The following is a 46,599-nucleotide window of genomic DNA, read 5'->3' on the forward strand; positions in this document are numbered from 1 at the left end:
ATGGGGCGAATACCTGCCGCCACTACTCTTTTGCACGGTCAGCGCAGTAAATGCGCAGACCTGACTGAACAGTTACCAGAGATTTACAAATTGGTTACAAATCGGCGCGGTTTTTTTACATGAAGCAGGTTAATATGGAGTTAGGAAGCAGAGACAAGCAGGAGGAATGACAATGAAGAAATCTAAAGTCTGCATATTGACTGGTATAACAGCCGGGGCTTTGCTGCTGACCGGCTGTCGGGAAACACCCGATTCTGTGATCGTAAAACAAAAGGGCGAAAAGGCAATTGAGAAATACGAAGAAGAGAAAACAGATACATCTTCCGACGAAGCATCCCGGAATATCAGGGAAAAACTGAGTGTGCCGGAAACCTTCAGTGAGGACATAACAGCGGAGGACGGAAAGATCATCATCCATACCGATGCTGCGGTGGAACTGCCGGACACCACAGGATTTTCCACTGTGGAAGTAAAGGCTGTGCCGCTGACACAGGAGTTCATGGATACCATTACAAACGGCCTGTTCCCTGAGAAGAAAATGTATGAACCGGAATACTATTACGGAATGACAAAAGAATACTACCAAAACAAGATCAATGAAGTGAGGGCCCTTATGGCGCAGGACAGCGCAGAGTCGGAATCCGGGGAGGCACTCACACAGGAAGATCTGCAGCAAATGCTGGAAGAATACGAAGCTGCATATGCGGAGGCACCTAAGAGCTTGGAAAAAAAGGAGACGGCCCCTCTGCTGACCGAGAACGGCACGGGAGACCCCAGGTTCAGCGGTGTTGCGGAGGATGAAAATGGACGGCCGTACAGTTATTTTGTCAAAGCCTCAGCGGACGAACCGGTCAGTGTACAGGTCAAATATCTTGGAGATACAGAAAACGCATCTGACCAGGCATTATGGAGCGATTATACACCTGCGTCTCAGTATGTCCCGGAGGAGCTGGGAACAGAGGAGAAAATAAAATCCGCTGTGGGTATTTCCTATGAGGAGGCAAAGAAGACCGCAGATGAAAAAGCTGCGTCCATAGGCATTTCGGATATGTCCGCTGACGCATGGGATTATGCCATATGCCGTGATATAGAAAGAAGTGATGAGGTTATCAAAACAGGGTTTGTATTTTATTATACAAGGAAGATAGACGGCTGCCCTGTTACCTATACAAGTGCGATCGGGGGAGGCCTTGAGGATATGGACAGCACCATTGAGCCCTGGACATATGAACATCTGAGTATTGTCATCTCTAAGGAGGGACTGGAGGAACTGTCATATGGCAGCCCCTATGAATTGGGGGAGGTGCAGGTGGAAAATGTAAAGCTGCTGGACTTTGAGGAGATTGCGCAGATCTACTCCCAGATGATGCAGTATAAATTATCAGGGGAACTAGAGGGCGGATACATAAAATCCTGTAAAGTGAATGTGAACAGGGTAACACTGGGATATTCCAGAATCTACAGCCCGACCCAGGATAACCGAAGCGGTGTGCTGGTCCCTGTGTGGGATTTCTTTGGCAATTATGAGAGGACACTGAATGAGGGGGAGGGCCCGGCAGATACGGATACGGAGCGATACAACAGTCTTCTCACTATAAACGCTGTGGACGGTACTGTGATAGACAGGGGACTGGGGTACTGATGAGAGACTTGGGGAAAATAAAAGCAATGGTGCGTTTTCATTTTCTTGGTTTCTGGAAAAATCCACGGATTCTCATCACCTTTCTTTTAGCTGTGGTACTGTGCTTTTTGCTCAGTGACCGGGTACTTCGAGTGGCAGCGCATTTTGAGACAACCATGCAGGGAGCGGAGCCGTTCATATGGACGTTCGGAGACGGTACAAATGTACTTCTGGCCTCTCTGCTGCTGATTTTAATGTTTTCCGATGTTCCGAAGCTGAGCCCGGTGACTCCCTTCTATCTGTCCAGAATGAAACGGATACAGTGGATGATATCCCAGTTTCTCTATATTGCAGCGGGAACTGCCCTGTATGTGGCATTCATTATGTTCGTAACCGTCATTCTGTGTCAGAAATACACCTATCCGGGAAATGTATGGAGTGAGACAGCAGTGAGAATCGCATATTCCGGGCTGGGAGATTCCCTGGGAATCCCTGCAAGCGTGAAGGCCATGGAGAGCATTACCCCATATGGATGTATGCTGCAGACTGTCTGTCTTATGCTCCTCTATTCCTGGACCCTCTGCTTTCTCATGCTGGCAGTCAATTTAAGGTTCGGCAGATCACGGGGAATGTTTGCGGGAATATTCTACAGTCTGTACGGATTTCTTCTGGAACCGGAGACCATTGCGGGTATACTGGGGCTGGAGAAGCAGCAGCGCTACAAGGTCAATATTCTGGCAGGCTGGATAAGTCCCTTAAATCACGCGACCTATCCGGGGCATACGTTCGGCTATGATGATCTGCCCTCTGTCTTCCAGTCCAGTGCGCTGTTCCTGGCCTTTCTGGTCCTGTTATTTCTGCTGGCTGGCAGGGCGCTGAAAAGCTATAATTTTACTTTTATGGGGTACTGAGTATGGATGGGAAACGTATGATAGGGCGCAGAACCACCTGGCTGGCTGTGATCCTGGGCGTTATGGGACTGGTCATAGGGACGAAATTCCCTGAGTTTGACAGTCCTCTGACAGGTGGGAGCTGGTATAAAATGGTGGAGAAAGCCCTTACCTCTAAAACCGTGGTCTTTTTTGTGCCCATAGTGGCGGTTCTGCCGTATGGGGATGTATGGATTGGGGAGAAAACGTCAGGTTTTCTGCGGTTCTATGTGACCCGGAAAGGGAAAAAGGAATATACGGCTGACAGGCTGTTTACAACTATACTCAGCAGCTGTTTTGTATGGACATCAGCGATTGCTGTAACGCTGCTGTTTTATTTTGCGCTTTTTTATCCCATGGAGGTGAAATCTGAGTGGAAATGGGTGATGCTTCTTCCGCTTCTTCAGTCCGCGGCAAGACTGCTTCTTGTGGCTGCTGTACTGGCGGATCTGAGCGGAATCATGGCGGTTGTGTCCGGCTCTGTGTATATGGCATATGGGATTCCGTTTGCAGGATATTACCTTCTGACGATTCTTCATGAACGTTATCTGGAAAGTGTCTATGTCATAGACCCACAGTCCTGGATCAAGGGGGCAGGGGATTGGGGAAAGGACAGTATGGGGATCTGGCTGTTTTTAATATTGCTGGTGTTTCTTACAGCGGCATTGTATGGAGGACTGTTATATGGCAGATGCAGAGAACTCTGATTATGTAGTGGTAGACCGGGTGACAAAGAGATTCGGTGAGGAAATGGTTCTGAAGGAGACGACCATGACTATGAAGCGGGGAAAGGTGTACGGGATCGTAGGAAATAACGGTTCCGGCAAGACAGTACTCATGAAATGTATCTGCGGCTTTCTGCCTGTCACATCGGGGAGCATTTGTGTGGGGCAGAAATATATAGGAAGAGATACGGATTTTCCCGAAAGTCTGGGTCTGATCATTGAGACACCCGGATTTCTGACAGAGTATACGGGGAGAAAGAATCTGGAAATTCTGGCTGATCTGAAACGCAAAGTCTCCGGAAAGGGCATTCGGGAGTGCCTGCAGAAGGTAGGGCTTGACCCGGATCTGAAAAAGCCTGTGTCGAAATATTCTCTGGGTATGCGGCAGAGACTGGGGATAGCACAGGCAATAATGGAAAATCCGGAATTCCTGATTCTGGATGAGCCGTTTAACGGTTTGGATAAAAAGGGGACGGCTGATATCAGGGCCATTCTGCTGGAGTTGAAAAAACAGGGCAAAACAATTTTGCTGGCAAGTCATAACAGTATGGATATTGATATTTTATGCGACGAAGTCTATGAGATGGATGCAGGTGTCCTCCGGCGTGTGCGGGGAGGAAAAGAGAAAAATGGGGAGGTGTGCGTATGTTAAAGAGAATACGGAAATCGGCAGTGTTTCTGCTCACTTTCTGTATGATGCTGCAGAACAGCCGGACAGCATACGCCGGGACGGATCAAACTGCGCCGGAGCCGGCGCGGCAAATAGAGCAGAAAGGACAATCAGGCTCGGACGGTCAGGAGAGCCAGTCATCCCAGGAGGACCGGTTATCCCAGGAGGGTCAATCATCCCAAGGGGGTCAATCATCCCAAGAGGGTCAGTCGTCCCAAGAGGGGCAGTCATCCCAGGAGGGTCAGTCATCCCAAGAGGGGCAGTCATCCCAGGAGGGTCAGTCATCCCAGCAAGGCCACCCGTCCCAACAGGTTCATCTGGGAATAGACAACACCCATGTATATGCAGGCATGGAACATTCATATGGCGAAGGATACGTCCCAACCGAAGCAGACAATAAAATAAGCCTTGTTGTTCCCTTCACTGCTGACGGTGCCCTCAAAGACAATACCCTGACAGTGACTGTCGGATTTAAAGAAACAAAAGAGACGCCATTTCAATTAAAGAATTATCAGGCAGATGTTAAACTGCAGACCGTCACCTTCAAAGAGGAACAGGCAGATGTCTACCTCTACACCGTGGATTTATTCCTGCAGGAGGAACGGCATGCAGGCCAGTACCCTGTCAGTGTGCAGGCACGGGGGATTGACGGTGAAGGAAATCAGGTCACTCTGGAATATGTGATATTTACGAATGTAACAGGAGCCGGAAGAAATCAGCAGGATAAAGAACATCCGGAAGATCCGGAAAACCAGGAGACTCCGGAGGCAGAAACCGGCGGAGAAGGCAAAATACTGCCGCCTGAAGCCGGTGGAGATGCCATGGCACCTTCCGCAGGGAACGGAGAGGAATCTGTAGTACATCAGCCCAAATTCATCCTGGAAGAGAGCAGCCTTGACGGTATCGTTTTAGATGCCGGCAGCAGCCGGGACATGCAGGTTACTTTCCGCAACAAAAGCAGCGAATTTGCTGCCTGCAACGTGAAAGTTTCTCTGGCAGCCGAAGGGGAGGAAAGTAATCTGACCTTTGGCCGTACATCCGAATATTTTGAAAAAGTACAGCCCGGCAAAGCCATCACATTTACAGAGGAACTCCGGATACAGACAAATGCCCCCCAGGGAAATGTGCCGGTGAAGTTCTCTTTTGAGTATGAAGATGAAAAAGGAACTGCCTACATGGGTACGGAATCTCTTGTACTGCAGATAAGGCAGCCCGCCAGGGTGTCGCTGTCCAACTGCAGCATTCCCTCCAGTGTATATTCCACAGATACCATTTCCACGGACATGCAGATTCTGAACCTGGGAAAAGCTCCTGTATATAATGTAAGAGTTTCGGCAAAGGGGGCCGGGATTTTCGCGCTGCAGACGTTTTATGCAGGTACTCTGGAGGCAGGACAGAGCATACAGGGCAGCATGGAACTCTATGCAGGGGCAAAAAATATGGAATCCATCAACGATACACTCGCGGGAACAGATGAGGAAAAGTACGGGAAAGTAGACGGAGCCCTGGTACTTGCGTACGAGGATGTATACGGCCAGACCTACAGCCAGGAGGTAAACTATAAAACAGAGATACAGCCGCCCAAAATTCTCAGCCTGAAGCCGGAGAAAAAAGAACAGGAGACGAATCAATGGTGGGTATCTGTCCTTGTATTGGCCGGTGCGGGCCTGCTGGGCATTCTTTTGATTCAGACATTAAGGATCAGAGGGCTGAAAAAGAACAATCTCAATACACATTAGAAGGGCAGGGAATCCGGTGAAAAGCAGTAAATTACAGGGGAGTATTTTTAAAATAAAGATTCTGGCTTTTGCCGGCATTCTGCTGCTGATCTGGTGCGGATACCGGCTGATAAAGACAGGCTTGGAGGAGCAGCAGGATTATGAATTTCTTGCAGTCAGCGAAGAGCAGGAGATACCGCAGGAATTTTTAGAAGAGCTGGCAGAGAGAAGAGGCGTGACAGTTGTTTCCGCAGTGTTGGATGTGCCTGTCCGTTTAGAGATAGAGGGATACCGGATGGAGGTGACAGCAGAAGCCGTGGATATGGAGACGTTTCCGCTTCACATTGAGGAATGCCTGACCGGGCTGGAGACCGGAAGTAAAATACCTGTCTTTTTCACTGCCCGGAGTCTGGATAACCTGACGGACAGATATTCCTATGCCATTACAAAAAGCAGAAAAAAAGAACTGCAGAACCGTGCGCTTGGAATGACTGTCTGTATAGCCGGAGCCGCTGCCGGCCCGGTGAAAGATGCTGCTTCAGACAGCAGCGGTAATACCGAACAGAACCGGCAGGTCCCCGCAGGGACGGAAGGAATCCTGGCCGCCCGTGTCAGGGGAGAGGATGGGCAGATCTATCTTTCTTATGAGAGCGGCAGGAAGCTTCTGGAAGCAGAAGGACAGAATGTCCAGGTGAAAAAGGTTTACATAAAACTACGCGGAAAATCAGCGGCGGACGCCCTCAAAAACAGCCTGCTAAGTGCCGGACTCAGAATGTGACACACAGCCTGCCGAAAGCAGTTTTCAAACATTTTCCAATCTAAAAAAAGCGTGAGACCACAACCAGGATCTCACGCTTTTGTCCGTGTACCGAATATAACCATCCATGCAGACAACACTGCCTACAGGCAAAAATTGCTGTTCAGAGAATAAATTTGATAAATATTGCTATCTTCCGAAATCAGCGGTATGATATATACCATAAGCCGGCCTGTCTGCAGAGAGCCTAATAGCGCCCAAAAGGATTGCTGAAGCTGTCATTTGGCTGTGGGGCAGGTTCCGGTCTGGGAGCATCCAGTTCTCCGGTCACATCCATGTAGAATACAGTACCGGCGGCTCTCATATATGGTGTCAGCCACAGAAATCCCACATAGCAGGAGAGCACACACAGCAGCATAAGAGGAATGAAGCTTAAGTCCATGCAGAGAAGGCGTCCTTTGTTTCCCTTCATAAGCCGCAGGCTTTCCTTCATTGCCTCCATGGCACTCATCTCGGTGTTGTCGAGGAGCAGATAGTCTGCAAGGCCGAAGAACAGGCCCAGTATCATGTTCACAACCATATTCGCCAGACTGCCGAATAGCATAAGGAGCAGAACCCCGTTGTCAGACATATTCTTATTCAGATAATTCGGAAGGTCAAAGGGCAGGGCAAAGACAAACTGTATCACCAGAAGGATCAGATGTACGATGATAAAACGGTCAGGGTGATGGGAGAAGGCAAAGAACAGGTCCTTCACCGCGAACGGCTCCTGACGGCTGATATTGAGCATCAGCTTGGCATAACCCGCGCCCACAACCGCTACCAGCAGGGAGACCATATAGTTCAGGAGCTGTGTAGTCACGATTCCCAGAACGGTGGTAGTGCTCATGGTGTTCACGATCAGCATGGAAGGCAGAAGACTGCACAGAACCATCAGAAGCAGTGCAGCCATGGGAGTGCCGTATCTTCCGGAGAGATTTTCACGGGCGATAAGCTTTATAGCAGCAGAATTTCTTTTCATAAAATAAAATCTCCATTCTTTCGTATTTAAGGAAATGGCCGGCTGTTCCGGCACGTTGTCATGACTATTATAACATAACTAAACGAGGTTACAAGAGGGTAAAATGGAACCGCGAATGAGTAAAAAAGAAGAAAAAAGCCTCTATATCCTGGGATGGATGCTGCTCGCAGCAGCAGTACTTCTTCTGGGGATCACAAAGGGCTTACATATGCAGATGAAAATCTTTTCCCTTCCCTGCGTCTTTAGGGAGCTGACAGGTTACTACTGTCCGGGCTGCGGGGGCACCAGGGCCTGCGCTGCCCTTCTGCAGGGAAAAATCGTGAAATCCTTTCTCTGCCATCCTGTGGTGCTGTACACGGCTGTCATCTATGGCTGGTACATGATCACACATACAATAGAATATCTGACCAGGGGAAAGCTGGCGGCGGGGATGCGGTACCGCGACCTGTATCTCTATTTAGCAGCCGCCATCATACTGATACAGTGGGTAGTGCGGAATCTCCTGAAACTGATATGGGGAATTGATATCCTGTAGTAACTGTGAAGGTACGGAACAGTTACATATTGTAAAAGCGTCCGGCATCGGAGCAGGCTCCGGTCAGACGCTTTTTCATGCAAACAATTTCATCAGATAAAATTATCACCCTCATCCGGTGCCGGATAATAGTGATCCTGGTCCCCGCCGGAATCAGGCAGGTCTTCTCCACCGTAGGGGGAAGTGCTGTTATCATAAGAACCGCCGCCCGGATTGGTGTTGCGGTACAGATAATCCTGCAGGAAGTTATAAATGTCATCCTCTGTATACTGCTCCGGATGAGTCAGTATATGCAGATACTGGCTGACAAAAGTGCGCCCTTCCACAGTGGAAAGCATGGTGGACGCAAAGAAAAGTATAATGGCAGCCACAATAGCAATTCCGGCGGAGGAAAGCGCCATACCGGCCTTCGCATTACCGGGACGTGCATACGTGCCCTTAGATATCACACCGAATAAAATGCCAAGTCCTCCGAACAGAAGTGCCAGAGGCGGAAAACAGCACATGGATACCAGGGAGAGGATTCCCATGGAGAGGGAGGCGGAGGCAAAACCGGGACTGCCTTGATAGATATGCTCTGCCGGCGGTTCCGGGTAGATGACCGGCCCCTGTGAGGGTTCCTGTCCGTATCCCATCTGCTGGTTATTTTCGTCATAAGGATTATTCATATAATCAAACCTCATTTCATGTATTTTCAATTGTATCATTACATTTTTCTCGTTTGTCAAACTACATTCTATCACGGATAGGAGAATTGGGCAAGACTGGGTTACTGTACACAGCTGCTGGAAAATATAAGCGGTAGTCACAAATAGGATATAAAAGGGCAGGATAAAACACTTTACAATTGAACATGGAACTATCCGATGCGCGATATGTAAAGTGAGGAATGGATGAACCATGAGCAGTGCTTATGATAAATTGTTAAATCGGTTGAATGCGTACAGGAAAATGCAGAACATGAGCCAGGAGAGCATGGGCAGTGTCATGGGAATTACGCAGAGTCATTACAGCAAGGTGGAGAACGGAAAGAAGATCATCTCCGGTGAGGAGCTGCATAATCTGGATATGAACGGCATTGATGTAGATTACCTGGTCTCCGGTATAAAAAGTCCACGCACAGTCCTGGATGATTTGATGGAAGCCTGCGGCAGGGAGAAAAAGGCGGAGCTGCTTCAGCTTATCGTGTGGACCATACAGCAGGGAATGGAAAACGCACAGATCGGAGGAAGTGCGGCGGTGCGCTGCACCAGGGAAATTGAGCTTCTGAGGTATCAGGTCTTCCCCCACACTTCAGAACATACGGTTTGGTACAGAATCCGCATGGCAAATGAAATGACCCAGGGCGAGATGGCAGAGGCGCTGGATGTGAGCGTTAAGCGCTACAGGGAGATCGAAAAAGGAAATACCAGGGCAAGCGCCGAGGTGGTGGCTGCGCTCTATGAGAACCTGGGCTACCTGCCGTCCATCATACTGGAGGAGGACGTGGTCAACCTGTCCAGCCTGAACCTTATATGGGAAGAATTTGAAGAAGAACTGCAGAAGGAACTGGAGGCATTTATCCGGAAGGGATGCGGCCTGTGGGAATGCAGACCGGGCGGGAGATTGAAATAGATCCTCCGCCTTTTTTATATGTTGCTGCTCCTTCCGTATCCGGAAGCGCATTTCACCATGTTTCCTTCTGATGAAGCAGATTTTCTTTCCATTTCGTATGACGCATGATATGATAAATAAAAGTAACGGTTCCGTATACCGGATAAAAATGGGAGGTTATAAATGGAATACTATTGCGGAATAGACCTGGGCACTTCCAGTGTAAAAGTCATGCTTCTGGGCGCCGACGGTACTGTGGCGGGCACAGAGTCGGCAGGATATGACATCAGGAAACACTCACCCTGTGAGGCAGAGCAGGATATGGAATATCTCTGGCAGCGGACAAGGCAGAGCATAGCGGCACTACTTGGAAAATATCCGGAGGCCGCGGCTCATATCCGGGGTATCAGCTTTTCCGGGCAGATGCACGGCATGGTGGCAGTGGATAAGAACGGAAAGCCGGTGCGGGACGCCATTATCTGGGCAGACCAGCGCTCCGGGGATGCCATAGGGCATATCTGGGATACCATATCTGAGAAGGAGTGGAAGAGGACTACCTTAAACACACTCTGTACAGGATTTCTCATCGCATCCCTGCTCTGGATGAGGGAGAATGAGCCGCAGCGATATGCGGAAACCGCCCGTGTCATGCTGCCAAAAGACTATATCCGGTTCCGCATGTGCGGTGAGATCGCCACAGATGTGACGGATGCCTCCTCCACAGGCATATTTGAGGTGGAAAAAAGACAGTGGGCCTGGGAGCTGATCGACAAACTGGGCCTGAGGCGGGAAATGTTTCCCTTCTGCGGGGAATCTTATGAGCAGGCAGGCCGCGTCAGCGGTTCCTGTTCCCGGGAAACGGGGCTTGCAGAGGGAACCCCTTTATTTTTAGGAGGCGGCGATTCCATGATGCAGCTCGCCGGAAACGGAATCATCAGGCCGGGGATACTCTCCTGTAATATCGGGACCGCAAGCCAGGTGGCCTGTGCCCTGGACAGACCCATACACGACACAGAATTCAGGACCAATACCTTCTGCCATACAGGCAGCGGACTGTGGGAGATACAGGGTTCCTCCCTAACCGGAGGCGTGGCGCTGAAATGGCTTCGGGACAACATACTGCATATGTCAGACTTTGAGGAGATGGCAGACCTTGCCGGGACAGCACCTGCGGGAAGTGATGGGCTTCTTTTTCTTCCTTATCTCAGCGGGGAGCGCTGCCCCTATAATGATCCAAATGCGCGGGGAATCTATTTCGGCATGAGTCTGTATCACAGCCGGGAGCATCTGATACGGAGCACCATGGAGGGTGTGATCTTCGGGCTGAAGGAATCCCTGGAGATATTCAAAGGCATGGGCATCCGGTTTGACAGGGTGACAGCATCCGGAGGCGGTGCCAGGGGACGGCTTTTCAGAGAAATCCAGGCAGATGTATTTGAGGCGGAGATCCACACGGCAGGGGAGGCGGAACAGGCATGTGTGGGCGCTGCCATGACCGCTGCTGTGGGCTGCGGCGCATTTTCCTCCTACGAGGAGGCGTGCCGTGCACTGCTGCGTCCGGGGACAGAGGTGACGGTTCCTGACAAGGAGCGTGTTAAAATATACCGGGAATGTTTTGCACGTTTTCAGGAGCTGTATCAGAAGAATGAAACGCTGTTTTCTTGACAAATCCCCTTCCTATTGATAAGGTGTTATAGTACCGGCCGGTAAGCGGTTCAACTGGCTGAACAGCTGCCGGGTTTGGATCAAGGAAAGTAACAGTTCAGTTTGTCTGAATTGTTGCCAAGGAAAAAAGGAGAAATACATGGATATCATTTTAGCATTGACAGAAGAACTGAAAGTGGAGAAGTGGCAGGTGGAAGCTGCCGTTAAACTGATAGATGAGGGAAACACCATACCGTTTATTTCCCGTTACCGTAAGGAGGCCACCGGCGCGCTGAATGACGAGGTGCTGAGAAATCTGTACGAACGCCTGAATTACCTGCGGAACCTGGAGGATAAGAAGACCCAGGTGCTCGCCAGCATTGAGGAGCAGGGCAAACTGACAGAGGAGCTGAAGAAGCAGATCCTGGCAGCCCAGACCCTGGTGGTCGTGGAGGACCTGTACCGCCCGTATCGTCCGAAGCGCCGCACAAGAGCCACCATTGCCAAGGAAAAAGGCCTGGAACCCCTGGCAAATATCATTTTGCTGCAGATGACAGACAAGTCCCTGGAAGAGGAAGCAAAGGCATTCTTATCCGAGGAAAAAGAGGTCAAAACCCCGCAGGATGCCATTGCAGGGGCAAAAGACATAGTGGCAGAGAGCATTTCCGATGAGGCGGACTACCGAATCCGCATCAGGGATATGACGGTGAAGAAGGGAAGGGTGGTTTCCGCTGCCAAGAACCCTAAGGAATCATCTGTCTATGAGATGTACTATGAGTATGAGGAGCCTATTGCAAAGGTGGCGGGCCACAGAGTCCTGGCCCTGAACCGCGGGGAGAAGGAAAAAATCCTCACCGTGAAAATTGAAGCTCCCACAGAGGATATCATCCGCTACCTGGAAAAACAGGTGATCACCCGCAGTAACCCCAACACCACACCTGTTTTAAGGGACGTGGTGGAGGACAGCTACAGCCGTCTGATCGGCCCTGCCATTGAGAGGGAGATTCGCAATGATATGACAGAGAAGGCAGAGGACGGAGCAATCAAGGTGTTCAAGAAGAACCTGGAACAGCTCCTCATGCAGCCTCCTATTGTAGGACAGGTCGTCCTTGGATGGGACCCGGCCTTCCGTACCGGCTGTAAGCTGGCAGTGGTAGACCCCACCGGAAAAGTGCTGGACACGGTAGTTGTCTATCCAACAGCCCCCACAACCCCGGCCAAAATCGCCGCGGCAAAAGAGACTGTGAAAAAACTCATCCGCAAATACAACATCACACTGATCTCCCTGGGCAACGGCACCGCTTCCAGAGAGTCTGAGCAGGTGATTGTGGAAATGCTGAAGGAGATAACCGAGAACGTGCACTATGTCATCACCAACGAGGCCGGAGCCTCCGTGTACTCTGCCAGCAAACTGGCTACAGAGGAATTCCCCAACTTCGATGTGGGACAGAGAAGTGCCGCATCCATTGCCAGACGCCTTCAGGACCCTCTGGCAGAGCTGGTGAAGATCGATCCGAAGTCCATCGGTGTAGGCCAGTATCAGCATGACATGAACCAGAAGAAGCTGGGCGAAGCCCTGTCCGGCGTTGTGGAGGACTGTGTAAATAAGGTGGGCGTGGATCTGAACACCGCCTCTGTATCGCTTTTGGAATACGTGTCCGGCGTCAGCAAAGCCATCGCGAAAAATATCGTGACCTACAGGGAGGAAAACGGCCGTTTTGAGGACAGAAAACAGCTTTTAAAAGTAGCCAAGCTGGGGCCGAAAGCCTTTGAGCAGTGTGCCGGCTTCCTGCGCATCACAGGCGGGAAGAATCCTCTGGATGCCACCAGTGTCCATCCCGAGAGCTATGAAGCAGCAGAAAAATTCCTGGACAGCATGGGAATGAAGCCTGCGGATATCTTTGGCGGCAATGCGGTATATTATGTGAAAGACTACAAAAAGATGGCGGAAAAGCTGGGCGTGGGTGAGATGACCCTGCGGGACATTGTAAAAGAGCTCACCAAGCCGGGACGTGATCCCCGTGAGGAGATGCCGAAACCTGTGCTGCGCACAGATGTCCTGGATATGAAGGACCTGAAAGAGGGCATGGTCCTCAAAGGAACGGTGAGAAACGTGATCGATTTCGGAGCATTTGTGGATATAGGTGTGCATCAGGACGGTCTGGTGCATATTTCCGAGATGACAGAGCGCTTTATCAAACATCCGCTTGAGGCAGTCAGCGTAGGTGACGTGGTGGATGTGAAAGTGCTCAGTGTGGACTTGAAAAAGAAGAGAATTTCCCTTACCATGAAAGGTATCTGAGAATTACTTCTTACACGTGGCTGTACTGCAGGACATGGAGTGAACAGTAAAATCTGAGGAAAACAGAAAGGAAGCGTCGAGAATGAATGCAAACAGAGTAAGGATTGAAAAGCTGCAGGAAGAAATGGCAGCAGCGGGCATGGACATGTATCTGGTATCCACCGCGGATTTTCACCAGTCTGAGTATGTGGGAGCATACTTTAAAGTGCGGGCCTGGCTGTCAGGATTCACCGGTTCCGCGGGAACCTTGGTGGTGACAAAGGACAGCGCGTATCTCTGGACAGACGGACGGTATTTTATCCAGGCGGGCAAAGAGCTGGAGGGCACCGGAGTGACCCTTATGAAGATGAGGGAGGAGGGCGTCCCCACAGTGGACGAGTTCCTGGAAAAAAATCTTCTGAAGGGCAGCTGCCTGGGATGTGACGGAAGGACCATCAGCGTCAGCCAGGGAAAGGCTTACGCGGAAATGATGGAAAAGAAACAGGGCCGTTTTCTGTGCCAGGATGACCTGGGAGGCAGAATCTGGAATGACAGACCGGAAATGTCAAAAGAGCAGGCATTTCTTGTGGATGTGAAATATGTGGGCAGGTCCAGAGAAGAAAAACTGGCAGATGTCCGCAGCATCATGAGAGAAAACGGCGCTGACATCCATCTTCTCTCCAGTCTGGACGATATTGCATGGCTTCTGAATATCAGAGGCAATGATATTGAATGCAATCCCGTGATCCTCTCCTATGTGATCCTCACAGAGAAGGATGTATTCTTTTATGTGCAGGAGGAGGCTGTTTCCGCTGAGATCCGCAGTGAACTGGAGAAAGCGGGAATCACGATCCGTCCGTATTATCAGGTATATGAGGATGTGAAGAAGTTTGCTGAGGAAAATACCGTGCTGCTGGATGAGGCAGTTGTCAACTATACTCTCTTTGAAAACATTCCGTCCGGCGTTAAGACTGTGAACTGCATAAATCCATCCAAGCCCATGAAGGCCATGAAAAATCAGGTGGAGCAGGAAAATGTGCGCAAAGCCCATATCAAGGATGCAAAGGCCATGTGCAGATTCATTTACTGGCTGAAACAGAATGTGGGGAAAGAGGAGATCACAGAATACAGCGCGGCAGAAAAGAGCTACGAGCTGCGTGCCCAGGACCCTGATTTCCTGGATCTGAGCTTTGGCACCATCTGTGCCTACGGCCCTAATGCAGCCATGTGCCATTATGCGCCCACAAAAGATGCCTGCGCCAAAGTGGAGCCGGAAGGATTCTTCCTCATTGACTCCGGCGGACAGTACTGGCAGGGGACCACAGATATCACAAGGACCATTGCGGTTGGAGCGCTGACACAGGAGCAGAAGGAGCATTTCACACTGGTGCTCAAGGGAAATATCCGTCTTGCAACTGCAAAATTCATGTATGGAATGGGCGGTGCCCATCTGGACTGTCTGGCAAGAGGCCCTCTGTGGGAGAGAGGTCTTGACTTCAACCACGGCACAGGACACGGTGTGGGATTCCTGCTGAACGTACACGAGGGACCCCAGAACATCAACTGGAACAGCGCCATCCGTCCGGGCGGCTATGTACCACTGGAGGAGGGCGTCCTGATTTCCGACGAACCGGGACTGTACCTGGAAGGCAGATACGGCATCCGCTGTGAAAATCTGCTCATGTGCCGCAAGGGCGGGAAGAATGCCTACGGTCAGTTCATGGAATTCGAGGTCGTGACACTGGTTCCCTTTGAGCGGGAAGCCATTCTTCCGGAACTTCTCGGCCAGGAGGAACTGAAATGGCTGAACGCCTACCACAAACATGTGTATGAAACCATAGCGCCGCTTCTTGACAGCGAGGAGGAGCGTGAGTGGCTGAGGGAGGCTACGGCTGAGATTTAAGGGATTGAGGTGAGATTATGGGACCGGTAAAGGATATTGCACTTGGCATACAGGATTACCGCAAGATCAGGGAGTATAATTACTACTATGTAGACAAAACACGTATGATAAGCGAATTTTTAAGGCGTGGGGCAGAGGTCACTCTGATCACGCGTCCGCGCAGATTTGGAAAGACGCTGAATATGTCTATGCTGGCAGAATTTTTGGATATTACAAAAAGCTCAGAAGGGATTTTTGAAAATACAGAAATTATGCAGACCTGTTTTGCAAAGGAAATGAATCAGTATCCTGTGATTTTCTTATCCTTTAAGGATGCAAAAGGCAATAGAAAATTACTGGTAAAACAGGTAAAACTTGCACTGCTGGCTGAATACCAGAGGTTTTCCTGTATATTTACCCATCTTCCCCATATTGAACAGGTGATATATGAGAGGACACTTCAGGAACTGCTGGATTATAATACGGGAAGTCTGTCAGGGATAGACAATGCACTGTATTTTCTATCAAAGACCGCCTGTAATTATTATGAGAGACCTGTGATCCTTCTGATCGATGAGTATGATACCCCGTTTTTGGAGGCGCATATTAACGGCTTTTATCAGGAGGTGCACAGTGAACTTGCAGTTATGCTGTCTTCTGCACTGAAGGGCAACGAGTACCTGCACCTGTCATTGCTCACAGGGATTCAGAGAGTGGCAAAAGAAAATATTTTCTCCGGTCTGAACAATCTTCTTGTTTGTACGGTCAAGGATCCTGAATTTGCTGATTGTTTTGGATTTACGACTGCGGAAACAGAATCTCTTCTGCATTATTACGGTCTGGAACTGGATGATGAAGTGAAGGCAATGTATAACGGATATTCCTTTTCCGGAGTAGATATCTATAATCCCTGGTCTGTTCTCAATTATGCACAGCGCAGGATACTGGAACCCTACTGGGTTAATACGAGCGAGAATAAAATGATCCGATCAGCAATGGAACAATGCGATAAACTGTTTTTCAGGAATTATGATAAGCTGATTGAGACAGGAACGCTGACAGCCTCGGTTCAGCCAGAGAATTCATTTTATGAAATGCCCGGTACATCCTCACTGTGGGGGCTTTTGCTGAATTCGGGAATGATCACGATCGTAAAACGGCTGGATCCGGGATATTATCAGATACGCATACCGAACAAAGAGGTAAGATCAGCTTTTATCGGCCTGACAGAATACGCATTGCAGATACAGGAAGGTTCTTTCAGCAATCTATTCGGTGCACTGCGCCAAAATGATGTGGAAAGTTTTATAGAACAATACCGTTCTATAATAGAGACACTTCCGTCGTATCACGACCTGAAGGATGAGAACAGTTATCATATGATGATGCTTGGTATCTGTATAATGCTTCCAGGAGACTATGATATCAATAGCAACCGGGAATGGGGCGAGGGACGAAGTGACATATTGCTTCGTTCCAGAAAAGAGGTGTACCCTCATGTGATCATGGAATTCAAGTACACAAAGGATGAATCCTGTGATCTGAAATGCCTGGCAGCGAAAGCTTTGGAGCAGATTGACCGGAGGCACTATACCTTTGGACTGGAGGGCAGTGTGCTGTGCATCGGACTGGCACACCGTGGAAAAAGTGTGGAAGCGATGTGGGAAATGAAGTAGAGCATAAAACGCTTATATCTGTATTTGGTTATGGATATAGGCGTTTTTTAAGAACCCTGTACCGCCGCCCAACCACCAAAACGGTACAGGTATGTGTCACCACCTGGAGGAAAAGATGAAAATACGAGAGTTACTTTTGATCACCCTGTCAGCAGGCCTTATCCTGCTTTCCGGGTGCGGCGCAGAGCAGAATCCTACAGTTACAGAAGAGGGAGAAGATTCCTATGCCAGAGCCTCCCTGTTCTGTGATGTGAATTTCTGGGAACCTCCTTCCTGGAGCACAGAGGAGGGAACCATCACCGGGGATATTACCGAAAAGACGGGCCTTGCCCTGGACATTACCGTACCACCCCAGAACGCGGATGCCCAGCTCAGCCTGATGCTTCTCAACGATGATCTGCCGGATATCATCTCCCTTACCAATGAGACCACGATCAGCCAGCTCATCACATCAGGGAAAGTCTGGGATCTGGAAGAGTTTTTAAAGCGTTACTGCCCGGAGTCCCATCTTCTGAAATCATTTCCGGAGGATATTAAGAGAGAGCTGATCAAACGGGACGGGGGCTGGTATGCCTATCCATCCCATATGAATTCCCAGGATTCCAGAAAGATCTGGAAGCCGAGTTCAAAGTTTTACGAGGACTGGACCAATTATAATGACAATAACGCAATCATCTGGAACAGGGAGCTTTTGGAGAAAGCAGGACTCACCGTGGAAGAGGTACAGACAGAGGAGCAGGTTCTGGCAGCCTGGGATAAAATGAAAAATATGCATCTGGATGTGGACGGAGAAGCGGTGATCCCTCTTCTGGTGGACGGAAAAGGCTACATTGATCCCACAGTGAAATTCCTGGAATATACCTTTGGCGCCGAGCGGGTGGATGAAAATGGAAACTACCGGGATATCCTGCTGCAGCCTCAGGCAGAGCATGCACTGCTGTTTTTAAATGAAGCCATACGGAACGGCTATGCAGCCCCGGAACAGCTTACCTATGAAAATACCAAGATAAAGAGCCTGATGGCTGGCGGAAACGTGTTCTGTTTCATAGGAAATGTAGCCAACAGCGGGATTGATTTTACAAAATGGGTTTCCTCAGGCCCTGTCTTATCCTCCGGGGGGGAGACACCGGTGCTGGGCAAAAATCTGAGAGCTCCTACAGGCTGGCTGAGCACATTTGTATCAAAAGACTGCAGAAACCCGGAACAGGTAGCGGCATGGATCGATTATATGACCAGCGATGAGGGACTGCTGTTCTGGAGCTTTGGATACGAAGGCAGCGATTACCGGCTGGATGATGACGGCTATGTGGTACAGAGTGAAAAAGGGGAAGCCGCGTCTCTTGATTACGGACAGACCGGGCAGGGAGCCTGGTGGATGTTCGATAATTTTTCCTGGGAGAGAAGCATACTGCCCGAACCGGAGGAGGACAGCAGTACGGCAGCGGAAAAAGAGGTATATACAGCCTTTGGCAGTCATGACAGGACCGTGTCCTATGATGAGTCCCTGCTCCCTTTAACCGCAGAAGATATTCCTCCGGAGAGTGACGAAGGGATATTGGATGCAAAGATCAGAGCCTATGAAAAAGAACAGATACCGCGTATTATCCTGGCAGGGAGCCGGGAGGAGGCAGCGGCCCGGTACAGCGAGATGACAGAGACCCTGAAGCGTATGGGGATTGAGACATTGGACGCCTATAAGAATGAGATATATCAGAAAAACTGCCGGGAATATGGCGGTAGAATAGAGAAAGTAAACGTGGAATGAGGGAGAGAACAGCAATGAGGAAGAGATTAAAGGACAGTCTGTGGCTTCAGCTTATCGCGTTCACTGCTCTTATTATGTTCTTTTTACTGGCAGCCTACGCGGTTACCGACAGCTATTCCGGCAAGATACTGCGGGACCGGACCATAGACCTGAATGATAAGATACTGCTCCAGGTAGAAGGAAAAATGGAGGATTTCCATGATACACTGAACCATGTGGCAACATCCATGGCCTATGCGCCCACAACATACGATTATTTTACTATGGACCCGGTGGCAAGAGTCATGGTCTCAGAGGATCTGTCAGAGATATTTTCCAACACGGTTTTACTGGAAAGTGACATAGCCGGGATCTATCTCTATGATACTTCTTTGAATCAGATTGCTGCCATGGGAAAGGCGGCAGATAACCCGGATTTTGTCCAATCGCTGAAGAAGCAGATGGAATTTGGCGATATATTTTATCTGAATCAGGCGGGGGTTCCCTTTTATACGGTTTATTTTCCCGTCTATGATCTGAACAACAGGCAGTACGGCATTCAGACCGGAATGTGCGTTATGATGATGCGGACAGATAATCTGTCCGGGCTTCTGGAGGATTCCCAGGCCACAGAGAATACACAGGTGTTTCTGCTTGACGGAAACAACCAGATCATAGCGTCCAGAGGGAACAACGGCCTGGAAGAACTGGACAGAAGTATGATGAGGAGCACGGACGAATTCTATGTAAAAGTGCGCAGTGTACGCATGGACGGGTGGAAAGTGGTCAGCCGCATACCGGAGAGTGAAATGAACAGCAGCATGGATGACGGCAAGAAATTCGTGACCATAGCCTATGTGCTGGCATTTGCGCTGCTGATACTGCTGGTATGGTTCTGCTATAAGCGGTTTGTGGGGCCTCTTCACCAGGTTGACCTGTTTATCCAGAAGATAGTAGACAGGCCGGAGGAGAGAATGGAGATCGGCAGGGAGGATGAGATCGGCACGGTGGTGCAAAGCCTGAACCATATGCTGGATGCCAGGCAGAAAATGAATCAGGAGATCCAGGAGTCACAGAGGAGAATGTACGAGGCGGAGATCGCCAAAAAGCAGCTTCAGGTCCTGGCTTACCGCAATCAGATCAATCCTCATTTTCTGTATAATACCTTTGAATGCATCTGCTCTATGGCGCTTTACTATGAGGTGGATGACATTGCGGAGATCACCATGGCGCTGTCCAAGGTTTTCCGCTTTGCCGTAAAAGGAGAGAATATTGTCAGTGTGGAGGAGGAAGTCAGCTATATACGGGAGTATGCCAAGATCATAGACTACCGTTTCATGGGAAAGATTGATGTGGACATTGAGATGGAGGATGCTGTGAAGGAAAAGCGGGTGATCAAACTCATGCTGCAGCCTCTTGTGGAAAATGCAGTGTTCCACGGCCTGGAACAGAAGCTGGAGGATGGAGAGGTGAATGTATCCATACACATGCATGGAGAGGACCATATTATGTTTGTGGTGGAAGACAACGGCTGTGGGATTGAACCGGCAAGGCTTGTGTGGATGCGTGACAACCTGGACAGCAGACCCACGGGACAGAAGGGAATCGGGGTGGCCAATATCTATCAGAGGCTGAAACTGTTTTACGGGGATGATGTGGTCTTTCAGATCGAGAGCAGACTGGGAGAAGGAACCAGGATCACAATTATAATACCGGATGAGCTTGAGCCTGTTTGAAGAAAGGAGAAGGGAATATGTACAGGATTTATCTGGCAGATGATGAAACATGGGTAGTAATCGGTCTGAAAAAGCAGATTGAGAAATCAGGGCTGCCGTTTCAGGTGATCGGTGAGGCGAACAATGGGGTGGCGGCCATGGAGGAAATTTTGGAGAAAAAGCCTGACATTCTGATAACGGATATCCGCATGCCGGGACTGAACGGCCTGCAGTTACTGGAAAAGCTCAGGGAAAAAGGAATCGCTGTGAAGGTGATCTTCATCAGCGGCTATGCGGAGTTTGAGTACGCCCAGTCCGCGCTCAGAATGGGGTCTTTTGACTATCTGCTGAAACCGGTGGAACAGGAGAAATTAAACCAGGTTCTGATAAGGCTGCTTGCCGCCTTCAGACGGGAGCGGGGAGAGGAGGAGGAGACTGCCCCGGAGGAACCCATCAACTCCTCAATGATGAATCAGATAATCCGGGAGATACAGGAGAGATATACGGAAAACATCACACTCTCCGGTCTGGCGGAAGCACACGGAATCAGTACAGGCTATCTGAGCAGCCAGTTAAAGGCAGAGCTTGGCCTCTCCTTCTCGGAATACATTACCTCAAAACGTATCCAGAAGGCAAAGGAACTGCTGGCGGATGAAAGTCTCTCCGTGGAGTCCATTGCAGAGCAGACGGGATACAACGATTACTTCTATTTTATTAAAGTGTTTAAGAAAAATACAGGAATCTCCCCCAGCAAATACAGGAAGAATCTGTAGGAATGGACAAATTATGACAATATTTTTACCGGGAACCAAAAAAAGTACCAAAATAAAAAAATATTTACATGTGCATATTGTGATTCACACTTTATAATATAGATAAATCGATTGGTGAATATGACAAAGCAGCAAGCGAAAAGATTTTTCTTGTAGAAATCGGTTTCATATATTATACTGAACATAATATGCCATGGCCCGAAAAGGTATCCGGCAGTTACCTATTAATAATATATGAACAGGTGAGACAATGGGAAAAGAAAGAGTAAGTATGTATCATATCGCAAAGGAAGCAGGAGTATCCCCGGCGACCGTTTCCAGGGTTCTGACAGGCAATGCCAATGTCAGCACAGAAAAGCGGATCAAGGTGGAGGCTCTGATCAAGAAGTATGATTTCCGGCCGAATGCCATGGCGCGCAGTCTGAGCAGTACAAAGACGAAGCTCATGGGTTTCCTGATCCCGGATATCAGAAACCCCTTTTATGCAACACTTGCCGTGGCATGTGAGAGGGCTGCCAACGAGAGAGGATACAGTCTGATGCTCAGTAACTATCTGAACGATATGGAGCTTCAGGAGCAGAACCTGCAGAAGATGATCGAGATGCGGGTGGATGCACTGGTCATGATCGGAGGCAAAGTGGACGAGATGGTATCAGACGAGGAATATGTGGAGAAGATCAACCAGATCACAGACACAATCCCCGTGGTGATCACAGGTAAACTGGACGGCAGTGACTGCTATCAGGTTAATATAGATCAGAAGAAGGCAATGGAGACCGCAATGGAGCATCTGATCTCCTTGGGTCATGAGAAGATTGCCCTCATCGGAGGCCGCAGAGATGTAAATTCCACTTATACGAAACGGGTCACTTACAGAAGCAGCCTGAGAAAGCATGGAATCGAATTTTCCCAGGATGATATTGTGGAGACACCGGAGTATTCCGTAGAGTGCGGACTGCAGGTGATGGATGGGATTTTTGACAGCGGGAAGCCGCTTCCCACTGCAGTTATCGCGATCAACGATTTTATGGCAATGGGCATCGTGCAGTCGATTCGCCGCCATGGGCTTTTAATACCGGAGGATATCTCGATTCTAAGCTTTGACGACACGTTTATTGCGGAGGCCGAGACACCGCGTCTGACAAGTGTGGGATATAATTACGACAGATTTGCAAACACTCTGGTGGATACTGCCATTCTGGCCATAGAGGGAAAGAATCCGCCGAAAATGCAGCTCATACCGCCTAAGCTGATGATCAGGGAGTCCACAGCAGTGAGATAACAGATTAAGAGACAGCATAAGATACTCACCGGATACAGTGGTAAAATAATAATCTTATTGAAACGGGTTTCAACATGAGGGGTGTGAGGTTCGTTGAGTTACATAAAAACATCTGCTGCAAAGGAGCAGTTGTAATAAAAGATAACAAGAACAGGAGGAAATGTACGTGCGTTCAACCTAGAAAAAGCAGTAAATCAGCCATTTATTGAAACCGATTTCAAAAAGAGGAGGAGAATGATGTGAAAGCAACGAAAAATAAAACAGGAACAGCAGTTATGGCGGGCAGGAAAAAGCCTTTCTGGAAAAAGGTAAAAGATAACAGGACCCTGCTGCTGATGTGCCTTCCTGCTGTGGTGTTTTTTATAGTCTTTAATTACTGCCCCCTGCCGGGTGTATACATAGCATTTACAAATTATAATTTCCGTGATGGAATTTTCGGAAGTCCTTTTGTGGGGCTGAAGAACTTTGAATTCCTGATCCAGTCAGGAGAACTGTGGAAACTGACCAGAAATACCCTGCTTTATAATGTGGTATTTATTGTTCTGGGAAATGTGGTGCAGATCACGCTGGCTGTTATGCTGAATGAAGTGCGCAATAAATATTTTAAGAAAGTATCCCAGACGATCATGTTTCTGCCGTACTTTATCTCCGTAGTATTGATCGGAGCCATCGCGTTTAACATCCTGAATTACGACACTGGCGCGCTGAACACCCTGCTCCGCGAGACGGGCGGCGATCCGATCAAGATATACAGTATGGCCGGCATATGGCCCTTTATCATTATTTTCTGCCAGATGTGGCAGCAGACAGGATACGGTTCCGTCGTCTACTTTGCAGCTATCTGCGGAATTGATTCCGGTATGATGGAAGCTGCCGAGGTGGATGGGGCAACAAGCTGGCAGAGGATCCGCTATATCATCCTGCCAAGCCTGAAACCTACCTTTATCATTCTTCTGCTCTTTGCCCTGGGCGGTATCATGAAGGGTAACTTCGGATTATTCTGGAACCTGGTGGGCAATAATTCACAGCTCTTCCAGTCAACGGATATTATCGAGACATTCGTTTACAGGACCATGACGACGCAGAACAACTTCTCAACATCATCTGCAGTGGGGCTGTACCAGTCCATTTTCGGATTTGCCCTTGTTATGTTCAGCAACTGGCTGGTAAAACGGATCGATCCGGATTACGCATTATTCTAGGAGGTGGATTAAGTGCAGAATCAAAATAAGACAAAAATAAAACAGGACACCAGTACCCTGGTTGTGAAAATAATTTCGTATCTGGTGATCACAGCGTTTGCGCTGATATGCCTATTGCCGTTTATTCTTATCATATCGGCTTCGCTGAGCACGGAGAGCGTCATTATGAAGGAAGGCTTTGGCCTGCTTCCGAAAGAGTTTACGCTGGATGCGTACACCTGGGTGTTCCGTTTCCCGAAAATGATACTGGGTTCTTACGCAGTCACCATTCTGCTGACGGTCTGCGGAACCCTGGTGGGGCTGTTCGTCATTGCCATGACCGGATATGCCCTGCAGAGAAAGGATTTTCCTTTTAGAAACGCGATTTCCTTTTTTATCTACTTTACAACCCTGTTTTCCGCAGGTATGGCGCCCACTTTCATCTGGGTATCCAGATATCTGCAGTTAAAGGGAACCTATTTTGCCGTGTTCTTCCAGCTTCTCATGACACCGTGGCTGATCATTCTGATGAAGAACTTTGCAAAATCAGTACCGTTTGAGATAACAGAGTCCGGTAAGATCGACGGGGCCGGGGACTTCAGGATTTTTATTTCCCTTGTTCTGCCCATGCTGAAACCGGCACTGGCGACGGTTGGCCTGTTTCTGGCCCTGGGATACTGGAACGAGTGGTATCTCTCCTCCCTGTATCTGGGTTCAGAGGTAGATTTCAAACCGCTGCAGTATTATCTGTACAATATCATTAACCAGGCAGCCGCGCTTAAGAATTCCATGGCCGGCGCAGCCGTCACTGTTGCGGACCTTCCGTCCAATACGCTGAAAATGGCAACCGCAGTGGTGGCAACAGGCCCGATCATATTTTTATATCCCTTTGTGCAGAAATATTTTATCTCCGGTATCACCGTAGGCGCTGTAAAAGGATGACAGTATTATATGTATGATATGAATTTCCCGTATAGGGATTTATATGAATCAATTATAATAAGTGGAGGATCAAAAATGAGAAAGAATACGACAGTAAAACGTACTCTGGCCCTGACAATGGCAGTATTGATGGGAGCAAGCCTGGCTGGCTGCGGAAGCAAAAGTGAGGGTGCAAGTTCCAAGGTAAAGGAGGACGGAACCATTGACACTTCCAGTCATGAAGTGATCAACATGCTGGTTCTGGGAAACAAGCCGTCCAACGGCAGATGCGAGGAAATGTTAAAGGAACTGAATAAAGTTCTGACCGACAAGGTAAATGCAGAGCTGGAGCTGACTTATGTAGAATGGGCTGACTGGCAGACACAGTATAATACCCAGCTTCTGAGCGGCGATGCCTCTCTTGATATCATCACAACCGCCACAGACTGGCTGTATGGCTGGGAAAACGCACAGAAGGGAGCATTCCTGCCGCTGACAGATGACATGCTGAAGACCTATGCGCCCAAGACCTATGAGCAGGTAGAGGCAGACGGTAACTGGGATATCTGTAAATTAGACGGCGAGATCATGTTCATTCCGGAAGACAACTACACCCAGTATACAAATCATGGAATGATGTACCGCGGTGACTGGGCAAAAGAGGCCGGAATCCCGGATGGCACCATCACAAAATTCGATGAAATGACTACATATTTCAAATGGGTAAAAGAGAACAAACCGGATGTGGTTCCGTGGGATGCGGGAAAGAACAATCTGGGAAGCCTTCTGGAACCTTATATCTTATCAAACACAAATTACCGCCCGCTTGTAGGATGCAATGCAGGAAACTATGAATTCTGGTTCACATCCAAAGAAGATCCGTATATTGTTTCCTCCCCGTATATGGAGGATGACACCATCTATGAAGCAGCAGAGCTGATGAAAGAGTGGAACGAGATCGGTGTATGGCGTGAGGATGCTATGAATTACGACGGGGATACCAGAGTAGAAATGTATGCAGGTACCTGTGCAGCAGACCAGCACCACAGCCAGACCTACTATACACAGGTAAAACCCAACATGGATGTCAAACAGCCTGGTTCTGATGTAAAGATGTATTACTGGGGACAGGAAAACAACAATGTGTCAAAACCCATCAAGACCCACGGTGCGGCAGCCATCAGCGCCAATTCCAAACATCCGGAGAGAGCTCTTATGGTTTACGATCTGCTCCGCAACGATGAAGAATGCTACCGCTACATCAATTATGGTGTGGAAGGAACCGACTATATCGTAACAGATGACGGCAAACTGGCATATCCGGAAGGATGGGATGAGGCCACAGACAAAGTGGATGCAAACTTCTGGTGCGGACGTAACGATGAACTGGAACTGCAGAATGAGAGCTGGTGGGACGGAACCCAGGATATGATCGACAACTACGACAAGATTGCATACGACTATGAATTTGAGAACCTGATCATTGACAAAAACGCCATCGAGACACAGCAGGCAGCCATCGCAAACGTATTGTCCGAATACCTTCCGCAGCTTGGATACGGAAAATATGAGGATCCTGCAAAGGCGATCGACGAGATGAGAGAAAAACTGAAAGCAGCCGGTTACGATGAAGTAAAAGCATCAATCCAGAAAAATATTGATGATTTCAAAGCAGAAAAGTGATAAAATCATAAGCAGGAAGTTTTTGTAAATAAGCATGGGAATACCAATACTGGCGCAGCTAAAAGTGTCCGGCATTTGGCATTCCCATTTGCTGTATGAACAATGCAAAGTTCAGAGAGGAGCAGAAAGTGGAAAAATTTGAGATAAGAGAAGATTTTTATCTGGATGGAAAAAAGATCAAGATCATTTCCGGAGGAATGCATTATTTCCGTGTGGTACCTGAATATTGGAGGGACAGACTGGAAAAATTAAAAGCGCTGGGATGCAATACGGTGGAGACTTACATACCCTGGAACCTGCATGAGAAGGAGAAGGGACAGTTTGATTTTGACGGTATTTTAGATATTACCCGCTATGTGAAGACAGCGCAGGAGCTGGGGCTGATGGTGATATTAAGGCCGTCCCCGTACATCTGCGCGGAGTGGGAGTTCGGCGGACTTCCCTATTGGCTTTTAAAAGAGGACAACATGCGTCTGCGCTGCATGTATGAACCGTATCTGAAGCATGTGAGAGAATACTACGAAAAGCTCTTCCGGGTCATCGCACCGCTGCAGATCACCCAGGGCGGACCGGTGATCATGATGCAGGTGGAGAACGAGTACGGTTACTATGGCGATGACAGGGAATACCTGGAATACATGAAGAATCTTATGATCGACTGCGGATGTGAGGTACCCCTTGTCACATCGGACGGCCCGTGGGGGGATGCCTTTGACTGCGGAAAAGTCGAGGGCGTACTGCAGACCGGAAATTTTGGCTCAAAGGGAAAAGAACAGTTCTCCATTATGCGGGAGAAAATAGGAGACAAGCCCCTTATGTGCATGGAATTCTGGGTGGGCTGGTTTGACAATTGGGGTGTGGAGTGCCACCAGACAGGAGATCTGGAGGAACACGTGAAGGATCTGGATGAAATTTTATCGGAGGGTCATGTCAATATCTACATGTTTGAGGGCGGTACCAATTTCGGTTTTACCAATGGTTCTAATTATTACGATGTACTGACCCCTGATGTAACATCCTACGACTATGATGCGCTGCTGACTGAGGATGGCAGGATCACGCCGAAATACCAGGCATTCCGCCAGGTGATCAGCAAATATGCAGAGGTTCCGGAAGTTACTCTGAGCACAGAGATAAAAAGAAAAGATTACGGTACCCTGAAGGTATCCGGAAAGACAGGTCTCTTCGGAAATCTGAAAAATATTGCAGAACCTGCTGCAAGTGTATACCCCCGGTCCATGGAAAAACTGGGACAGGGATACGGATATATCATGTATGAAAGTCTTTTGAAATGTGAGGGGCCAATCGAAAAAATCCGTCTCTGGGGCGCAAACGACAGGGCAAATATGTTCGTGGATGAGAAGCCGGTACTGACACTGTATGACAGAGAGCTGCTGACAGAATATGAGTTTGAAAGCCCGATACAGAAGGGAGAAAAAATCTCTATTCTCATGGAAAATATGGGGCGCGTAAATTTCGGACCCGCGCTGGAACAGCAGCGTAAGGGGATTGACAGAAGTGTGCAGATCAATGGACACCAGCACTATTATTGGACGGAATACTGCCTGCCCATGGAGGATTTAAGCGGGCTGGACTTTGATGTTCCGGTAAACGAAGGAGAGCCGGGATTCTATGAGTTTACATTTGAGGCGGAGGAGACAGGGGATACCTTCCTTGATTTCTCAGGATGGGGAAAAGGATGTGTTCTGGTCAATGGATTTAATATAGGCCGTTTCTGGGAGATCGGTCCGCAGAAGCGCTTATATATACCGGGACCGCTTTTGAAAAAGGGACAGAATACCATCCTTATTTTCGAGACAGAGGGGAAAGCGCCGGGCACGATCGCCCTTTGCGAAGAACCGGATCTTGGCTGACAAAAAGAGGTGCCTGCAGTAAATGTATTATGAGATCAACGCAAATATCCTGCCTCAGATCCGCCTGGTGGACACAGCGGTATTGGAACCGCCCTATGTGCACAGAAGGCGGCAGCCGGATGAATATATTCTTTATATCATGAAGCAGGGAGTGCTGTATCTAAAGGAAGACCAAAAGGAGTATGAGCTTCGGCAAGGAGACATACTCCTTTTAGATACAGACTTTGTGCATGAGGGGATTAAGGCCTCAGAATGCGAGTATTTTTATATCCATTTCCGCCATCCGCAGATATGCAGAAGGGATGAGGACCAGGAGTTTATGGAAAATCTTCTGGAAATCCGGGGCAGTTGTCTGCAGCAGGACAGCGGTTCCTACAAAAGGTACCGGGATGACTGCCTTTGGCTGCCGAAATTCGTCTCCCTGGGAAAAAAGAGCGGCTATCTGCGGGTGCTGCAGTTGATTCAGGAAGCCATGGAGCAGCACAGGAACCAGATGGAAAATTACAAGACAGCCTGTGAATGCAGGTTTATGGAGGCACTGGTGACAATCTCCAGGGAGGCATTGTCTTCCTGGACGGTCAGGCCCACTCATGGGATTCCATCCTCCTATCACAGAGTCCATGAGCTGCTGAATTATCTCAATGAAAATTACCACCGGCAGATATCCGGTGCAGGGATCGAGGAGGAATTTTCCTGTAATTTTGATTATCTGAACCGGGTGTTCAAAAAGAATATCGGAAAAACTATTTTCGTCTGCCTCAACGAGATACGGATACACCGCGCCATGGAACTGCTCGCAACCACATCCATGAAGATATCCGCTGTGGGATACCGGGTGGGATTCAGGGACGACGGGTATTTTTGCAAGGTGTTTAAAAAATATACGGGGATATCACCGGGGCAGTATGGGACTATGGCGGGGGTGCGGCAGTGTGTGGGGAAGAAGAAAGAGACAGCAGGAGATCGCTGATAAGGCGATGTCCTGCTGTTTATATAGGATTAGTTTTTAAGTTATTCAGCGAGCAGGAATAAGAACTTAACAATGGTATTAAATACGTTCCCAATCACCTAAGGGTTTATTGGCAGAGAAATTATATAATCGCCTATAAATTATATTATTGACTTTTTTATATTGATATCCAATAATATCTTTTTTAGGTAACACGGTACTATCAATTGATGACGCGGTATTTATTGAGAAATCATAAGAAGAATTATTAATGGCGGGGCAAATTGACAAGATAAACATAGAGCTTGTTAAACAAATAAGTATTCTTTTTTTCATTTAAAATCCCCTTTCTCATAAATAGGCAGGTCTTTAAAATCATTTGGAACTTGTGTTAAATCTTCTGTAGTATAAAAATATTCTCCATTAAGATATAAATCAAAAAAATTTCCATTTTTTAAGTAATAAGAGTTGTCCTTTTCTAAATAAAATACATCATCTCCATTCTGGTCGTATTCCGGTAAATTACGCGCTTCAAAAACGAAAGTGAAGGAAAATATGAAGAGTATTACTGCAAATGCAATAAAGGTATTTGACTTTTTTTTATGTTTCCATTTTTCTATATAATAAAATCTTTGCCGAAGGTTCTTTTTATTCGACAAATTACATAAGGCGTAATAAGAAGTTTGATCCATCACTTGTTTTCTGTTACTTTGGGCATGTCTCAATGTTTTTAATATACTGTTGGCGTAGTCAAGTCTGTTTTGGGTTGGAACTATAGCTTCCATTGAATGATCTACATATAATTCCTGAATTTGTTGTAACATGGATGGTAACAAAATGGATACACATACATTCCACCAGTGAATACAGGAAATAAAATCCATAATGACTTTTATCCCCCAGTCCCGATGTTTAATATGTATTAATTCATGTAATAAAACACAGTAAAGTTCCGTTTCTGTAAACTCAATGTTAGGTAGTAATATTACCGGATGAAAGAGGCCGAAAGCAGCAGGGGTGGATATCCCTTCCATTTTGATCACTTCAATGTTATGATTTTTACTTTTAAAAACATTTAGAAATGCTCTTTGATACACCTGGTTGATATTATTTGATGATAATCTGGGCATTTGAGAAATTTTTTGTTTTAAGCGATAATACCCAACGGATTTTTTGATAAATAAGAATGATCCTATAACAATCCACATGATGATTATTAAGTCCAAGACAGAAAAAGAATGATGGTTCTCATAAGTGACAGGGGTCATAATTATTTTCTGTATTGCCGGTATTATCACTAATGATTCATATGTCTTAGTTAGTCCGGGTTTATATATATCCAGTGGAAAACACCCTCTTATGATGGTTAAAATCATTAATATATAAACACTTAGAATCCCCACTTTTTTTAATAAATAGTTCCATCTTAATGCAATGTAAAGGATAATACTGAGAAGGGACATGGATATAGAACACGTTATTAATGCAGGTAACGATAACTCCATATTTTAGCTCTCCTTTGATTTAAGATTATCAAGTAGTCTTTCCATCTCATCTATAAACGCAGCATCTAAATGTTTGCCATTAGCTAGTGTAGAACAGTATTGTAAAATCCCATCTTGAGGGGTGGGACTTTCAACAATCATATGCATTAATTGTTTTTGTGCCTCATAATCTTCTTGTTGTATTATGGGTATATATCCCCTCCCTGTTCTTGTTGCTGTTTTAATAATAGAGTCTACCTTAATATACCCCTTTGATGTAAGTGTTTTTAAAACCTTTACAACCGTGTTTCTGTTCAATTCCGGATTAGTCTTTAAGATGTCAGAAATTACGCAAGGGTGCCCTATACCCCAGATTGTATACATGACAGCTTCTTCTTTTTCAAAAAGTGATATCATATTATCCTCCTTTCCTTATAAGAATAAGATGTATTGCACAAAGTGTCAATATAAATAATTGGCAAAAATGTACAAAGTTTATAAAGGTAATTTGATTACATTATATTAATGTTGACGAGTTGCTATTGATATGGTATTGTCAATACATGATTATATGTAAAACAGATTATTTAATATATTCGAGAAAGAGGGGATTCCATTGTGAAGAAGTTGATTTTAAGATTTATCATATTATATGCGATTTTGGGAGTGGGACTGATTTCTTGTGGCAGTAAGGAACAGCTCTCTTCAGTGGATTCAGAAAAAGAAGCAAAGACAAATGCCAGTCAAGAGTCAAAAAGTGCATTCTTTGATTCATCGGTCACTGCATTCACAAGAAAAGAAGAAAACATCAGTATAGATGCTGATGTGGTGATTCCGGATGCAGTAAAGGAAAACACGGTTTACTGTGCATCGGGAGAACCTCTGCCTTTGAGTGAAATGAGTGAAGAGATAAGAAATGATCTGCTTCCGCCTGATATTTCCCTGCAGTTTGATCATGAAGACGACAGCGCCTTTTTTTCTCTGGAAAATTTAGAGGATATAGATAATGCATTTGTCCTTGCTTATAATAATTCCTGTGAATTTATAGTAAATTCCGGATTATATCAGCATTACTCCAACTGCATTGTCACAGAAACCTTTGCAGAAGAATATAATGCAGATTTATACCAGAAGAAAGAAAATCTGGATTTCATGAGCCAGGCAGATGCTGCAGATACTGTCCGCCGGCTGTTTAAAAAGTATGGCATCAATCTGGGCGAGGTGGTAACTGCTTATGTTATGGATCATGAGACCATGCAGCAGGAAGAGGATACAACAGATATCAGCGGAGAAGCAGACCCCTCCCTGAAAAAAGAATCCTGGTCTTCGGCAGATGATACCTATTATTTTTATTTTCGGCAGGAATATAACGGGATTCCTATTATCTATAATCTTTACACGGGTCAGGGATTTGAAGACGGGGAGGAGGCCACAGTTATGTTGAATCCATCCGGCATAGTAGGGGCTGGTATTCAAGGATGTTATGCGTGGACACAGACGGATGCGGTGGATTTAATATCACTTGATAAAGCGGCCGACACATTTTTTGAAAACTATAAGGGCCTTGTCGGTACCTCCTATGAGGTAAAACGGATTTCTTTCATGATGGATATAATTCCGGGGAAGGATTATACGGCTGAATTAAGGCCGGTATGGGTTTTTGACACGACAGTTTCGGGTGAGGATTATTCTTTTGAAAGTAAAATAGTTATAGATGCTGTGAATGGTCAGGAATTGACAGTTTAACCGGACTGCTCAGTTGGAGGTTGGGGCAGACAGCTTTGGCGGCTTTTGCACTCAACCTCCCGGGCATAGAAGAAATATTTAGAACTCTGGGTTTATATAAAACAGGAGAATTATATGGGAATTTTTCGAATGGATATGAAGAGGGCTTTTCTAAATAAGAGGTTTGTACTGATCGTTCTGGCAGCAGCGATTTTATGGTACTGGAACAGCCGGAGGTTTTTCCTGGAAATGGATGTTTTGGGGATATTCTTTGGAACAGTGGGGCGGAGTACAGTTGTATATATTACTATGGCAGTCTGTAATGGTGTTTATGGATTAAGCGTATGTGAAGATATGCAGGACCATGAAATTAAAAATATACTCTGCAGGGTTTCACTTCAAAAATATGTAATATCCAAAGTATTGGTCTGTGTTATTGGAACTATTGCAGTCTATTGCCTGGGAACTTTTTTGTACCTGGCTTTTGAATTGACCCAGTATCCGCTGGTATCAGACAGCGGCCTGGCTGTGGAAAATTTAAAAGAGATTACAACCTTTGGATTTATGCTTCCTGAGCACACAATGGGATTTATCTTTCTTCAAACGCTGGTGAATGGAATCTGCTGCAGTTGTATGGCGGCGGCATCTTTGGCTTTGTCTGCTTATATACGGGATGGCTTCCTGGTATTGTGTGTACCGCCTGTCTTATTTTTTATCTTGATTTTTGTTTCCAATTATATAATAAAATTTTCTGCAGATGTGGAAAGTATGTTTTGGGTGGTCAGTACCAATCAGCCCTGTACTCTGTTCTTTCTGTATATTGCCATATTTGCACTCTGTTTTTACATAGGTTCCTGCATTTTGTTGTATTTTGGGATCAGGAGGTACGAGTATGAAGCATAGACATCGTATTCTGCGGATAACCAGATATCAGTTAATACAATTGATCCGCAATCCCAGACTATATATGATCGTTATCTGTAATTTCATATTTTTAAGTACATTGATGTCTTCCCTCCGCACATTTTTGGAAATGCATCAGTTGAAAGCAACTCCTTTTTTATTCAGCTTTTTATTTATCCATCCATCGGTTATTTTCTGTTTTCTGGCAGGGGTGGCTCTGTTGTTCAGCAATGCACCGTTTTTTAACCGCTCCCAAATGTTTTTGACCATAAGAACCGGAAAAATCGTATGGGCAATGGGACAGATATGTTATATTGTTTTGGGCAGCGTGTTATATTTTCTTATGCTTTACCTTATGAGTTTGATTTTTCTGTTTCCCCATATTTCATTCAGAAATGAGTGGGGTAATGTTTGGAATACATTGGCACGGACAGATGCGGGACTTAACAGCGGAATCCCTTTGTTGGTGCCTGTAGATATCTTGAATCGGTTTAAGCCTATGGAGGCCCTGGGCTGGACCTGTCTGATGGGAATTTTAAATGCGGTTCTGATTGGATTGGTGTTGTTTTTCTGCAATCTGTTCCTGAGACGTGAGGCAGGGATTGCGGCCGCAATGCTGGTGCTCCTGGCTCCATACCGCCTTTCTTTTATGCCGACCCCTATTCATTATCTGGCAACCGCGGCCTGGCTGGACCCCTCGTATCTGTTTTACAGTCCCACTTACAGAGGCCCTGACGCCATACAGCAAATCCTTATTTTGGGTGTCTTGATCACCATATTGTTCCTGGGATGTATATACGGTATCCTGCACAAAGATCTTCCGGAGGTTGAAGAATGAACCATACCATAGAAGTGAAAAATGTTTACAAATCATTTAAAAATATTGAGGTTCTGCATGATGTCAGCTTACAGGCAGATGCGGGGAGTATTTGCGGAATCATAGGAAGAAACGGCTCCGGGAAGACGGTGCTTTTTAAATGCATCTGCGGCTTTTTGCAGACAGACAGGGGTGAGATACAGATAGAAGGAAAAGCTGTGGGAAAGGACAAAAGTACCCTGTCAAATCTGGGAATCATCATAGAATCACCGGGATTTTTGAGGCATTACAGCGGTTACAAAAACCTGGAATTTTTAATGGGACTGAACGGTAAGGCTGACAGGGAAAAGATAAATGCTGTCTTAGACCTGGTGGGCCTTGCGGAGCAGAAGAATAAAAAAGTCGGCAAATATTCCATGGGGATGCGCCAGAGACTGGGAATTGCCCAGGCCATCATGGAGGAACAGAACATTTTAATTCTGGACGAGCCCATGAATGGCCTGGACAATCAGGGAGTAGAAGATATCCGTAAATTACTGCTGAAATTAAAAGAAAAAGGAACTGCCATACTGCTTGCCAGCCATAACCAGGAAGATATCCGGCAGTTGTGCGACTTCGTATACGAGATGGATTCGGGCCGTATACAGAGAAAATAGGAGAGCCGGCAAAACGGCTTTTTCAGACATGGACCGCGACTGTTTTCGTGGTCCATTTTCTTGATCTCCAGCGTATCAGATATGCGGTGCCCCGGAAAAATTCATCCATGGCAAAGGCAATCCAGCATCCCGTCAGCCCAAGCCCCATGCGGATTCCGAGAATGTAGGAAAATAGAATGCTCATGGTCCAGCAGGATATCATGGACACTGCCATGGGGTAGATCACATCACCGGCACCGCGCAGGGAATTTTCCTCCACATGGTTAAATCCTCTGCCTATCTCCACCAGTATATCGATGAGCATCAGATGCCTGCCCATGGAAATGATCTGCGGGTCTGAGGTAAAGCATCCAAGCAGTGGTTCCGCCAGCAGAAAGATCAGAAAGGACAGCATCACATTGGCGCTTATGGTCAGTTTCAGATTCTGCAGGTTCAGACGGTATGCCTGTTCATACTTCCCCGCTCCGGCAAGCCAGCCGATCATCAGGGAGGTGGACAGCCCAAGACTCATGCCGAACACATATACATAAAAGACAATATTGGATACATAGATTTTGGTGGAAATGGCAGCAACCCCTAAAATGGCGATGATGGAGGTGGAAACCACCTGGGAGAGGTTGTAGGATATGCTGCTGATCCCGCCCGGAACTCCTACCTTCAGCATGGTCACGGCAATCTTCAGAGAGGCAGGGGTTTTCTGTCTGAAATGCAGCCCAAGAGGTATTTTCCGCAGGAAGGTAAGGATCAGGAGCAGTCCGAAAAGCTGGCTGCACACATAGGCGGCGGCAATACCGGTTACCCCTGAGACAGGAAGTTCTATAGGCCGGAAAATGACCAGATAAGCCAGTGCTGCATTCATGCCATTCATGGTCAGGGAGACACAGACAGATATCTTAGGCTTACCGTAGCTTCTGAAAATGCCGGAGATACTGGAGGTCACTGCCTGGAAAAAGGAAAACTGCACCGCAATCCGGAAATAAGTGACCGCATAATCCAATACCTGTCCCTCCAGATGCATAAGACCCAAAAGCGGCTTTGCAGCCAGGGAGAGACAGGTGCCGAGAACAAGGCTCAGGGAACCGCACAGGATAATGGAAGTGAGAGCTGCATCCGAAGCTTTTTCCGTATTTTCCGCGCCCAGATTGTGATTGATCACAATGGAGGCACCTGTGCCGATCACGGTATAAAAGGTGAGTATCATCCCCAGAAGCTGGGTGGCAGAGCCGACGGCAGCCACCGCGTCATCTGAGTAATGGGAGAGCATAAGGGTATTGATGGTGCCCATCATGTTGAGCAGCAGCATTTCCGTAAAAAACGGAACGAAAATACGGGACAGGGTCATCGTGCCCTGGGGTGTCTTCATAATGCTGAGTGTTTTGTCATAATGAAAGAATTTCATGGAATTTCCTTTCTGAAGGCCTTTGGCTGTCTGGCCGCGGGTAACGGCGCAGTCCTGTCTGTGCTCCTGTTTTTCCCTGTGTTATTTTAAGGGGGGAAGAGTCAGGACAGCCGTTTTTATATTTGCCTCCGCATCACCGGAAACGGTAATGGTCATTTCTTTTTCCTCATCTATATAGTTTACATAAATCAATAATCTGCCGTGATATACCCGTCTGAAGGCGGCGCAGTAATCTGTCACATCTGCCAGATCTCCATTTTCCAGACCCAGTATTCTGCCGTTTTCCGCATTCACATGTAAAAGTGAGGTGTCCGATAAAACAGGATTTCCCCAGGTGTCTTTCATGAGCACTTCAATCTGACGAAACGCCGGTTCCGTGGCGGAAGGAAGTGTATCCTCATAACAGTGCAGGGATATCTTACAGGCCGTGCCGGTGGTAGTCAGAGCATGGGATACTTCTGTACCGTCCGAAGCTTTTCCAAGGGCTTTCAGCGTACCGGGAACATAGGCAGTGGTGAGTATAATGGCGTCGCGGGCCGGGTCCTTTTGAAAAGTGCCCAGACATTTTTCATTCAGCCATATCTCAGCCTGAGGCAGATTCGTATAACATTTCACAAGCACTTCCTCTTCTTCCGGGTAGTTCCAGGTATCAGATACAGGAGTCCATTCCCCACGGTCTGCGTCAGGACGGGCTGTGGACAGATGTATCATAGGTTTGGAGGACCAGAGGCTCTGCCTGCGGTAATAGCCCGGTTTTTCAAATCCTGCAAGGGTCAGAAGACCGGCACTGGAGCCGTGGATGGGCCAGCCTTTCGCTTCCCCCAGATAATCAATTCCGGTCCAGAGAAACTGTCCTGAGATATAGGGATTCTTTGTCACGGCTTCCCATGCTTCCAGGCTGTGTCCATTCTCGCTTCCGATGAAAGGTTTATCCGGAAACCTGCGGTGGCTTTCCTCGTAGAGATGCTCCTTGTAGTTGTATCCTGCCACATCCAGGGAATCCAGAAATCCCAGCCGGGAGGACAGTTCGGGAAAGGCAGCCGCCAGGGTGACAGGGCGTGACGTGTCAATCTCCTTTACGATTTTTGTGAGCCTCCCGGCCAGTACAGCCAGGCGTCCGGCATCCGGCCTTTTGGGATTATATTGCCGTTCCTCTGCCGGTTTATCCGTATCGTTGTTGCCGGTCATGGTGGTGAAGGAAGAGTGGCAGTAAGGGTCATTGGGGTAGTCGATCTCGTTGCCGATACTCCACATGATAATGGAAGGATGGCAGCGGTCCCGGCGTACCAGGTCCGTCAGGTCCTCTTTGTGCCACCTGGGGAAATCCAGGTAGTACCCCTGATGCTTTGGCGGATACACATTATGTCCTGTGCTCCACTTGTTTTTTGGCCCCTCCCATTCGTCGAAAGCCTCATCTATAACAAGAAATCCCATGGAATCACACAGGTCATAAAGCTCCGGCATATGGGGATTGTGGCTCATGCGGATGGCGTTGCAGCCCATATCTTTCAGTTTTTTCAGACGCCTTTCCCACACGGGTACGGGTACAGCGGCGCCCAGGCAGCCCGCGTCGTGGTGAACACAGACGCCTTTTATCAGCATGTTTTTGTCGTTCAGGAAAAAGCCTGTATCCGGATCAAAACGGATGCTGCGGATGCCGACCCTGCGGCTGTCAGCCATGTACTCTTTGCCGCAGCAGGCTTCGCCGGAAACATCGTCTGCAGGGCAGAGCCGGGTTTCCAGGGTATATAGATCCGGTGAATCAGGGGACCACAGGGCGGGAGAAAGAACTTCACCTGTGGCTTTGGCCCTGCATGCAGTACCGGCAGGGATGTGCATATTTACAGAGACTTCAGCCTGCATCTTATCGGCTGCGGAACTGCAGTTTTCTATAGCAGACTCTGTACTTTCAGTTTTTACCAGTCTGAACTTTGCTGTAATCTGTACATCCTGCTGTGTGTCATTTTTTATTTCACAGGAAGCGCGGAAATGAGCTTTTTGGGAAGAAACTTCAGGGGTTTCAAAGGCCATGCTCCCGGGGATCACATGTACGGGCTCCTGCACAAGGAGCTGTACTTTTCTGGTGATGCCGGAACCGGTGAACCAGCGGGAATCCGCAATATCCCTGTGGTCTGCGCAGACACAGATGACATTCTCCCGGTCAAAGCTGAACTGTTCCGTAATGTCATAAGTAAAGGAAATATATCCGTTGGGCCTGTTTCCCAGGTAATAGCTGTTGCACCAGACACGGCTGTTCTTGTAGACGCCGTCGAAGGCCAGATACAGGCGTCTGCCTTTCCAGGACTCCCGGGGCGTGATACGGAAACGGTACCATCCAATTCCTCCTGCCAGATACCCGGTCCCGCTGGAATACTCTCTGGAAAAGGGCAGGGTGACAGACCAGTCATGGGGAAGGGAAACACTCTCCCAGTCTGAATCATCATACCATGCCTGCCAGGCATCCGGGCAGTCTCCCAGGTGGAATCTGCAGTTTTTGTTTATGGGATAATATGTTGTATTCATGATAGAAATACCTCCTGATATATATTTTTGGCAACTGTTTTGTCCCCACACAGTGTCATCCTTTTGGTTCCATTTTTCTGCTAAAACATATTATAGGGAACCCGCCGGGGAAAACAATGGAATTAAGAGAGACTTATTGTAAATCAGCGACTTTTTTACGGAAAAGCATTGTAAAAATACGCGAGGTGTAGTAGAATGAAATAAATTTGAAACCGATTTCAAGGAATGGGAAAAGAGTACAGCTAAGGAGGAAAAAGCTGCATGGAGAATAGAAAAAGAGGTTATTTATTTGTACATTTCATAGGCGAATCCCCTGAGGGGGAGCAGGTGTATTTTGCACTCAGCAGGGACGGGCTGCACTGGCAGGATCTAAATGAACAAAATCCGGTGATCCGCTGGGAAGACGGGGAAAAAGGCGTCAGGGACCCGTTTATAGTAAGGTCTGTCATAGACGGAAAATTTTATATCATTGCAACGGATTTGAGGATAGCAAACGGCAAAGGCTGGACCGCGGCACAGATGGAGGGGAGTACAAAAATTGTGATCTGGTGTTCCAAGGATTTGGTACACTGGTCAGAACCTTGGACCTTTGAAACCGGTGTCCCCGGGGCAGGCTGTGCCTGGGCACCGGAGGCAGTATACGATCCGGAGAAGGAAGCCTATCTTGTGTTCTGGGCTTCCATGACAAAAGAGGCAGGCGATACCGCGCACAAACAGAGGATTTACAGCTCCTATACAAGAGATTTTAAAGTGTTCACATCACCGGAAAAATACATTGAGAGGGAGCATCATGTGATAGATACCACTATAGTGGAGGAGAATGGTGTTTTCTACCGTTTTTCAAAGGATGAGACTACGAAAAAGGTACGTATGGACAGAGGCACCAGTCTTCAGGGGGAATTTACAGAGATGGAGGCGGAGGCATTAAGTGCTTTGACGGGAGTGGAAGGCCCTGCGGCATTCCCCATGGAGGAAGAAGGAAAATGGTGCCTTATGGTGGATCAGTTTGCGGAGGGGCTGGGGTATCTTCCCCTTATCTGTACAAGTCTGGAAAAAGGCGACTTTAAGGTGGCAGAACCCGGAGACTGCCATATGGGAAATGTCTGCAAACGCCATGGTTCTGTCCTGGTTCTGGAGGAAGACGAATATGAACGCTTGCATACCTGTTTTGGAAACAGGGTATCTGACCGGGCAGTTACAGAATGAAACAGGGTAACTATTTGCCTGGCTGAAGGTTACAGGAAAGGAAGAATACAATATGCAGGTAAAGATTAATACAAGGGCAGAAAAGGCGGATATGCAGGACCTGTTCGGCATCTTTTTTGAGGATTTAAACCATGCGGCAGACGGAGGATTATACGCGGAACTGATCCAAAACCGGGCATTTGAATTTTGCTCTGTGGACAATCCGGACTATCACGGACTGACTGCCTGGGAGAAGATAGAAAAGGGAGGAAAGACAGAGCTTCGCGTGGAGAAGGAACATGGTCTTTTCTCCGAAAATCCGCACTATCTGGTGATGGAAATACTCGAAGAGGGAGAGGACACAGGTGTGTGTAATCACGGATTCCATCCGGGGATTTTCTATGAAAAGGGAGCATGTTATAACTTCTCCTGTTATGCCAGAAAGGAGCGGGGAGACTGTGATCGGTTAGTGATATCTCTGCGTTCCCGGACAGGAGACATATATACTTCCCAGGCCATTGATATTACGGATAAGTGGGAAAAATACCAGCTCACGTTCCGGGCTCCTTTTGATGACAGACAGGGGAGACTTGCTGTGACGGCAAAGGGCAGCGGGTGTGTGGAGCTTGATTTTGTATCCCTGTTTCCGGCACATACATATAAGAACAGAAAGAACGGTCTGCGCAGAGATCTGGTGCAGCTTTTGGAAGAAATGCGTCCAAAATTTCTGCGTTTTCCGGGAGGCTGTCTGGTCCATGGCGGTTCCCTTCATGCAGGGGACAGAGATAGTCTGTACCGGTGGAAAAACACCATCGGTCCTGTGGAAAACCGTCCTTCCTGCAGAAATAACTGGGGATATAATCAGACCATGGGTCTGGGATATTATGAGTATTTTCTGCTGTGTGAGGATTTGGGCGCAAAGCCTGTTCCGGTGCTTCCGGGAGGTTATAATCCCCACACCCATGAGGCGGCTGTGGGAGATGAGCTGAAAGAATATATTCAGGATGCACTGGACCTCATTGAATTTGCCAACGGAGATGCGGAGTCATACTGGGGCAGCAGACGTGCGGCTATGGGTCATCCGGAACCGTTTCATATGGAATATATCGGCATTGGGAATGAGGAGGTGGGAGAACCGTTTTTTGAGCGGTACCCTCTTTTTCACAGGGCACTCAGGGAGAAATATCCTGAGATAAAGGTCATCGGAACCAGCGGCCCGTTCGCGGCGGGAAAGGAATATGACAGAGGATGGCAGTCCGCAAGGGAGGTGGGGGCAGACCTGGTGGATGAACATTATTACCAGGCACCGGAGTGGTTTATTGCGAATCACCACCGCTATGATGCATTTCCGGAAAACGGCCCCAAAGTATTTTTAGGGGAATATGCTTCTCAGGATAATACCTGGTTTCATGCATTGGCCGAAGCCTCTTATATGGTGGGGATGCAGAACGCCGCCCATGCGGTAAAAATGGCATGTTATGCGCCGCTTTTCTGCCATTTACATTATGAAAACTGGAGACCGGATATGATATGGCTGGACAACTGCACGGCAGTGCCATCGCCCAGTTATCATGTACAGAAACTCTTTATGAACCATCACGGGGATGTGGTTCTTGCACAGGAAATATCTGAGAAAGGCCCTTCTGTAATGATGAGCCGGTATCCTGACAGCCTTCCGGGCGATATTGTCCTGGAGGCCAATGAATCACGGGTGGCATTTGAGAATATTGTGATCACAGAGGAGGACACAGAAAAACAGCATACCTGCCGGGAAACCGTGCTGAGTCCTGAACGTTCCAGGGAAAAAATTACATCTGTTGACAGCCGGAATTATACCATCCGTCTCCATGCCAGGGAGTTGAGCGGCAAAAAAGGCTTCACCATCAGTTTCGGACAGCAGGATGAGAAAAACCGTGTGTTCTGGAGACTTGGCGGATGGGCCAATGAGGATTCTATAATCGGGGAGGATATAAACGGCAGGAATTCCTGTCTGGTCCAGCGCACGAGAAGCGTGGAAGCCGGAAGGAATTATGACCTGGAGATCCGTGTACGGGGCAGAAGGGTGGAGACCTATGTAGACGGCGCGGCAGAGCAGGAGACAGAGGTGTGTCCCATTGCTGCAGAGCCGGTCTATATCACCAGCAGCCGGGAGAGGGAATCAGGCGATATTATTGTGAAGATGGTAAATGTCCTGCCCCGAAAAGAGAAGGTGCAGATCTGTCTGGAGGGTGAGGAAAACAGCCGCTTTACAGGGCATATATACAGGATAGAAGGATATCATAGGGACGACAGAAATACCTTTGAACACCCGGATCTGGTGAGACCTGATGCGGCGGAAGCTGCGTTTGACAGTCCCGTATTTGAAGTTGACATAAAACCGGAGTCCCTGTGTATTTTGAGACTCCACCGCAGACAAAACCCTGTACTTCCCGGACTTTATGCAGATCCGGATATGCTGAAATATCAAGATACCTACTATCTCTACCCCACAACAGATGGTTTTGCCAACTGGTCGGGAACACAGTTCCATGCCTTCTCATCCCGGGATATGAGGGAATGGAAAGATGAGGGCGTCATTCTGGATGCTGCCTCGGAGCAGGTTCCATGGTCGACAGGATCAGCATGGGCCCCGGCTGTCTTTGAAAGGGACGGTCTGTTTTACTCTTATTTCTGCGCGAAAAGGCCGGATGGAGTATCCTGTATCGGTGCTGCGGTAAGCAGTTCTCCCGCATCCGGATACCGGGCACAGCCAAAACCTCTGCTGACTCCCGAAATGGTACAGGCAGCAGGTGTAAAGATGAGCCAGGTGATAGACCCATCCATTTATGAGGAGGATGGACAGGTGTACATGCTGTTCGGAAACGGCAGTCCGGCTGTTGTAAAATTAAGTGAAGACCTGCTTCATATCTGCCCGGAAACCATGAAGAATCTGGAAGGGGCAGAGGATTTCAGGGAGGCTGTGACAGTTCTGAAAAGAGGAGGCATCTATCATTTTACCTGGTCGTGTGACGATACGGGAAGTGAGGATTACCATGTAAATTACGGTATTTCCGACAGCCTTTACGGGCCTGTGAAATACCTGTATCCGGTACTGGAGAAAAGGCCGGGAGCCGGTGTGCTGGGAACAGGCCATCACTGCATTTTCAGGGAGCCGCAGGAGGATATTTATTATATGGCGTATCACCGTTTTGCCACCCCAGTCAGTGATTATCCTGAGGGCAAAGGGTATCACCGCGAGACATGTATTGACCGGGTGGAATTCGGAACGGACGGCAGAATGAAGCCGGTACAGGTACGGCCGTAGAGCTGATTTATAAGACCGGGAGATATTCAGACATACTGCTTTGACAGAATTATATTGCAGACAGCGGGCTGTAAAGAGACATGGAGGAAACAGAGGAATGCAGAAATTTTTATCAGAATCAGACTGTAAATGGCTGGAGGAGACCTTTGCAAAATTTGATATAAAGATAGAAAAGGAATGTGAAAGACTGGGAGATAAAATTCCCTACATTCCACAGAACGGACACTATGAGGAGGACTGGGGAGAAAGGGATATTGCCTGGTGGACCAACGGCTTCTGGGGCGGTATCCTGTGGCAGATGTATCACGCCACGGGGAAAGAAATCTACCGCCAAAAGGCTGAAAACGCGGAGAGACGGCTGGACCGGTCCCTGGCAGAATATGAGGGACTTTATCACGATGTGGGATTTATGTGGATGCACACAGCAGTGGCAGATTACAGGCTCACAGGGAATCATGCATCCTATATCAGAGGTCAGCATGCAGCCAATCTGCTGGCAGGAAGGTTCAATGTGCTGGGCAATTTTATCCGGGCCTGGAATGATGATAAAACCGGGTGGATGATCATAGACTGCCTGATGAATCTGTCCCTTCTCTACTGGGCTTCTGAGGAGTCAGGGGACCCTCGGTTTGATGCTGTTGCCAGAAGACATGCGGACACGGCCATGGAGAAAATACTGCGTCCGGACGGCTCCTGTAATCACATAGTCATATTGGATCCGCTGACAGGAGAGCTTTTGGAGGCACCGGCAGGGCAGGGCTATGCGGAGGGGTCTTCCTGGTCCAGAGGCCAGTCCTGGGCAGTCTATGGTTTTGCCATCAGCTATGCCCACACAAAGGAACAGAAATATCTGGATGCGGCAAAGCAGACAGCCCACTATTTTATTGCCAATGTCTCCCTTACGGAGTATCTTCCGCTGTGTGATTTCAGAGCGCCGGAAGAACCGCTGTATTACGATTCCACAGCAGGTGCCTGTGCGGCCTGCGGCCTTCTTGAGATAGCAAAACACGTGCCGGAGAATGAAAAAGCCCTGTATGAGAAGAGTGCTCTTCGGATTCTTAAGGCAATGGAGCAGCATTTCTGTAACTGGAATCCTGAGGAGGACGGAATTCTGGGCATGGGAAAAGTGGCGTATCATGACGAGGGAGAAAACCGTCAGGTGCCTATTATTTACGGTGATTATTTCTTTCTTGAGGCGGTGCTGCGGCTGATGGAAAAAGACTTCTGGATTTGGTAGGAGGAGAGTAATGGTAGAGAGAAAGCTGAACACAAGACAGGATTTTGCAGATCTGATGCTTACTATTTTAAAACCGCTGAAACCGTATTACAGTACAGGAAAGGCACGCCTGAACATTGGATGCACCAGTGCCCATTACCCGGATGAAAGTGCCTGGATGGAGGGATTTTCCCGCCCACTCTGGGGACTGGCTGCTTTCTGGGCAGGGGGCGGAAGTGATGACGCATTTGAAAAAATATACAGAGAAGGGCTTGTATCCGGCACAGACCCTGCGTCTTCGGAATACTGGGGAAAATGCGGGGATTATGACCAGAAGCTGGTTGAGATGGCCGCCATTGCCTTTGCCATTTTATTTGCCGGTGAGAAAATCTGGGAGCCACTGACAGAAAGAGAGAAAAAACAGGTAAGTGTATGGCTCTGGGAGATCAACCGCAATAAATGCTGTGACTGTAACTGGCGTTTCTTTCATATTCTGGTGAATACGGCGCTTAAGAAAGTCGGAATGCCGTATGATAAGAAGGGGATGGAGGATAGCCTGGAGTTTATTGAATCCTGTTATATCGGCGGAGGATGGTATCTGGACGGTGAGAACGGGCAGGCGGATTATTATGTTCCTTTTGCCATGGAGTTTTACGGGATCGTGTATGCAATGGTCATGAAGGAGGAAGAACCGGAGCGTTGCAGGCGTTACCTGGAACGGGCAGAGGCGTTTGGAAAGGACTTTGTATACTGGTTTGCAGAGGATGGCAGTGCCCTTCCCTATGGACGATCCCTGACTTACCGTTTTGCGCAGGCGGCTTTTTATTCCGCCTGTATCATGGCACACATTGAGCCGCTGCCGCTGCCGGTGATGAAGGGAATCATTGTCCGTCATCTGGAATACTGGATGAAACAGCCTATTTTTGACCATACAGGTCTTATGACTATCGGGTACTGTTATCCTAATCTGCAGATGACAGAGAGCTATAACTCCCCGCAGTCGCCCTATTGGGCCATGAAGATTTTTGCGTGTCTTGCCCTCCCTGAGGATGACCCCTTCTGGGCTTGTGAGGCAGCGCCGCTTCCGAAGCTGGAAGAAGAAAAATATCTGGAGAAGGCGGATATGATCATACAGAGAAGGGCGGACGGCAATGTTGTGGCACTTCCCGGGGGACGGACATTTGGGCATGTGCATGGACATACGGAAGAAAAGTACGCAAAGTTTGCTTACTCTACCAAATACGGATTCAGTGTCATGCGCTCCCCGGTAAATTTCCAGGAGGCTGCACCGGACAGTGTGCTGTCTTTTGAAGTGCTGGGGCACATATTTATCCGGGGGCAGGCCAAGAATTATGAGGTGACAAAAGAACATGTGGTTTCCGTCTGGTCCCCACTCCCGGGAATTCGTGTACAGTCTGAAATCCTTCCTGCCCGTGAGGGACATAAAAGGATACATGTGATTGAGAGTGAATATGAGTGCATAGCTTATGATGCCGGCTTTGCGCTGCCTCTGGGAGAAGAGGAGGGATGTGAGGTGCGCTGCCTGCTGGGTGGCGGAGAACCTATGCTGGTAAAGCCGGACCCGAATACAAATCTGATCCACAGTAAGACAGTGATCCCGGTTGTGAGATATGAGATTAAGAAAGGGATAAATAAGATAGAGACAGAAGTGTTGTATTAAGTTTTATTCTATAAAGCACAGCCGGGTGGTACTGACTTTTCAGATGCCGGGCCTGACCATCAGTTCTTCCGTGTGAACAGAAGGAGAGAAATGGATGGCCGGGCCCGGCTGCTTTATATTGGGGAGTGGGTTTGAGAAATTGTTTGGGATCTTATGTAAACTGAAAGGACAATCAGAGCATAAATTTCTGGGAATATATTTAACGACTAAAAAAGGAAAAGAAATTGTAGGTAAATGAAGAAGAAATCCATGCCAGAAACTTAGAAAAACAGATAAAGCGCAATTATTGGGAAGAAATGATAGGTAAATCAGGAAGAAGTCCAGGCTTGAAACTAAGCAAAACAGATAAAATCCCATTACTTGAAAGAAATTATAGGTAAATCAGGAAGAAATGCAGGCTTGAAACTAAGAAAAAACAGATAAAGAGCAATCACCAGGAAGAAATTATAGGTAAGTCAGGAAGGAATCCAGGCTTGAAACTAAGAAAAAACAGATAAAGAGCAATCACCAGGAAGAAATTATAGGTAAATCA

Annotated in this window: 35 protein-coding genes; 29 read left to right on the forward strand and 6 right to left on the reverse strand. The window is 47.7% G+C overall.

Annotated elements, in window-relative coordinates; all coding sequences use genetic code 11:
• The first annotated feature begins 172 nt into the window (after window positions 1–172).
• Genes WMO65_RS24200 through WMO65_RS24225 form a run of 6 tightly spaced genes read left to right on the forward strand, consistent with a single transcriptional unit; the run spans window position 173 to window position 6,441 of the window.
• The gene (locus WMO65_RS24200; protein WP_148392470.1) at window positions 173–1,642 is read left to right on the forward strand and encodes a DUF6034 family protein; all 1,470 of its coding nucleotides are present in this window, start codon (window positions 173–175) and stop codon (window positions 1,640–1,642) included.
• Window positions 1,642–2,532: a hypothetical protein gene (locus WMO65_RS24205; RefSeq protein WP_148392469.1), complete on the forward strand. Its 891-nt coding sequence runs from the start codon at window positions 1,642–1,644 to the stop codon at window positions 2,530–2,532. Before WMO65_RS24200 ends, WMO65_RS24205 begins: the two co-directional genes overlap by 1 nt.
• A gap of 2 nt (window positions 2,533–2,534) precedes the next feature.
• On the forward strand, window positions 2,535–3,257 hold the full coding sequence (locus WMO65_RS24210) for a hypothetical protein (RefSeq protein WP_148392468.1): 723 nt from the start codon (window positions 2,535–2,537) through the stop codon (window positions 3,255–3,257).
• Window positions 3,235–3,927 carry an ATP-binding cassette domain-containing protein gene (locus tag WMO65_RS24215; protein WP_148392467.1) on the forward strand — a complete coding sequence of 231 codons (693 nt, stop codon included), beginning with the start codon at window positions 3,235–3,237 and terminating at the stop codon, window positions 3,925–3,927. The genes WMO65_RS24210 and WMO65_RS24215 overlap by 23 nt, the downstream gene beginning before the upstream one ends.
• Window positions 3,921–5,684 (forward strand): COG1361 family protein, encoded by a 1,764-nt coding sequence (locus WMO65_RS24220; protein WP_148392466.1) that lies wholly within the window; start codon window positions 3,921–3,923, stop codon window positions 5,682–5,684. Before WMO65_RS24215 ends, WMO65_RS24220 begins: the two co-directional genes overlap by 7 nt.
• Before the next feature lie 16 nt (window positions 5,685–5,700).
• Window positions 5,701–6,441 (forward strand): hypothetical protein, encoded by a 741-nt coding sequence (locus tag WMO65_RS24225; protein ID WP_148392465.1) that lies wholly within the window; start codon window positions 5,701–5,703, stop codon window positions 6,439–6,441.
• A 226-nt stretch (window positions 6,442–6,667) separates the two neighbouring features.
• On the opposite strand, the gene WMO65_RS24230 is transcribed toward WMO65_RS24225, so the two are convergent.
• Complete coding sequence (locus tag WMO65_RS24230) at window positions 6,668–7,441, reverse strand: DUF975 family protein (RefSeq protein WP_148392464.1); 774 nt, start codon at window positions 7,439–7,441, stop codon at window positions 6,668–6,670.
• A gap of 103 nt (window positions 7,442–7,544) precedes the next feature.
• Between WMO65_RS24230 and WMO65_RS24235 the strand changes: the two genes are divergently transcribed.
• Window positions 7,545–7,976, forward strand: a complete 432-nt coding sequence (locus WMO65_RS24235) for a DUF2752 domain-containing protein (RefSeq protein WP_052099486.1) — start codon at window positions 7,545–7,547, stop codon at window positions 7,974–7,976.
• Window positions 7,977–8,068: 92 nt separating this feature from the next.
• Here WMO65_RS24235 and WMO65_RS24240 read toward each other — a convergent pair whose 3' ends face one another.
• The gene (locus WMO65_RS24240; protein ID WP_052099484.1) at window positions 8,069–8,644 is read right to left on the reverse strand and encodes a DUF4190 domain-containing protein; all 576 of its coding nucleotides are present in this window, start codon (window positions 8,642–8,644) and stop codon (window positions 8,069–8,071) included.
• A gap of 232 nt (window positions 8,645–8,876) precedes the next feature.
• On the opposite strand from WMO65_RS24240, the gene WMO65_RS24245 reads away from it, so the two are divergent.
• The 14 genes from WMO65_RS24245 to WMO65_RS24310 all read left to right on the forward strand — a co-directional run bounded on the left by WMO65_RS24245 (window position 8,877) and on the right by WMO65_RS24310 (window position 29,195).
• Window positions 8,877–9,590 (forward strand): helix-turn-helix domain-containing protein, encoded by a 714-nt coding sequence (locus WMO65_RS24245; RefSeq protein WP_148392463.1) that lies wholly within the window; start codon window positions 8,877–8,879, stop codon window positions 9,588–9,590.
• Between the two features lie 162 nt (window positions 9,591–9,752).
• The gene (xylB, locus tag WMO65_RS24250) at window positions 9,753–11,234 is read left to right on the forward strand and encodes a xylulokinase (protein ID WP_103731186.1); all 1,482 of its coding nucleotides are present in this window, start codon (window positions 9,753–9,755) and stop codon (window positions 11,232–11,234) included.
• 139 nt (window positions 11,235–11,373) lie between these two features.
• Window positions 11,374–13,515 (forward strand): Tex family protein, encoded by a 2,142-nt coding sequence (locus tag WMO65_RS24255; protein WP_118743412.1) that lies wholly within the window; start codon window positions 11,374–11,376, stop codon window positions 13,513–13,515.
• Between the two features lie 82 nt (window positions 13,516–13,597).
• The gene (locus tag WMO65_RS24260) at window positions 13,598–15,397 is read left to right on the forward strand and encodes an aminopeptidase P family protein (RefSeq protein WP_148392462.1); all 1,800 of its coding nucleotides are present in this window, start codon (window positions 13,598–13,600) and stop codon (window positions 15,395–15,397) included.
• Window positions 15,398–15,414: 17 nt separating this feature from the next.
• Window positions 15,415–17,052, forward strand: coding sequence for an AAA family ATPase (locus WMO65_RS24265; RefSeq protein ID WP_148392461.1), 1,638 nt, complete (start codon window positions 15,415–15,417; stop codon window positions 17,050–17,052).
• A 115-nt stretch (window positions 17,053–17,167) separates the two neighbouring features.
• Window positions 17,168–18,817 carry a type 2 periplasmic-binding domain-containing protein gene (locus WMO65_RS24270; protein WP_103731190.1) on the forward strand — a complete coding sequence of 550 codons (1,650 nt, stop codon included), beginning with the start codon at window positions 17,168–17,170 and terminating at the stop codon, window positions 18,815–18,817.
• A gap of 14 nt (window positions 18,818–18,831) precedes the next feature.
• Window positions 18,832–20,532 carry a sensor histidine kinase gene (locus tag WMO65_RS24275; RefSeq protein ID WP_187370577.1) on the forward strand — a complete coding sequence of 567 codons (1,701 nt, stop codon included), beginning with the start codon at window positions 18,832–18,834 and terminating at the stop codon, window positions 20,530–20,532.
• A 17-nt stretch (window positions 20,533–20,549) separates the two neighbouring features.
• The gene (locus WMO65_RS24280; RefSeq protein WP_054350702.1) at window positions 20,550–21,284 is read left to right on the forward strand and encodes a response regulator transcription factor; all 735 of its coding nucleotides are present in this window, start codon (window positions 20,550–20,552) and stop codon (window positions 21,282–21,284) included.
• Window positions 21,285–21,534: 250 nt separating this feature from the next.
• Window positions 21,535–22,566 carry a LacI family DNA-binding transcriptional regulator gene (locus tag WMO65_RS24285; RefSeq protein WP_349064698.1) on the forward strand — a complete coding sequence of 344 codons (1,032 nt, stop codon included), beginning with the start codon at window positions 21,535–21,537 and terminating at the stop codon, window positions 22,564–22,566.
• A 239-nt stretch (window positions 22,567–22,805) separates the two neighbouring features.
• Window positions 22,806–23,768: an ABC transporter permease gene (locus tag WMO65_RS24290; RefSeq protein ID WP_227244186.1), complete on the forward strand. Its 963-nt coding sequence runs from the start codon at window positions 22,806–22,808 to the stop codon at window positions 23,766–23,768.
• 12 nt (window positions 23,769–23,780) lie between these two features.
• The gene (locus WMO65_RS24295) at window positions 23,781–24,689 is read left to right on the forward strand and encodes a carbohydrate ABC transporter permease (protein WP_148392458.1); all 909 of its coding nucleotides are present in this window, start codon (window positions 23,781–23,783) and stop codon (window positions 24,687–24,689) included.
• Between the two features lie 75 nt (window positions 24,690–24,764).
• Window positions 24,765–26,351, forward strand: coding sequence for an ABC transporter substrate-binding protein (locus WMO65_RS24300; RefSeq protein ID WP_148392457.1), 1,587 nt, complete (start codon window positions 24,765–24,767; stop codon window positions 26,349–26,351).
• A gap of 128 nt (window positions 26,352–26,479) precedes the next feature.
• Entirely contained in the window at window positions 26,480–28,225 is a 1,746-nt protein-coding gene (locus WMO65_RS24305; protein ID WP_148392456.1) for a glycoside hydrolase family 35 protein, read from the forward strand.
• 22 nt (window positions 28,226–28,247) lie between these two features.
• A complete protein-coding gene (locus WMO65_RS24310; RefSeq protein WP_103731192.1) occupies window positions 28,248–29,195 on the forward strand; it encodes an AraC family transcriptional regulator in 948 nt (315 codons plus the stop codon).
• A gap of 311 nt (window positions 29,196–29,506) precedes the next feature.
• On the opposite strand, the gene WMO65_RS24315 is transcribed toward WMO65_RS24310, so the two are convergent.
• Both WMO65_RS24315 and WMO65_RS24320 read right to left on the reverse strand, forming a co-directional pair.
• Window positions 29,507–30,679, reverse strand: a complete 1,173-nt coding sequence (locus tag WMO65_RS24315) for a M56 family metallopeptidase (RefSeq protein WP_033141522.1) — start codon at window positions 30,677–30,679, stop codon at window positions 29,507–29,509.
• Between the two features lie 3 nt (window positions 30,680–30,682).
• Window positions 30,683–31,075 (reverse strand): BlaI/MecI/CopY family transcriptional regulator, encoded by a 393-nt coding sequence (locus WMO65_RS24320; protein WP_148392455.1) that lies wholly within the window; start codon window positions 31,073–31,075, stop codon window positions 30,683–30,685.
• Window positions 31,076–31,276: 201 nt separating this feature from the next.
• Between WMO65_RS24320 and WMO65_RS24325 the strand changes: the two genes are divergently transcribed.
• From WMO65_RS24325 to WMO65_RS24340, 4 genes are all read left to right on the forward strand, one after another.
• Window positions 31,277–32,404, forward strand: coding sequence for a hypothetical protein (locus WMO65_RS24325; RefSeq protein ID WP_148392454.1), 1,128 nt, complete (start codon window positions 31,277–31,279; stop codon window positions 32,402–32,404).
• A gap of 114 nt (window positions 32,405–32,518) precedes the next feature.
• A complete protein-coding gene (locus WMO65_RS24330) occupies window positions 32,519–33,286 on the forward strand; it encodes a hypothetical protein (protein ID WP_033141518.1) in 768 nt (255 codons plus the stop codon).
• Window positions 33,276–34,124 carry a hypothetical protein gene (locus WMO65_RS24335; RefSeq protein WP_054350716.1) on the forward strand — a complete coding sequence of 283 codons (849 nt, stop codon included), beginning with the start codon at window positions 33,276–33,278 and terminating at the stop codon, window positions 34,122–34,124. The genes WMO65_RS24330 and WMO65_RS24335 overlap by 11 nt, the downstream gene beginning before the upstream one ends.
• Window positions 34,121–34,759 (forward strand): ABC transporter ATP-binding protein, encoded by a 639-nt coding sequence (locus WMO65_RS24340; protein WP_148392453.1) that lies wholly within the window; start codon window positions 34,121–34,123, stop codon window positions 34,757–34,759. The genes WMO65_RS24335 and WMO65_RS24340 overlap by 4 nt, the downstream gene beginning before the upstream one ends.
• A gap of 22 nt (window positions 34,760–34,781) precedes the next feature.
• Here the strand turns inward: WMO65_RS24340 and WMO65_RS24345 are convergent, their stop codons facing one another.
• Together WMO65_RS24345 and WMO65_RS24350 are read right to left on the reverse strand one after the other, a co-directional pair.
• Window positions 34,782–36,158 (reverse strand): MATE family efflux transporter, encoded by a 1,377-nt coding sequence (locus WMO65_RS24345; protein WP_054350717.1) that lies wholly within the window; start codon window positions 36,156–36,158, stop codon window positions 34,782–34,784.
• A gap of 81 nt (window positions 36,159–36,239) precedes the next feature.
• Window positions 36,240–38,681 carry a glycoside hydrolase family 2 TIM barrel-domain containing protein gene (locus tag WMO65_RS24350; protein ID WP_148392452.1) on the reverse strand — a complete coding sequence of 814 codons (2,442 nt, stop codon included), beginning with the start codon at window positions 38,679–38,681 and terminating at the stop codon, window positions 36,240–36,242.
• Window positions 38,682–38,942: 261 nt separating this feature from the next.
• On the opposite strand from WMO65_RS24350, the gene WMO65_RS24355 reads away from it, so the two are divergent.
• From WMO65_RS24355 to WMO65_RS24370, 4 genes are all read left to right on the forward strand, one after another.
• Window positions 38,943–39,887, forward strand: coding sequence for a glycoside hydrolase family 43 protein (locus WMO65_RS24355; protein ID WP_148392451.1), 945 nt, complete (start codon window positions 38,943–38,945; stop codon window positions 39,885–39,887).
• A 52-nt stretch (window positions 39,888–39,939) separates the two neighbouring features.
• Window positions 39,940–43,170 carry an alpha-L-arabinofuranosidase family protein gene (locus WMO65_RS24360; RefSeq protein ID WP_148392450.1) on the forward strand — a complete coding sequence of 1,077 codons (3,231 nt, stop codon included), beginning with the start codon at window positions 39,940–39,942 and terminating at the stop codon, window positions 43,168–43,170.
• Window positions 43,171–43,267: 97 nt separating this feature from the next.
• A complete protein-coding gene (locus WMO65_RS24365) occupies window positions 43,268–44,407 on the forward strand; it encodes a glycoside hydrolase family 88 protein (RefSeq protein WP_148392449.1) in 1,140 nt (379 codons plus the stop codon).
• Between the two features lie 10 nt (window positions 44,408–44,417).
• Complete coding sequence (locus WMO65_RS24370; protein WP_148392448.1) at window positions 44,418–46,067, forward strand: DUF2264 domain-containing protein; 1,650 nt, start codon at window positions 44,418–44,420, stop codon at window positions 46,065–46,067.
• The last annotated feature ends 532 nt before the right edge of the window (window positions 46,068–46,599 follow it).

This window comes from Blautia caccae, from assembly GCF_040095955.1.
GTDB classification, from domain to species: Bacteria; Bacillota; Clostridia; order Lachnospirales; family Lachnospiraceae; genus Blautia; species Blautia celeris.

Excerpts from the sequence above, each read along its gene's own strand:
- WMO65_RS24245 (WP_148392463.1), top strand. The coding sequence starts at position 8,877 with ATGAGCAGTGCTTATGATAAATTGTTAAATCGGTTGAATGCGTACAGG.
- WMO65_RS24255 (WP_118743412.1), top strand. The coding sequence starts at position 11,374 with ATGGATATCATTTTAGCATTGACAGAAGAACTGAAAGTGGAGAAGTGG.
- WMO65_RS24320 (WP_148392455.1), bottom strand. The coding sequence starts at position 31,075 with ATGATATCACTTTTTGAAAAAGAAGAAGCTGTCATGTATACAATCTGG.
- WMO65_RS24285 (WP_349064698.1), top strand. The coding sequence starts at position 21,535 with ATGGGAAAAGAAAGAGTAAGTATGTATCATATCGCAAAGGAAGCAGGA.
- WMO65_RS24330 (WP_033141518.1), top strand. The coding sequence starts at position 32,519 with ATGGGAATTTTTCGAATGGATATGAAGAGGGCTTTTCTAAATAAGAGG.
- WMO65_RS24355 (WP_148392451.1), top strand. The coding sequence starts at position 38,943 with ATGGAGAATAGAAAAAGAGGTTATTTATTTGTACATTTCATAGGCGAA.
- WMO65_RS24315 (WP_033141522.1), bottom strand. The coding sequence starts at position 30,679 with ATGGAGTTATCGTTACCTGCATTAATAACGTGTTCTATATCCATGTCC.
- WMO65_RS24300 (WP_148392457.1), top strand. The coding sequence starts at position 24,765 with ATGAGAAAGAATACGACAGTAAAACGTACTCTGGCCCTGACAATGGCA.
- WMO65_RS24240 (WP_052099484.1), bottom strand. The coding sequence starts at position 8,644 with ATGAATAATCCTTATGACGAAAATAACCAGCAGATGGGATACGGACAG.
- WMO65_RS24230 (WP_148392464.1), bottom strand. The coding sequence starts at position 7,441 with ATGAAAAGAAATTCTGCTGCTATAAAGCTTATCGCCCGTGAAAATCTC.
- WMO65_RS24370 (WP_148392448.1), top strand. The coding sequence starts at position 44,418 with ATGGTAGAGAGAAAGCTGAACACAAGACAGGATTTTGCAGATCTGATG.
- WMO65_RS24220 (WP_148392466.1), top strand. The coding sequence starts at position 3,921 with ATGTTAAAGAGAATACGGAAATCGGCAGTGTTTCTGCTCACTTTCTGT.
- WMO65_RS24210 (WP_148392468.1), top strand. The coding sequence starts at position 2,535 with ATGGATGGGAAACGTATGATAGGGCGCAGAACCACCTGGCTGGCTGTG.
- WMO65_RS24260 (WP_148392462.1), top strand. The coding sequence starts at position 13,598 with ATGAATGCAAACAGAGTAAGGATTGAAAAGCTGCAGGAAGAAATGGCA.
- WMO65_RS24205 (WP_148392469.1), top strand. The coding sequence starts at position 1,642 with ATGAGAGACTTGGGGAAAATAAAAGCAATGGTGCGTTTTCATTTTCTT.
- WMO65_RS24235 (WP_052099486.1), top strand. The coding sequence starts at position 7,545 with ATGGAACCGCGAATGAGTAAAAAAGAAGAAAAAAGCCTCTATATCCTG.
- WMO65_RS24335 (WP_054350716.1), top strand. The coding sequence starts at position 33,276 with ATGAAGCATAGACATCGTATTCTGCGGATAACCAGATATCAGTTAATA.
- WMO65_RS24270 (WP_103731190.1), top strand. The coding sequence starts at position 17,168 with ATGAAAATACGAGAGTTACTTTTGATCACCCTGTCAGCAGGCCTTATC.
- WMO65_RS24280 (WP_054350702.1), top strand. The coding sequence starts at position 20,550 with ATGTACAGGATTTATCTGGCAGATGATGAAACATGGGTAGTAATCGGT.
- WMO65_RS24200 (WP_148392470.1), top strand. The coding sequence starts at position 173 with ATGAAGAAATCTAAAGTCTGCATATTGACTGGTATAACAGCCGGGGCT.
- WMO65_RS24215 (WP_148392467.1), top strand. The coding sequence starts at position 3,235 with ATGGCAGATGCAGAGAACTCTGATTATGTAGTGGTAGACCGGGTGACA.
- WMO65_RS24365 (WP_148392449.1), top strand. The coding sequence starts at position 43,268 with ATGCAGAAATTTTTATCAGAATCAGACTGTAAATGGCTGGAGGAGACC.
- xylB (WP_103731186.1), top strand. The coding sequence starts at position 9,753 with ATGGAATACTATTGCGGAATAGACCTGGGCACTTCCAGTGTAAAAGTC.
- WMO65_RS24310 (WP_103731192.1), top strand. The coding sequence starts at position 28,248 with ATGTATTATGAGATCAACGCAAATATCCTGCCTCAGATCCGCCTGGTG.
- WMO65_RS24275 (WP_187370577.1), top strand. The coding sequence starts at position 18,832 with ATGAGGAAGAGATTAAAGGACAGTCTGTGGCTTCAGCTTATCGCGTTC.
- WMO65_RS24265 (WP_148392461.1), top strand. The coding sequence starts at position 15,415 with ATGGGACCGGTAAAGGATATTGCACTTGGCATACAGGATTACCGCAAG.
- WMO65_RS24340 (WP_148392453.1), top strand. The coding sequence starts at position 34,121 with ATGAACCATACCATAGAAGTGAAAAATGTTTACAAATCATTTAAAAAT.
- WMO65_RS24360 (WP_148392450.1), top strand. The coding sequence starts at position 39,940 with ATGCAGGTAAAGATTAATACAAGGGCAGAAAAGGCGGATATGCAGGAC.
- WMO65_RS24345 (WP_054350717.1), bottom strand. The coding sequence starts at position 36,158 with ATGAAATTCTTTCATTATGACAAAACACTCAGCATTATGAAGACACCC.
- WMO65_RS24350 (WP_148392452.1), bottom strand. The coding sequence starts at position 38,681 with ATGAATACAACATATTATCCCATAAACAAAAACTGCAGATTCCACCTG.